A 57,307-nucleotide genomic window follows, 5' to 3' on the forward strand; every position below is an offset into this window, starting at 1 on the left:
CGCCATTGCCGACCTTGACGTCGAGCACCAGCGTCTGAAGCCCCGCCGCAAGTTTCTTCGAAAGGATGGAGGCAGTGATGAGAGGAATGGAATCGACGGTGGCGGTCACATCGCGCACGGCATAGAGCCTGCCGTCGGCTGGGGCCAGGGCTCCGGTCTGACCGATGATGGCGCATCCCGCCTCCTTCACCACCTTGCGGAAGAGGGCCGCATCCGGGGTGATCGTATAGCCTGGAATGGATTCGAGCTTATCCAGCGTACCGCCGGTATGGCCGAGGCCGCGCCCCGATATCATCGGAACGGCGAGGCCGCAGGCGGCGGCGATCGGTGCCAGCATCAAGGAGACATTGTCACCGACACCGCCGGTCGAATGTTTGTCTGCGATCGGGCGATCGATATCGGCCCATTCCAGCCTGTCGCCGGAGTCGGCCATCGCCAGCGTCAAGGCGACGGTTTCGGCCCGCGACATGCCTTTGAACCAGACGGCCATGGCGAATGCCCCGATCTGGCCTTCTGACAGTCGACCGGCAGCGAGCGCCTCGATGAAGGAAGCGATATCGGCGGCGGCGAGCTCCTCGCCGTCGCGTTTGCGCCGGATGATCTCCTGAGGGATCATTTCAATAGCTCGATGCCGCAGCAGGTGCCGGCTGCGCTCCGCTCAGAACCGCCAGGATATCGTCAAGCAGGCCGGAGGCGCCGAAGCGGAAGGTCGAGGGCATCGCCCAGTCCGGCGTCATGATGGTTTCGGCAAGGCTCAGATAAAGGGCGGCATCGCCCACCGAGCCGATGCCGCCGGCCGGTTTGAAGCCGACCCTGCGGCCGCTCTCGCGGATCGCGCGGATCATGATGTCTGCAGCTTCGAGCGTCGCGTTGACAGCGACCTTGCCGGTGGAGGTCTTGATGAAATCCGCGCCGGCTTCGATGGCAAGTTCGGAAGCACGGCGGATCACTGCCACATCCTTCAGCTCACCGCTTTCGATGATAACCTTCAGAAGGATGGGACCGGTGCATTCGGCGCGCACCGCCTTGACCATGTCGTTCACAGACTTCTCATCACCGGCAAGCAGCTTGCGATAGGGGATGACCAGATCGATCTCGTCGGCGCCATCGGCGATCGCCTCGCGCGTTTCGGCGGCGACATCGGCCACCTCCATATCGCCGGAGGGGAAGTTGACGACGGTCGCGATGCGTACGGCATGGCCGGTGCCGAGGATATTGCGGGCATAGGCGACGAAGCGCGGCCAAATGCAGATCGCGGCACTGTTGCCGTAGGGCGTCTGCGCACGGGCGCAGAGCACATCGATCTGCGCCTCGGTGCAATCGTCCTTCAAATTGGTAAGATCGAGAAGGGAAAGGGCAACGGCCGCCGTTTCCCGGATGGAATGGCTATTCATCTTCATTTCCTCTAGAGCATGATGCCGAAAAGTGTGAGCGGTTTTCTCATGACATCATGCTCTAACTATATAATTGAGAACAGGATTCAGATTTTAGGCCGACCCGGCCTAAAATCATCCTGTTCTAGCCGCAATCATGTCTTTCAATATGGCGGCGAGACGGGCGCCGCCGATGGGCGCCATGTCCTTAGTTTCCTCATGGCTGAGCTCATTGCCGGTCATGCCTGCCCCATAGTTGGTGATAACGGAAGCGGCCGCAACCCTCAGACCCAGCATTCTTGCAATGATGACCTCGGGCACCGTCGACATGCCGACGGCATCGGCGCCAAGGATGCGCGCCATGCGGATTTCGGCCGGCGTTTCGAAGCTCGGACCGGAGAACCACATGTAGACGCCTTGCGCCAGCTCGATCTTGAGCTTTGCCGCCGCCCTCTGCATCGCCGCGGCGAGGCCGACATCATAGGCATTGGTCATGCCGACGAAGCGATGATCGCTTTCCTCGCCGATCAGCGGGTTCATGCCGGAATAGTTGATATGATCGGTGACCTGCATCACCGAACCGGGCGGCATGTCATCGCGCAGCGATCCCGCGGAATTGGTCAGGATCAGCGCCTCGACGCCGAGCGCCTTCAAGACCTCAATCGGCAGGCGCATGGCGCTGGCATCGCCCTTCTCGTAATAATGCACCCGGCCGGAGAGCATCACCACAGGCACGCCGCCGAGACGGCCGGCGACCACCTCGCCGGCATGGCCGGAGACGGCGCTGACGGGAAAGCCCTGCAGATCCTTGTAAGGGACGCGGACGGCGCCCTCCAACTCTCCGACCAGCGAGCCGAGACCGGAGCCGAGGACGATGCCGTGGCGTGGCTTGATGCCGCCGAGCAATGCGGCGAGCAGGCTGACCGTCGCCTTCATCCGAGTTCCGTCTCGAAGCTGAAGGGAAGAAGCTCTTCCATCGTCATGGTCTTCTGCACGCCCGCCTCGTCGCAGAGGTAGATCTTCGTGTCCTTGGATGCGAATTCGGAGATCTTCTGGCGGCAGCCGCCGCAGGGCGGGCAGAGCGGCAGTTTCTCGGCGATGACAGCCATTTCAACGATCTTCTTGGCCCCGCCCATGATCATGGCGCTGATCGCCGTCGGCTCGGCGCACCACCCTTGCGGAAAGGAGAGGTTCTCGATGTTGGCGCCAGTATAGACCTTGCCGTCCTCGGCGCGGATTGCCGCGCCAACCGGGAATTTCGAATAGGGCGCATGGGCGAAGGCCATCGCGCCGCGGGCGGCTTCGAACAGATCATGGGACATGGTCAACGCTCCTTCGTATAGGGCACGCCGCCGGCCTTCGGCGGGATGGCGACGCCGATGAAGCCGGCAAGCAGGACACAGGTGAGGATATAGGGCAGCGCCTGGAAGACCTGCACCGGAACCTCGCCGATCAGCGGCACCGACTTGCCCTGCATGAAGTTCGCCAGCGCATCGAGGAAGCCGAAGAGCAGGCAGGCGAACATCACAGGCACCGGCTTCCACTTGGCAAAGACAAGAGCGGCGAGCGCGATATAGCCCTTGCCGGCAGACATGTCCTTGATGAAGGCGGCGGATTGGGCGATCGCGAGATAGGTGCCGGCAAAGCCGCAGAGGATGCCGGCGCACATGACGGCGCGATAGCGCAGCCAGGCGACCGAGATGCCTGCCGTATCGACCGCGCCTGGGTTTTCGCCGACGGCGCGAAGTCTGAGGCCGAAGCGGGTGCGGTAGAGCACCCACCAGGAGAAGGGCACGGCAAGGAAAGCGAGATAGGTGAGGATATTGTTGCCCGATATGACGCCGGCATAAAGCGGGCCGATGATCGGCACATCATGGATGGCATCGGCACCCGGCAGGATGATCGGCGCGAAACGCGCATCCGGCGGCAGCTGCGGCGTACGTCCGCCCTGGCCGAACCAGGCCTGGCCGAGCACGATGGTGATGCCGGCGATGAAGAAGTTGATCGCCACACCCGACACGATCTGATTGCCGCGGTTGGTGATCGAGGCAAAGCCGTGGACGAGGCTGAGCGCCACCGAGCAGGCGACGCCGGCGCAGAGCCCCAGCCAGGCCGAATCGGTGAGATAGGCGACACAGGCGGCGGCGAAAGCCGAGCCCAGCATCTTGCCCTCGAGACCGATATCGAAGATGCCGGCGCGTTCCGAAAACAGACCGGCAAGGGCGGTAAAGATCAGCGGGATCGACAGTCGGATGGTCGAGCTCAGGACGCTGATGAAGATTTCATAATAATCCATCGTCCGCTCCTCACGCTCGCACGAACTGTTGATAGAGGTGCACCATCGCCGGCCGGAACATATATTCCAGCGCACCGGCGAACAGGATCACCAAGCCCTGGATGACGAGGATCATTTCGCGGGTGATATTAGGCATTTCGAAGGAGATCCAGTCGCCGCCCTGATAGAGAACGCCGAAAAGGATTGCCGCGAAGATGATACCGAGCGGATGATTGCGGCCCATCAGCGATACGGCGATACCGACGAAGCCGGCGCCACCGACGAACTCCACCTGTAGGCGGGCGGACGAGCCCATGACGGGGTTCAGCGCCATCATGCCGGCGAGCGCCCCGGAAAGCAGCATGGCGATGATGACAATGCGCGCATAGGGAATGCCGGCATAGGCCGCAGCCGTCGAGCTTACCCCCAGAGTGCGCATCTCGAAGCCGAGCTTGGTGCGCCAGATGAGGATCCAGACAAACCAGGCGGCAAGAAGGGCGATGATGAAGGAGACGTTGAAGGGTGCTGCACCCAGCTTGGCTCCGAATGCCGTCATGATCCAGCCAAGCTTCGGAAGCTGACCGCCCTCTAGGAAGGTGCGGGTTTCGGGCGCCATCTTGCCCGGCACGATCAGCACGTGCACCAGCAGATAGACCATGAGGGCGGCTGCGATGTAGTTGAACATGATCGTTGTGATGACGATGTGGCTGCCGCGCTTGGCCTGCAGGAAAGCCGGAATGAAGGCCCAGGCTGCGCCAAAGATACCAGCACCTATGACGGCGATCGGCATCGTGACATACCAGGGCATGTAATTGTCGAGCGCCAGCGCAACGAGCGCGCAGCCGAGGCCGCCAACATAGGCCTGGCCTTCCGAGCCGATGTTGAAGAGGCCGGCATGGATGGCAACGGCCACGGACAGACCGGTGAAGATGAAACTCGTTGCATAGTAAAGCGTGAAGCCTATGCCCTCGCCGCTGCCGAAGGCGCCCTCGATCAGCAGCGAGAGAGCGGCAAGCGGGCTTTCGCCGATCAGCCAGACGACGAAGCCTGATATCAGGAAGGCGACGATGAGGTTCAAAAGCGGGATCAGGCCGTAGTTGATCCAGTTTGGTAGCGGAACGGAAGCAGTGCTCATAAAGGCCTCACGCGGCAATGCCGGCCATCATCAGGCCGAGGGTCTGTTCACCGGCATCGGGCGTCTTCTCGCCAACTACATGGCCGGCGAACATGACAAGGATACGGTCTGAAAGGGCGCGGATCTCATCGAGTTCGACGGAGACGAGCAGGATAGCCTTGCCCGCATCGCGCATTTCGATGATCCGGCGGTGGATGAATTCGATGGCGCCGATATCGACGCCGCGTGTCGGCTGGCCGATGATCAGCATCTTCGGATCGCGTTCGATCTCGCGGGCGACGACGATTTTCTGCTGGTTGCCGCCGGAGAAATTCGCGGTCTTCAGCCGCGGGTTCGGCGGGCGGATGTCGTATTTTTCGATCTTCTCCATGGCATCCTTGCGGATCGCGTCGAGATCGAGCAGGGGGCCGCGGCTATAGCCTGGACGGCGATGGTAGCCGAGGACCGAATTTTCATATTCTTCGAACTTCAAGACCAGGCCCATGTGGTGGCGGTCTTCGGGAATATGGGCGAGGCCGAGATCGCGCAGGCGAGCGGGATCGGCCTTGTCGATCGTCTGACCGTCGAGAAGGATCTCGCCGGAGGTGGGCTTGCGAATGCCGGCGATTGCCTCCAGCAACTCGGACTGGCCGTTGCCGGCAACACCAGCGATGCCGACGATCTCGCCGGCGCGGACGTCGAAGGAGACGTTGTCGACCATGGTGACGCCGCGATTGTCCTTGACCGTGAGGTTGCGGACGGAGAGCACAGCGGCACCCGGCTTCGCCTCGCCCTTCTGCACACGCAGCAGAACGCGGCGGCCGACCATCAGCTCGGCGAGCTCCTCCACGGTCGTTTCCGCCGTCGTGCGGGTCGCGACCATTTCGCCGCGGCGCATGACGGAGACCGTATCGGTAATCGCCATGATCTCGCGCAGCTTATGGGTGATGAGGATGATCGTCTTGCCCTGGTCGCGCAGCACCTTGAGAATGCGAAAGAGGTGATCGGCCTCCGCCGGCGTCAGCACGCCTGTGGGCTCGTCGAGGATCAGGATCTCGGCGCCGCGATACATGGCCTTGAGGATTTCGACGCGTTGCTGCAGGCCGACCGGAAGCTCTTCGATGAGCGTATCGGGATCAACCTCGAGGCCATATTCCGTTTCCAGCCGTTTGAGTTCGGCGCGAGCCGATGCGACGCCCCTCGCCAGCAGCATGCCGCCTTCGGCTCCGAGCATGATGTTCTCGAGCACCGTGAAATTATCGACCAGCATGAAATGCTGGTGCACCATGCCGATGCCGACAGCGATCGCCGCCTGGCTGTCACGGATGGTAACAGGGCTGCCGTTAACGCGGATCTCGCCGCTATCGGCATGGTAAAAACCGTAGATGATCGACATCAGGGTCGATTTGCCGGCACCGTTTTCACCGATGATGCCGTGGATCGTCCCCTTGGCAACGGTGAGGTTGATGTCCTTGTTGGCATGGACGGCACCGAATTTCTTATCGATGCCGACAAGCTCGATAGCGGGCTTATCTGTCACTGCAGGCTCCAAATAAGAAAAGGGCGTATGGCGAAAATCCCCTCCGCCATACGCCCGATCTCAATCGTCGATCACTTTCGGGCGCGGATCACTTCGGGCAAGCGTTGTCCGAGGTGTAATCGTGAACCTTGATGGTTCCCGCGATGATGTCGGCCTTGGCCTTGTCGACGGCGGCCTGCATTTCGGGCGTGATCAGCGACTTGTTGTTGTCGTCCATCGCAGCGCCGACGCCGTTTTCCTTGACGCCGAGCGCCTGGACGCCGCCGGTGAACTTGTCGTTCTTGGTGTCGGTATAGGCGTTGTAGACGGCGAGATCGACGCGCTTGACCATCGAGGTCAGGACCGAGCCCGGGTGCAGATGGTTCTGGTTGGAGTCGACGCCGATCGAAAGCTTCTTGTTGTCGGCCGCAGTCTGGAGAACGCCGAGACCGGTCGCGCCGGCTGCCGCGTAAATGACGTCGGCGCCCTGGTCGATCTGGTTCTTGGTCAGCTCACCGCCGCGAACCGGGTCGTTCCAGGCCGCACCGGTGGTGCCGGTCATGTTCTGGAAGACTTCGATACTGGCCTTGGCAGCGCGCGCGCCCTGCTCGTAGCCGCACTCGAACTTGCGGATCAGCGGAATGTCCATGCCGCCGACGAAACCGACCTTGCCGGTCTTGGAGGCCATGCCGGCGAGAACGCCGACGAGGTAGGAGCCTTCTTCTTCCTTGTAGACGACGGAGCGGACGTTCGGCTTGTCGACGACGGAGTCAACGATGATGAATTTGGTATCGGGGAATTCGGCTGCGACCTTCTCGATGGCCGAGGTCCAGGCGAAGGAAACGGCAACCACGGGATTGAAACCGCGGCTTGCGAAGTTGCGGATGGCCTGTTCACCCTGGGTGTCGCCGGTCGGCTCGAAGTCGCGATAGGCGATGCCGGTCTCGGCCTTGAACTTTTCCGCGCCGTTGTAGGCCGCTTCGTTAAAGGACTTATCGAACTTCCCGCCAGTGCCGTAAACCAGCGCCGGCTTGACATCGGCGGCAAGCGCCGTCGTCGACATGGCAGCCATGGCAAGGAGGGTAAGAAGGGATTTTTTCATGAGTTGCAGCCCTGTTGTTGCTATTTGTTAGGGGTCCTCCCGCAAGCCCTTTTCGGACATGTCTGCGGAACCACCGACCTCCCCCCGGAGGCCTGGCTGCGCGCATCCTTGCATGGCTCAAGGAAAAATTCACCAGAAATTTTTCGGTTGGTAAAGATTTGCAGAGATTGCCGAAAATCAACTCTTTCGGCCTGATCTTTGGACATTTCCTCCGCCTGGATGCGGATTTTCTAGCCAGTTTGGCGGAAAATGCAGAGCGCACGGAAGCGGCGGCAGCCACCCGGATCGCGCCGGCAAAACCGTCTTTCTATGCTGTGAAACGGCCGGCTACCGGCGGCTTCTTGTAGCCGATCATCCAGAGCAGCAGCGCGATCACCAGGAAAACGGCAAAGGCCGGCTGGAGCATCAGCCACTGGAAGATGAAGGCGTAGAATCGCGGATGGACATAGTAGGAAAGGGAGGATTGCAGCGAGGTCAGCGTCGCCGGGCTCACATCCTGCCAGGCATCGGAAATCGGCGTCATCACCACGGCGGAGGCCGCAACCGACTGTATCGAATCGATGGTCCCGGCAATAACGGCCGCCGCAAGCGCGACAAGACTCGCCAGACGCAACAGGAAACGCATCAATTCCTCCGACGCTCGATATGCCGGACAATTCCGGCCGGCCGCGCCATTCTCCACCTTGAGAATTACATAATCGTCGATGAGGTGAAGCACAATGGGATGGGCCGAGGGGAGTTTTATCGGAAGAAGTCAAAAAACTGTTAGATTTGGGTTGATCGGCGAAAATTCATCGGTATATATCGCGCCGTTCCGACGATTTGCTCCTATCCGGGCGCGAACGCCAAAAAAGGACAGGTGGCCGAGTGGTTTAAGGCGCACGCCTGGAACGCGTGTGTACGTGAAAGCGTACCGTGGGTTCGAATCCCACCCTGTCCGCCATTTCAGTTGATTCTCGCCACACGGCGTGACAGCAACGCAAACCCCGCCGATTGCCGCACGGTTGCGGTCACACCAAATTCCGCGCTGCCACTATTTAGCAGTGGCAAGCAGATATAAGCTTGCCTGCATGTCCCGTTCCGAACGCCTCTTCGACCTTCTTCAGGCGCTGCGCCGCCACCGCCGGCCGGTGAGCGGCAAGTTGCTGGCCGACGAAATCGGCGTCAGCATTCGCACGCTCTATCGGGATATCGCCAGTCTTCAGGCTCAGGGCGCAACCATCGAGGGCGAACCGGGCGTCGGCTATATCTTGAAGCCGGGGTTCCTTCTGCCGCCGCTCATGTTTCCGCCGGAGGAGATCGAAGCGCTCGTGCTGGGTTCCCGATGGGTGGCGGACCGGGCGGACGGTCGCTTGAGCGATGCGGCGCGAAGCGCGCTGGCACGCATCGCTGCCGTGCTGCCATCTGATCTGCGCGACGAACTGGACGCTTCGGCCCTTTTGATCGGGCCGGGTGTCAAAATCCCCGCCGACGCGTTCGATCCGGTGCTTTTGCGCAAGGCGATCCGCACCGAACGAAAACTGTCCTTGTCCTATCGCGATGGAGCAGGCGCAGGGTCGGAGCGTGTGGTCTGGCCCTTCGCACTCGCCTTCTTCGATCAGGTACGCGTGCTGCTCGGCTGGTGCGAACTGCGCCAGGACTTTCGCTCTTTCCGCACGGACCGGATCGCCGACGTGCAGGTGCTCGACACGCGCTATCCCAAGCGTCAACAGGCATTGCTCAAACAGTGGCGGGACATGCAGGGAATTTCCGGCGGGAACGCATGATACTGCCAGAAACTGGCAGTGTCTCATCATAGGGTCCTACCAGTCCAACAAACGACTGGAGCCTCTTGTGACCGATACCAACAACATTCTTCTCTATGTGACGAACCCCACCGCCAGCGCGCAATTTTATGCAGGGCTTTTCGGGAGCAAGCCGGTAGAGGTGAGCGCGACTTTCGTTCTGTTCGTTCTTCCATCCGGTCTCGCCTTGGGGCTGTGGGACAAGACGGGCGTGGAGCCTGCACCCACGACCTCCGGCGGCGGCTGCGAGATCGGCTTCAAGGTGAAGGGCCGCGATGCCGTCGATGCCACTCATGCGGAATGGCGGGCGAAGGGGGCCACCATCGCCCTGCCGCCGACCGAACTTGATTTCGGCCGGAGCTTCGTCGCGGTCGATCCCGACGGACATCGTCTGCGTGTCTACGCCCTGACCGAGGAGATGTGAGCATGGCGCACGCCTGGATCGCCGTTGCCTCGGCGGAGCATGTCCGGATCGGTCGCCGCGCCGGCTTTATGCAGGTTTGTCACGGAAAGGCTGCACCGCTCAGGCGGATCAGGCCGGGCGACCGGGTGATTTATTATTCCCCGACTGTGACTTTTGGCGGCAAAGACCGTCTGCAGGCCTTTACCGCGATCGGCATGGCGCGCGATGTATCGCCCTATCAGGTGGAGATGGAAACCGGGTTCAGGCCCTGGCGGCGGGACGTCGATTGGCAGCCCGCCGAGGAAACCCCGATCCGACCTTTGCTGGGGCGGCTCTCCTTCACGCAGGCCGGCACCAATTGGGGCTATCAACTCCGCTTCGGCCTGTTCGGCATCGACGACAGGGATGCTGACGTGATTGCAGAGATGATGATGCAAACGCGCCGGGACGGCATCCCGAATATCGCCCCCTTGCAAAGGGCCACGGCCGAAATGAGCTTATATCAGACGATGTACTGAAATCGCTCGAAGCCAAGCGTTCGCCTATCGTCCTGAGCAGGGCGAAAAGTAATGGCGCTCCACCGGGAGCGGAGCGCCCTTGGCCTAATCAGCCGAACCTGAAGGGCCTATGGATACCTATCGGAATATTTCCGAGATCTCGCTTGTCGCTGAGACTGTCCCACCTTGAGGCCCTCCTTCGGACATCTGAAATTTACGAGCCAGAACGGTGGAGGCATAGCAGATTCCAAATGTCTGCAGGCTTTGCGAAACAATAAGGAGCGCCAATGCGATAAGGCTTATTTTTCCACCCTGAAAGATAGCATCCGTTTCGTATGACGACGCCGCCGCTATGGCTATCAATAGAAACGAAACAATGGGGGGAAGAATCATCCCCGCAAACAGGCGCAAAAAGGTTGGAAGGAAATTACGCTGGCCCCTGGCAAAGGCGTTTGCAAGCCCGCTAGTTGAACCCGCTATTCCAGCAGTCGGCCAGGTTCCGACAAGAGCGAGGAGCAACGGATAGAAAATTGCGAACAGCCCGCCGCATAGCAGTACCAATGCACCCCTCGAAAAAGAAGCAGCGCCAAATGCCAGAGGGACGATTACGATACCCATTGCGACAAGCAGGATAAGAAAATTTTTCCAGATATAGCTGCCAAACCCAACCATGCCCCGGTTGATCTGCACCCGTCCGGTTCTGCTCAATATGGTATTTTGAACGCAATATCCTATATATAGCGCAATAAAAAACTGAGTTGAGCCGCCGACACTACTTTCATTGTACTCAGAAAAGACTATTGCAGAACAAGTTATTGCAACAAATAGACAAACTAGAGATAGATTATGTCTTATGAAGGAATTCGTTTCACGTAGCATTGTACCCCTGCCATCTGCCGTCGCTGCTGAGTCGAAGATATCGTCATCAAAATATAAGGCTGTCAAATGCGGGACGGGTCATCAACGTGCCCGGGAACCAGGAATATGTCGAAGGTTGACAGCGCACCGCAAGATTCCTGAATTTTTACCATGCGGCTTCACCGCGTCTTTGCACGTTTGGGTTTACCTTCTGCCAAAATTCAAAAAAACAGAGGTAAAACAGGTGGAAGAACTTTCGGTAAAGTCGAAGATCATCAAATCCGTCTATTTCAGCCAGGAAGACGGGCGGCTCAGGATTTGTTTCAAGAACGGCGAGGAACGTCTGTTCGAAGGCGTTCCCTCCTCGGAAGCCCGTGCGATGACGGCAGCGCCGTCTCCCGGCCATTACTATCTCGACCGGATCAGAACGCGGTTTCGCAGACTGGCTGCCTAAATTCGAGAGGATGCCCGCCGGTCTGTGCTGAGGGGTTGAACTGGATTGAGACGAGGCCGGTGGATATTAACCTCCGGTTAACTCTCGCGTTCATAACAGTTGGATCGGCACGAGCGGAAAGCGGCAATTTGTCGGCGCTGCCGCCTTTCAAAAGATTCGGTCAGCCGGGAGGCTTGGCGGCGGACCCCAGCCAGGAAGCCAAGCCTCCCCGTCACGCCATTTCATTGATCGCGATCGAATGGCCCGAGCCGGTTCGGCTGAGCTCATCCCCGAAATAGCGAATTGGGGCTAATCCTGTGAAAAACCGGAACAGTCATATCCGGACTCGACAATGCTTCATTAGCATGATTGCATAAACCCCATGGAACGGGAGACCGGGGTGATGATGTTCGAGACTCTGCTTGAGATGCAGGAGCGCGGCGTGCGCGACCGTGCCCTTGGCCGCAGCCTGGCCGACAATCCGATGTCGAAGCCGGATGTTTTGCCGATCACCGATCTGCAGGAATGGTATTCGATGTTCGACGCCTGGCGCTTCGGCTGGTCCATCGAAGATGCGATGGCTGGTCATGCCGATGCACCGCGGGATGGCGCCGTGCCGTCCCGGACTTACACCAGGACGGTCTGATCGACCCTGTCCTCTGTGCCGAAGAATTTCAAGTAACGTTCGACCTCCGCCGGCTCTCCGGTTGCCTTCTGCGGGTTGTCGGAGAGTTTTACCGCCGGGCGGCCGTTGGCGTCGCTGACCTTGCAGACGACGGAGATCGGGTTGAGGCCTGATATTTCGGTGGGCGCGCAGCCGGCAAAATCATTGGTCAGGTTCGTGCCCCAGCCGAAGCTCATGCGCACGCGGCCTTCGAAATGTCGGTAGGTATCGATGATGGCATCGACATCGAGGCCATCGGAGAAGATCAAGAGCTTCTGGCGCGGATCGCGGCCCATCTTCTTCCACCAGTCGATGATCTTCTCGCCACCTTCGATCGGCGGGGCGCTGTCCGGGCGGAAGCCGGTCCAGTCGGCAACCCATTCCGGCGCGTCGCGCAGGAAGGCCGCGGTGCCGAAAGCATCCGGCAGGACGATCAGAAGATTGCCGCCATAGAGCTTGTTCCAATCGCGCAGGATCTTGTAGGGCGCGTTGCGCAGCTGCTCGTCGGTTTCCGCTAGGGCGGCGGCCACCATCGGCAACTCGTGGGCGTTGGTGCCTACGGCCTCGAGATCGGAATCCATCGCCAGCAATACATTGCTGGTGCCGGTAAAGGCCGGACCGATACCTTCCTTGAGCGCCTCGACGCACCAGCGCTGCCAGAGGAAGCTATGACGGCGGCGGGTGCCGAAATCCGAGATGCGCAGGCCCGGCAGCTCCTTCAACCGTTCGACCTTCGACCACATCCTCGCCTTGGCGCGGGCATAGAGGACATCGAGGGTGAAGGGGCCGAGAGCCCTCATCGCCGATCGCGAACGCAGCTCGTTGACGATGGCAAGTGCGGGGATCTCCCACATGGTGGTTTCTTTCCAGGATCCATGAAAATCCAGGACATATTGCCCGTCCTTCTTTGACAGCTCGTATTCGGGAAGCTGGAAGTTGGAAAGCCAGGCCAGGAATTCCGGCTCGAAGATCTGCGCGCGGCCGTAGAAACTGTTACCCGCAAGCCAGATCATCTCCTTCTTGGAGAGCCTCAGGGTACGGGCATGGTCTAGCTGTTCGCGCAATTCGCCTTCGTCGATCTCCTCGGCCAGGCGCACGCGCTTGGTCCGGTTGATGAGCGTGAAGGAAGCGTTCACGTCCGGATAGAGCTTCCAGATCATCTGAAGCATCAGGAGCTTATAGAAGTCGGTATCGATCAGACTGCGGACGATCGGGTCGAGTTTCCAAGCGTGATTGTAGACGCGTCTCGCGATATCAGTCTTGGCCATAATTCCTGCCCCCGTCCACTCCGGTCAGGCGCTGCCAAGTTCTCATGGGCTGCTAAGCTCCGGCCGGGCGCACGAAACCGGCTCGTGCGCCTTCTTATCGAAAAATCGGCAGAGAAAGTCCAGACAAAACAATAAACATCCCGCCGCAGCACTGCGGCGGGATGCGAGAGGTCTCACTCGAACGCCTATTGGGCCGGTGCTGGCTGTTGGGCTGGTGCTGCGGGCGCGACACCAGAAGAGGGCGGTGTCGTGTTCTCAGTCTCGGTCGGAATTGTTTTGCCGTTCTGCAGCGTCGGCGCAGGCGCCGCGTCGGGCTGCTGCGACTGGAGTTGCTGCCCTGGCTGTTGCGGCGCCACCTGGTTCGCCTCACGCTTGCCCCAGATCTCGACCGGTATCCACACCAAGAAAGCAAGCACCAGAGCGGCGAGCAGCACTATCAGGATGCGATATCCCATCCGCCCCTGCCTTGCCTTCACCGGCGGGATCTGTTCTTCCCGGTGAAGCTTGCCATCGGACTTTTCCCAGCGTGTTTCCGTCTGATGCGCCATCATCGTCTCCTTCCGCTGTCCTGGCGGCCGATCCGGCCGCAAAAACTCCACAGAGGAAACGGGTGGTCGTCTGGAAGGTTCCTGGAAAGGGCCTAATAGCCGGCCGCGCGGTCGACCACGAATTGCAGCGGCTCGCCGCGCTCGAAGCGGGCAATCTGTGCCTCAACGTGACGGAACAACGCGTTTTCTTCGGAGACGGCCGCGTCGTGTGGCGTGATGAAGACGTTCTCCAAGCCCCATAACGGATTGTCGGCGGCAAGCGGCTCCGTTTCGAAGACATCGAGGGAAGCGCCGTCAAGGGTGCCCTCACGGATCGCGGAAACGATATCGGCCTCCACCTGGCTCTTGCCACGGCCGGCATTGATGAAGACCGACCGCCCGAGCGCGCCATCGCGGCGGAGCTTCTTGAAGAGCCCGCCATCATAGAAACCTGTCGTCTCCGCAGTCAGCGGCAGCAGGCCGACGAGGATATCGGTCCTTGCCAGGAAGCTGTCGAGTTCGCTTGCGTCGAAGGTTTCGACGCCGTCGATGTGCTTGCGGCTGCGTGACCAGCCGATGACGTCGAAACCCATCACTTTCAGCTTGGCGACCGCATCCTGACCGAGAATGCCGAGGCCCATGACGCCAACCGTGACCTCCGCTGCCTCCGGCGCGTCGAGCTTGGCCCATTGGCGCTGCCGCTGGCTGATGTCATGGGCGTATTGCGCGCGCAGATGCATCAGGCATTGCATGACGACCCATTCGCTCATGCGGGTCGTCAGACTGCGGTCGACGAAACGGACGATCGGGATCTCGGGCAGGCCGGCCATGCCGATGATATGATCGACGCCGGCGCCACCGGAAAAGATCGCCTTGAGGTTTGGCGCCCGCTGGAAGAGGTCGGCATCCGGCTTCCAGAGAAGCGCGTATTCGACATCACCGAGATCACGCGCCCGGTTGGCGGGATCGGCGAGATTGATGCTGCCGCGATCGGCAAAGGCCGTCTTCAGCACGCGGGCGACGCCTTCGGGATTGAACTTGATATCGACGAGAACGGGAGGGCGTGCGGACATGGTCTTCTTTACTGCTGCACGGCGGGCGTCGGCACCGCCTCGATGTTGAACGCGGCGGCCATCAGCGCCCTGGTGTAATCCTGCTTCGGCGCACGGAAGATTTCCGACGACGGGCCCTGCTCCACCACCTTGCCGAAACGCATGACGATGACGTCGTTGGCGAGCGCCTTCACCACCTTCAGGTCGTGGCTGATGAAGAGATAGGCGAGATCGTGCTTCTTCTGCAGATCGCGCAGAAGATCGACCACCTGCGCCTGCACGCTCATGTCGAGCGCGGAGGTCGGCTCGTCGAGCATGACGAAGCGCGGCTTCAGCACCATGGCGCGGGCAATGGCGATGCGCTGGCGCTGGCCGCCGGAGAACTCATGCGGATAACGCCAGCGGGTCAAAGGATCGAGACCCACCTCCTCCAGCGCCCAGCAGACGCGCTGGTCGCGCTCCTCGGCGCTCAGGGAACGCTCATGCACCTTCAGCCCTTCGGCGATGATATCGCCGACCGACATGCGAGGGCTTAGCGAGCCGTAGGGATCCTGGAAGACGATCTGCAGCTGGTTGCGTAAGGGCCGCATCTCGCTGAACGAATAGCCGGCGATATCCCTGCCGACAAAAGCGATCCGCCCTTGCGAGGAGATCAGCCGGGTAAGCGCCAGGCCGAGCGTGGTCTTGCCGGAACCGGATTCACCGACAACGCCGAGCGTCTGGCCGGCGCGCAAGGAAAGATCGATGCCGTCGACCGCCTTCACATGATCGACGACGCGGCGCATGAGCCCTGATTTGATCGGGAACCAGACGCGGATATCCGACCCCTCCATCACGATCGGCTTTGACGGATCGGCAAGCGGCGGCTCGCCGCGCGGCTCGGAGGCGAGGAGGTGACGGGTATATTCGTGCTTCGGGTTGGCGAAGACGTCCTCGACGGTTCCGGTTTCGACGATCCGGCCCTTGGTCATGACGCAGACGCGATCGGCGAATTTGCGCACGATGCCGAGATCATGGGTGATGAACAGCAGCGACATGCCGTGCGTGGCCTTCAATTGCCGGAGCAGTTCGAGGATCTGCGCCTGCACGGTGACGTCGAGTGCTGTCGTCGGCTCGTCGGCGATCAGCAGTTCCGGCCGATTGGCGAGCGCCATGGCGATCATGACGCGCTGGCGCTGGCCGCCTGAGAGCTCGTGCGGATAGGCCTTCAACCGTTTCTCCGGCTCGCGGATGCCGACCTGGTTCAACAATTCCAGCACGCGCTGCCGCGCCGGCTGGCCTGACATGCCCTGGTGCAGGGCCAGGATCTCGGCGATCTGCTTCTCGATATTGTGAAGCGGATTGAGCGAGGTCATCGGCTCCTGGAAAATCATGGTGATGTCGTTGCCGCGCACTTCCCGCAACGCCCGCTCCGAGGCTTTCAGGAGATCCTTGCCCTTGAACAGGATTTCACCGGAGGGATGGCTTGCGGAGGGATAAGGCAAAAGCCGCAGGATCGAATTGGCCGAAACCGACTTGCCGGAGCCGGATTCGCCGACAAGCGCCACGACCTCGCCCTTGGCGATATCGAAGGAGATGCGATCGACGGCGAGCGAGGCCTCGCCGCCCTGATGAAAGGCAACCGAGAGATCGCGGACGGAAAGAAGCGGTTCTGTCATATTACTCATTGAAACGTCTTCCTCGGATCGAAGGCGTCGCGCACGGCTTCGCCGATGAAGATCAGCAGGGAAAGCATGATCGACATGGCGAAAAAAGCCGTCAGCCCCAGCCAGGGCGCCTGCAGATTGGTCTTGCCCTGGGCGATCATCTCGCCGAGCGAGGGGGAACCCGGCGGCATGCCGAAGCCGAGAAAGTCAAGCGAGGTCAGCGTCGTGATCGAGCCGGAGAGGATGAAGGGCAGGAAGGTGAGCGTCGCGACCATGGCGTTCGGCAGCAGGTGGCGCCACATGATGGTGCGGTTGTTGACGCCGAGCGCGCGGGCGGCGCGGACGTATTCGAAATTGCGGGCGCGCAGGAACTCGGCGCGCACGACGCCGACGAAGCTGACCCAGGAGAAGAGCAGCATGATGCCGAGCAGCACGAAGAAGCCGGGCGGCAAAATGGCGGCAATGATGAGCAGGATGTAGAGCACCGGCATCGACGACCAGATTTCGATGAAACGCTGCAGCAGCAGGTCGGTCAGCCCGCCGAAATAGCCCTGCACCGCGCCCGCCGTCACGCCTATGACAGCCGAGCAGATGGTGAGCGCCAGGCCGAACAGCACCGATATGCGGAAACCGTAGATGACGCGGGCCAGCACGTCGCGCGCCTGGTCGTCGGTGCCGAGCCAGTTGAGATTGCCGAGGGTGCAGCCGGGATCGTTCACCCCTTGGGGATAACCGGAGCAGCGCTCCTCCTTGGTCATCAGCCAGAAGGGGGCGGTCGGCGCCGAATGCGGAATGTTTGAATTGACCGAGCGGTAGGAATAACGGATCGGCGGCCAGATCATCCAGCCATTGGCATTGATTTCATCCGCGATCACCGAGGAACGGTAGTCGGTTTCGGCGAGGAAGCCGCCGAACTTCTCCTCGGGATAATCGACCAGCACGGGAAACAGGATCTCGCCCTTGTAGGAGGCGACGATCGGCCGGTCGTTCGCGAGGAATTCGGCAAACAGGCTGAGCACGAACAACAGCAGGAACAGCCACAACGACCAGTAACCGCGGCCATTCGCCCGGAAATTCTTCCAGCGGCGGATATTGGTCGGCGAGAGCAGGCCCTTGCGCGGCGGCTTGACGGGAGTTGCAGTGGCGGGATTTGCGGCGGCGTCCATCAGACATCCCTCCGCTCGAAATCGATGCGCGGATCGATCCAGGTGTAGATCAGGTCGGAAATCAGGCTGACGAAGAGGCCGAGCAGCGAGAAGATGTAGAGTGTCGCGAAAACGATCGGGTAATCCCGATTGACGACCGAGAGATAGCCGAGGCGGCCGAGGCCATCCAGCGAGAAGATGTTCTCGATCAGCAGCGACCCGGTGAAGAAGGCGGAAATGAAGGCGCCGGGAAAACCGGCGATGATGATCAGCATGGCATTGCGGAAGACATGACCGTAGAGCACCTGCCGCTCATTCAGGCCCTTGGCCCGGGCTGTGACGACATATTGCTTCTTGATCTCCTCGATGAAGGAATTCTTGGTCAGCAGCGTCGTGGTGGCGAAGGCAGCAAGAGAAAGCGAAATCAGCGGCAGGGTGAGGTGCCAGAAATAGTCGAGCGGCTTCTGCCACCATGCGAGCTGGTCGAAATTGTCGGAAACGAGACCGCGCAACGGAAACCAGTCGTAGAAGGAGCCGCCGGCGAAAAGCACGATCAGCAGGATGCCGAAGAGAAAGCTCGGCACGGCGTAACCGACGACGATGACGCCCGACGTCCAGACGTCGAAGGTCGATCCGTCCTTGACCGCCTTGCGGATGCCGAGCGGAATAGAGATGGCGTAGGAGAAGATCAGGATCCAGATGCCGAGCGAGATCGACACCGGCAGCTTTTCCTTGATGAGTTCGAGCACGGAGGTGTTGCGGAAGAAACTTTCGCCGAAATCGAAGCGGATGTAATTCCACATCATCTCGCCGAAGCGCGTCAGCGGCGGCTTGTCGAAGCCAAACTGCTTTTCGAGCTTGGCGATCAGTTCCGGATCGAGCCCCTGGGCGCCGCGGTATTTGGAGCCTTCGTCACTGCCGCCGCCTCCCAGGAGGTCGCCGCCGCCGGACAGGCGCTGGTCGGCGCTATCGGCCTGGCCGGTCAATTGGGCGATCACCTGCTCGACCGGGCCACCCGGCGCGAACTGAATGACGATGAAGGAAATCGCCATGATGCCGACGATGGTCGGTATCATCAAAAGCAGGCGGCGAATGACATAGGCGCCCATCAGCCTTCAGCCTCCGGAAATGTTCTTCTTGTCTGCCTGCCGTTCAGTCCAATGCCGCTCAATCCGCCAGCCTTCCCTTGCCGGCCCTGCCGGCTTGTCGTGATTCGCTTGTGCCATTTGGAGCCGAGGGCCCCTGCATTGCAAGCCCGCTCATTTTGCCGAGGTGGACCACCAGGCTTCGGGGAAACCCAGGCCGTAAGCCGGGAATTCGGCTGGATGTGTGATCGTGTTCCAATAGGCGATGTTGTAAGTATCGCGGTAGAACAGCGGAATGACGTAGTAGTTTGCGAGCAATACCCGATCCATCGCCTTGATCGCCGCAACCTGTTCATCACGGTTCGGCGCGAAGATGATCATGCGGATGAGCTCATCCACCGCCGGATTGGCGATGCCCGCATAGTTGCGAGAGCCCTGCTGATCAACCGAGCCGGATCCCCAATAGTCGGCCTGTTCGTTGCCAGGGTTCATCGTCTCTGCCCAGACATTCCAGATCATGTCGTAGTCGAAGCTGCGTTGGCGGTTGACCGCTTGCGAGGCATCGACTGTCCGCACCCGCGCATCTATGCCGATTTTCTTCAGATTGTTGGCATAGGGCACCGCCCAGCGCTCTAGTATGGGGCTCGACAACAGGATCTCGAAACTCATCGGCTGGCCGGTCTTGGTATTGACCATGCGATTGCCCTTGAGGTCCCAGCCGGCTTCCTTCAGCAGGGCAATCGCCTTGCGGAGGTTGTCGCGGCTTTTCTGTGGGTCGCCGCCGACAGGATTGGTATAGGGCGTCGTGAAGACCTCGGGCGGAACCTTATCCTTCATGCCCTGCAGTATTTCAAGTTCACGCCCCTGCGGCAGGTCGGAAGAAGCGAGCTCGGTGTTCCAGAAGTAGCTGTCGATGCGCTTGTAGGTGTTGAAGGCAACCGTGCGATTCAATTCCTCGAAGTCCAAACCGTAGTTCAGTGCCTCGCGGACCCGCTCGTCCTTAAAGAGGTCGCGTCGCATATTGGGCACGAGAGCCTGCATGATACCGGTGGCGCGCAACGGATTTGCAACTTCTTCCTTCTTGATGCGTCCTTCCTTCACAGCAGGGAAATCATATCCCGTTGCCCAGCGGGCGGCCGTTGTCTCTTGCAAATAGTCGCTATTGCCGGCGCGAAACGCTTCGAATTCGACATCCCGATCGCCGAAATAGCTATAGATAACGTTACGGAAATTGTTCTGGCCGACATTCACATTGAGGTCTTTGCCCCAATAGTCATCGCGCAGTTCATAACGGATCGTCGCACCCGGCGCGAAGGCTGCAATCTTATAAGGTCCCGAACCCATCACGGGCTCGAGCGTCGTCTTCGAGATATCGCGCGGTTTGCCGTCCGGTCCCTGCCCCTCCCACCAGTGTTTCGGCACGACCACCAACTGACCGAGAATATTCGGGAGCTCGCGGTTGTTCTTTTCGTCGAAGGTGAAGGTAACGTCGCGATCGCCGGTCTTTTCGGCCTTCACGACGTGGCGATAATAGTTCCCAGTGAGGGGATTGAGTTCCTTTGTCTTATCGAGGCTGAAGATGACGTCCTCGGGCGTTACCGGCTGACCATCCGCCCATTTCGCTTCCTTGCGCAGGCGAAAGGTCGCGCTCGATACGTCAGCGGGAAAGGACAGCCCCTCGGCAAGCAGGCCATAGGAGACGAGGAGCTCGTCATCGGCCGGTTTCATCAGGGTGTCGTATACGAGCGTCAGGCCGACCGCTATCTGGCCTTTGGCAAGCAGCAGATTGAAGGTGTCGAAGGCGCCGCTTGCGGAAAGGCGCAGATCTCCGCCTTTGGGGGCATCAGGATTGACATAGTCGAAATGAGCAAAGCCCGGCTTGTATTTCATCTCGCTGACGACCGAGCTGCCGATCTGAAACGGCTGCTCCTCAGCGATTGCCGTCAATGGCGCCAAAGCACCCGCAAGTGACAGAAACAGGCCAATTTTCGACCACAGAGCCGGCATTCACACTTTCCCCCAGTTATTGATGGATTCGACAATACGAGAAATACTGGCGAAAAACAGGAGAGAGTAGGGTTTTTACCAGGCTCGCAAAGTTTTGACCCGTGGGATTGCTGCGGCGATCCGTCACCATCGCTTCCTGCATCTGCCCGCCAAAACATCGATTCACCTAAATCGCTTTTCACGATAGGTTCGAACGCAAATCACTTCGGCAGCGATTCAAGGAAATGGCATGGCTTTCGGCTTCGCTCAGGCTTTCAGGACATTCGGCAAACTGGCGCTTGCCGGCGCAATCGGCGCGAGCCTTGCCGCCGGCGACGTCGGCGCGGAGCAGAAGACGCCGAGCCCGGGCAGCGCCAAGGGGCGGTTCGGCGCCGTCGGTCTGCCGACGCAGGGACCGGCGCAGCCGATCGGTTTTTACGCAAAGGGCTGCATGACGGGTGCGGTGGCGCTGCCGACCGACGGGCCGACCTGGCAGGCGATGCGGCTGTCGCGCAACCGCCGCTGGGGCAATCCGGCAATGATCTCACTGCTCGAACGCCTTTCGCAGGATGGGGCCAAATATGCCGGCTGGCCGGGCATTCTCGTCGGCGACATCGCCCAGCCGCGCGGCGGCCCGATGTTCAACGGCCATGCCTCGCACCAGATCGGCCTCGATGCCGACGTCTGGTTTACGCCGATGCCCGCGCGCCGCATGACGGCGGAGGAGCGCGAGGACATGCCCTTCACCACCATGCTGCAGAAGGATAAATTCCTGACCGTCGATCCCAGAGTCTGGACGCAGTCGCGGGCGCGGCTCCTGATGCTGGCGGCAAGCTATCCCGAGGTGGAGCGCATCTTCGTCAACCCCGCGATCAAGAAGAAGATGTGCGACACCTGGACAGGCGATCGCACCAATCTCGGCAAGCTCCGGCCGGAATACGGTCATGACTCGCATTTCCACATCCGTATCAAATGCCCGCCCGGCGCTTCGGGATGTACGCCGCAGGCCCCTGTTGCCGCAGGCGACGGATGCGACAAGTCGCTCGCCTGGTGGTTCACGCCGGCGCCCTGGGCGCCGCCGAAACCGCCCAAACCCGGCGCCAAGCCGCCGAAGCCGCCACGCGAGATGATGGTCTCCGACCTGCCGAAGGCCTGCGCCGCCGTGCTCGACGCCACTCCCGTCACCTCGATGCAGGCCGCCACCTATGGCGGGGCTTCCGCCGCAAGCGCGCTCACTGCTGTTCCCGCTGCAGAACCGGCCGCCGAGACCGACGGGGCGCTGCCTGATCTCGGCCCGGTTCCGAACGACAAGCCGGCGATACAGTGACCGAGGCCCTGGATTGCACTGTCTTTCAAATCGCAAATTCTTGGTATAGAAGCGGTCAAATCGATTGAATTGTTGGGGTGGAGATTGGGTTCATGGCCGGCGGCAAATGCCTTGCTTTGATTGCGCATGACCAGAAAAAGGACGATATGGCGGAATTCGCCCGCGCCAACAGGGACATTCTCTCCCGCTGGAAGATCGTCGCCACCGGCACAACAGGCGGGCGCGTGCTCGACGCCGCCCCCGATCTCGATGTCACCAGGTTGAAAAGCGGGCCGCTCGGCGGCGACCAGCAGATCGGCGCGCTGATCTCGACCGGCGAGGTCGTCGCCCTGATTTTCTTTGTCGACCCGCTGACGCCGATGCCGCATGATGTCGACGTGAAGGCGCTGATGCGGCTGGCGATCGTCTACGACATTCCGATGGCGCTCAACCACGCGACCGCTATAAAGCTCCTTCCCACACTCGAAGCCTGATCAGCACGGAACCGGCCATGCCAAAACCGAACCACAGCTCCGCTCCGCTGCCCTTCCCGATCCTGATCGGCGATATCGGCGGTACGAATGCCCGCTTTTCCATCCTTTCCGATGCCTATGCCGAGCCGAAGCAGTTTCCGAACGTGCGTACGGCGGATTTCGTCACCATCGACGAAGCGATCCAAAAGGGCGTGCTCGACAAGACCGCGGTGCAGCCGCGCTCGGCGATCCTCGCCGTCGCCGGCCCGATCAACGACGACGCGATCCCGCTGACCAATTGCGACTGGGTGGTGCGGCCGAAGACGATGATCGAAGGCCTCGGCATGGAGGACGTGCTCGTCGTCAATGATTTCGAGGCGCAGGCGCTGGCGATCGCCGCCCTTTCGGATGAAAATCGCGAACGCATCGGCAACGCCAGCGGCGACATGATCGCTTCCCGCGTGGTGCTCGGACCCGGCACCGGCCTCGGCGTCGGCGGGCTCGTGCATGCCCGGAACAGCTGGATCCCGGTTCCCGGCGAAGGCGGCCATATCGATCTCGGGCCGCGCAGCAAGCGCGACTATGAAATCTTCCCGCATATCGAGACGATCGAAGGCCGCGTGTCGGCCGAGCAGATCCTCTGCGGCCGCGGCCTCGTCAATCTCTATAACGCCATCTGCGTCGTCGACGGCATCCAGCCGACGATGAAGGACCCTGCCGACATCACCTCGCATGCGCTTGCCGGCAGCGACAAGGCGGCTGTCGAAACCGTCTCGCTGTTTGCCACCTATCTCGGCCGCGTGGCGGGCGACATGGCGATGGTCTTCATGGCGCGCGGCGGCGTCTATCTCTCCGGCGGCATCTCGCAGAAGATCATCCCGGCGCTGAAGAAGCCGGAGTTCCGTTTGGCCTTCGAGGACAAGGCGCCACACACCGCGCTGCTTCGCACCATCCCGACCTATGTGGTGACGCATCCGCTGGCAGCCCTTGCCGGGCTTTCCTCCTATGCACGCATGCCGGGGAATTTCGGCGTCTCGACGGAAGGCCGGCGCTGGCGGCGCTGAGGCTGTCTGACGCACGGAGCATTAGGAGCGTCCTTGCTGCGCCTTGCCGGCGGAGGCGGTGCTCTAGCCAAACCAGTCCCAACTCTTTATAGAGCCGGCGAAAGCACGCGTCGTCCTTGCGCCGCGTCTAGTCCAAGACAGGAAAGCTCATTTTTGGAAGCCGCGGAAAGCAAAAAGCAGAGCGTCAACAGCGATACCGTGACCGGCATCCTGAAGCGCATCATCGCTGAAAACGGCCGCGACCATCTCTGGGGCTACGTCTTCGCCATCGCCTGCCTCGTGATCGTGGCGCTTTCGACGGCGTTCACGGCCTGGATCATGCGGTCGATCATCGACGAGGCCTTTGCCAACCGGCGCGCCGATGTCGTCTGGATCATCTGTCTTTCGATCTTCGTCGCCTTCGTGCTGCGCGGTTTTGCCGGTTACGGCCAGGCTGTGGCACTTTCCAGGGTGGGCAACGATATCGTCGCCCGATATCAGCGCCGCCTCTATACGCATCTCATGACGCTTTCCGTCGGCTTCTTCAACGAGGCGCGCTCGGCCCATATCGCCGCGCAGGTGAGCCAGAACGTCAGCGGCATTCGCGACGTGCTCAACCTGACGATCACCTCGACGGTGCGCGATCTCCTGACCTTTGTTTCGCTGATCGGGGTGATGGTCCTTCAGGACCCGCTGCTCAGCCTTGCCGTATTCGTCATGGCGCCGCCGCTGCTCTATGCGCTGCGTTACGTTTCCAAGCGGCTGCGCTCTGCAACCCGCGAGGCCGTGCATCTGAACAGCCACGTTCTCGGCGCCATGCAGGAGACGATCCAGGGTATTGCCATCGTGAAGGCCTTCACGATGGAAGAAGAGCTGGAGCGCAAGGTCAACAAGCTCATCAAGGGCGCTGAAAGCCGGGCGAACCGGATTGCCCGGCTTTCCGAACGCACCTCTCCGCTGACGGAGAGCTTCGCGGGCTTTGCCGTCGCCAGCGTGCTTGCCTATGCCGCCTACCGCTCGATCTACTACAATGTGCCGCCGGGCGCCTTCTTCTCCTTCGTGACCGCGTTGCTGCTCGCCTATGATCCGGCCCGCAGGCTTGCTCGCCTGCAGGTGCAGATGGAGCGCGCCGTCGTCAATGCCCGGATGATCTACGAATTGCTCGACATGGAGCCGCGCCAGCGCGACCTGCCGGATGCCCGGCCGCTGACGGTGACGCAGGCGCGGATCGAATTCCGCAACGTTTCCTTCGGCTACGGCAACGAGAGCGTTCTGAACAGTGTCAGCTTCACCGCCGAGGGCGGCGCGACCACCGCGCTGGTCGGCCCCTCGGGCGCCGGCAAATCCACCGTCATCAGCCTCATTCCGCGCTTCTACGATCCGGGTGAAGGCGAAATCCTGATCGACGGACAGGATATCGCCCATATCACCAAGAAGTCGCTGCGCCAGCAGCTCGCCTATGTCTCCCAGCAGCCCTACCTGTTCGAAGGCACGATCCGCGACAATATCCGCTATGGCAGGCCAGAGGCGACCGATGCCGAGGTAGAAGAGGCGGCGCGGCTTGCCTATGCGCATGATTTCATCTGCGGGCAGCCACAGGGCTACGAGACGCCGGTCGGCGAAAACGGCGTGACGCTTTCGGGCGGACAGCGCCAGCGGCTATCGATCGCGCGCGCTTTGGTGCGCAATGCGCCGATCCTGCTTCTCGACGAGGCGACCTCCGCGCTGGACACCGAATCCGAGGCCGCCGTGCAGAAGGCATTGGACGAGGCAATGACCGGACGCACCGTCGTCGTCATCGCCCACCGGCTGTCAACCGTGGTGCGCGCCGACAAGATCGTCGTCATGCAGCAGGGCCGGGTCGTCGAGGAAGGCAATCACGAGACGCTTGCGAAGGTGAGCGACGGTCTTTACGCTCGCCTCAACAATCTGCAGAGGCCTTCGGCCTCCGATTCAAACTGACCGGATACAAGAGACGGACATGAGCGATGCTGCGATGAAACTGGTGGTGGTCGGCGCAGCAGGGCGCATGGGACAGACGCTGATCCGCCTTATCCATTCCATCGAGGGCGCAACGCTGCATGCCGCGGTCGAACGCGCCGGCTCGCCCTTCATCGGCAGGGATGCCGGCGAGATCGCAGGGCTTGGCCCGACCGGGATCATCATCGGCGACGATCCGCTCCAGGCCTTCCTGCATGCCGAAGGCGTGCTCGACTTCACCTCGCCTGCAGCAACGGCAGAATTCTCGGGCCTTGCCGCCCAGGCCCGCATCGTCCATGTCATCGGTACCACCGGCTGCTCGGCAGACAACGATGCCAGGATCGCCGCTGCGGCCCGCCATGCCCGCATCGTCAAGTCGGGCAATATGAGCCTCGGCGTCAATCTGCTCAGCGTGCTTGCGGGGCAGGCGGCGCGAGCGCTCGATCCTATTGACTGGGATATCGAGATCCTGGAAATGCACCACAAACACAAGGTGGATGCGCCTTCCGGCACCGCACTCCTCCTCGGCGAGGCGGCGGCCAAAGGGCGCGGCATCGATCTTGCCTCGAAATCGGTGCGGGTGCGCGACGGCCATACCGGCGCCCGCGAAGCCGGCACGATCGGCTTTGCGACGCTGCGCGGCGGCTCCGTCATCGGCGAACATTCCGTGCTTTTCGCCGGCGAAGGCGAAATCGTCACCCTGTCGCACAGCGCGGCCGACCGTTCGATCTTTGCGCGCGGCGCCATCAAGGCGGCCCTCTGGGCGCGCGACAAGAAGCCGGGTCTGTATTCCATGCTCGACGTGCTCGGGCTTTCTTCCCAATAAGGATATTACGGAGGCATATTCATGAGTGGTACCCTCGTCCTCGTTCGCCACGGCCAGAGCGACTGGAACCTGAAGAATCTCTTCACCGGCTGGAAGGATCCCGATCTGACGGAGCTCGGCATCCAGGAAGCCAATACCGGCGGCGAGGCGCTTGCCGCTTACGGGATCAAGTTCGACGTCGCCTATACTTCGGCGCTCGTGCGCGCGCAGCACACGCTGAAGCTCATCCTCGACAAGGTCGGCCAGCCGAACCTTGAAACGATCCGCGACCAGGCGCTGAACGAGCGCGATTACGGCGATCTCTCCGGCCTCAACAAGGACGATGCGCGCGCCAAATGGGGCGAGGAACAGGTGCATGTCTGGCGCCGTTCCTATGACGTGCCGCCTCCGGGTGGCGAAAGTCTGCGCGACACCGGCGCCCGCGTGTGGCCCTACTACCTCACCGAGATCCTGCCGCGCGTGCTGAGGGGCGAGAAGGTGTTGGTCGCCGCCCACGGAAATTCGCTGCGTTCGCTTGTCATGGTTCTCGACGGGCTGACCCGCGAAGGCGTGCTCGCCCTTAACCTCGCGACCGGCGTTCCCATGGTCTACAAGCTGAACGCGGATTCCACCGTGGCGTCCAAGGAAGTGCTCGGCGACATGTCCGGCGCACACTGAAATCGGTATGGCGTGCCGGCCGGAACTGTCCGGCGCGCCACCCGCTTCAATTCTCGATGGTGAACTGCACCCGGTCGGCCGCGAAGCGGCTGATCGAATATTGCACCGGCACGCCGTCGAGATCGGTATTCATCGCCTTGGCGATCAGCAGGATCGCGCCGGGGGTGAGTTCCAGATCGGTCAGGTCGGCCGTGTTTGCATGGGCGGCCGTCACCTCGGTCGTCGCTCTTATATAGTCCGACAGGCCGAGTTCAGCGAAAGCCTTGGTGATCGATTCGTGCTTGCGATAGGCCTCGCCAATCCCCGCGAAACGGCCGGCGGGAAACCAGCTCGTCGCCTTTGACACCGGCCGCTTGTCGGCATGGCGCAATGTTTCCAGCCGGATCACTTCCTCCCCCTGCCTCAGGCCCAGCCAGCGAGCGACCTCGGCGCTCGCCTCCTCGTTCGCCTCATCGAGCAGAAGGCTGCGCATCTCACGCGCCTGATCGCCGATGCCGGCGGTGAACCGTGTACGCCGGGTGATCGGGAAATTCAGCCGCTCCTTGCGCTCGATCAGCGTGCCGCGACCTTGTACCGCACGCACGATCCCCTCTTGCGCCAGTGCCGCCAAAGCGCTGCGCACCGTATGCCGGTTGACGCCGAATTGCAGCGCCAGGACCGTTTCCGGCGGCACCATTCCCGTTTCGTCATAGGCTCCGCTGCTGATCGCCTCGCGAATGCGATCGGCGATCTGGCGCCAGAGCGCCACGCCGGTCTGTCTTTGTACCTGCTTCAATCCCGCCATGCAGCCCTACCCTGCCATTTTACCCTCACGATGTCACACGCTTGTCACGACATCAATTTAAGGCTAGGTATAGCTTGTATGGTTGTCTATATCAATAGACATTTTAAGGAAAGCGGCGATGATATCAGCGGACAGGAAAGACGCTGCGTCACAGACGGCATCCGGGCGCAAACGCGCCGCCGATCTGCTGGCGCGGGCGGAACGGAGCGAACTCTCGGCGGTCTGGGATGCATTGCCGGAAAAGCCCACGGCACATCCGGTGCGCGGGCCGGAGACCGGGCTGGTAATGGTGCGCGGCCGCATCGGCGGCGGCGGAGCGCCCTTCAATCTCGGTGAAGTGACGGTGACGCGCGCCACGGTCCGGCTCGAGTCCGGCTCCATCGGCCATGCGCAGGCGCTTGGTACGGATCGTGAAAAGGCGCGGCTTGCGGCGATCTTCGACGCGCTCTGGCAGGAGGAAGCGACGAGGGATTTCGTCGAGCAGGCGCTGCTTTCGCCGATCGCCGAACGGATCGCCGCCGCCGATCGCCGCAAGGCGGACGAGACGGCAGCGACCCGGGTCGATTTCTTCACGATGGTGCGGGGAGACAACTGATGGCTCTCAAGACAGAAGCCCTGACCGGCGGCTTTGGCGAGCCGGTCTTCCATGCCCAGAGTGTCTTCAAGATGCTGATGGACGGCATGGCTCGCCCCGGTACGATCCAGACGGTCCAGCCCGATGTCACCCCGCCGGCGCCGCTCGGCATCGCCGCAGGCGCGATCGCACTGACGCTTTGCGACCACGACACACCGGTCTGGCTTGCCTCCGGGCTGGCGAAATCCGGCGTAGCGGAATGGCTCGGCTTCCATACCGGCGCGCCGTCGACGGCTGAAAAGGCCGAGGCCCGCTTTGCCTTCATCGAGGCCGGCACAGCGCTTTGCTCTTTCGGCCTGTTTGCGTCAGGCACGCAAGAATATCCCGACCGCTCGACGACCGTCGTCATGGAGCTCGCCGAACTCGAAGGCGGGCGCAGGCTGGCGCTGATGGGGCCTGGCATTCAGAGCGTGACGGAAATGGCGCCGATCGGCCTGCCGGACACTTTCCTCAGGCTCTGGACCGAGAACCGCGCGCTGTTTCCGCGCGGCGTCGACATCGTGCTGACATCGGGCAAACGTTTCCTCTGCCTGCCGCGCACCACCAAGATCACAGCAACGGAGATCTGAGCTCATGTATGTTGCCGTCAAGGGTGGCGAGGCCGCCATCGCCAATGCCCACCGCCTGCTTGCCGACCGCCGCCGCGGCGACCGTTCGCTGTCCGCGATCGGCATCGAACAGATCGTCGCGCAGCTGGCGCTCGCCGTCGACCGCGTCATGGCCGAGGCCTCGCTTTTCGACCGCACACTCGCAGCCCTCGCCGTGCGCCAATCGCGCGGCGATATGATCGAGGCGATCTTCCTCTTGCGCGCCTATCGCACGACGCTGCCGCGCTTCGGCTATTCGAAGCCGCTCGACACGGCTGCTATGACGATCGAACGCCGCATCTCGGCGACGTACAAGGATCTGCCGGGCGGCCAGCTTCTCGGGCCCACCTTCGACTATACGCACCGCTTGCTCGATCCCTCGCTGCTTTCGGACGAGGCCGTAGAGGAGCCGGCACAGCGTCCGGCCGAGACCGGCCGCGTCATGCGCGTCTCCGAAATCCTCGGCGAGGAAGGCCTTATCGAGGCTGACGGCGACATGCCCGAAGATCACGAGATCGGCGACCTGACCCGCGAGCCGATGGAATTCCCGATGACCCGGGATCTCCGCCTGCAGGCGCTTGCCCGCGGCGACGAGGGCTTCCTGCTGGCGCTCGGTTATTCCACCCAGCGCGGCTATGGCCGCAACCACCCTTTCACCGGCGAAATCCGCATCGGCGAAGTCGAGGTGGAATTCGATGTGCCGGAACTCGGTTTCGCCGTCTCGCTCGGCGTAATCCAGATCACCGAATGCCAGATGGTCAACCAGTTCAAGGGGTCCGCCAAGGCGCCGCCGCAATTCACCCGCGGCTACGGCCTGGTGTTCGGCCAGAGCGAACGCAAGGCGATGGCGATGTCGCTGGTTGATCGCGCGCTCCGCGCCGAGGAGCTCGGCGAGGATATCACCGCGCCGGCACAGGACGAGGAATTCGTCATTTCCCATTCCGACAACGTCCAGGCGACGGGCTTCGTCGAGCACCTGAAGCTTCCGCATTATGTGGACTTCCAGGCCGAACTCGATCTCGTCCGCCGCATGCGCCGCGAATTCGAAGCTGCCCGCAACGGCGGCGAAGACATGAAGGAAGCAGCCGAATGACCGATCTCGCCAGCTACAACTTCGCCTATCTCGACGAACAGACCAAGCGGATGATCCGCCGCGCCATCCTGAAAGCGATCGCCATTCCGGGCTACCAGGTGCCCTTCGCCTCGCGCGAAATGCCGATGCCCTACGGCTGGGGCACCGGCGGCGTGCAGGTGACCGCCTCGATCATCGGACCTGATGACGTGCTCAAGGTCATCGACCAAGGCGCCGACGACACGACCAACGCCGTTTCCATCCGCGCTTTCTTCCAGAAGGTCGCCAACGTCGCGGTGACGACCCACACCAGCGATGCAACGATCATCCAGACGCGCCACCGCATTCCGGAAGAAAAGCTCGGAGCCGGCCAGGTGCTGGTCTACCAGGTGCCCATCCCCGAGCCGCTGCGCTTCCTCGAGCCGCGCGAGACCGAGACGCGCAAGATGCATGCGCTGGAGGAATACGGCCTCATGCATGTGAAGCTCTATGAGGACATCGCCCATAACGGCCGCATCTCCAGGACCTACGCTTATCCGGTGAAAGTCCACGGCCGCTATGTCATGGATCCGTCGCCGACGCCGAAATTCGACAATCCGAAGATGCACATGTCGGACGCGCTGCAGCTCTTCGGCGCCGGCCGCGAGAAGCGCATCTACGCGGTTCCGCCCTATACCGACGTCGTCAGCCTGGATTTCGAGGACTACCCCTTCGACATCCAGCGCTTCGACAAGCCCTGCGCCCTTTGCGGTGCGGAGGATGTCTATCTCGACGAGGTGATCCTCGACGACAAGGGCGGGCGCATGTTCGTCTGCTCCGACACTGATCATTGCGAAGACCGCCGCGCGCACGGCCACGCGGGCGAGATGCTGGCCCGGGAGGCTGCAGAATGAGCGATATCCCACTTCTCAAAGTCCATGACGTTTCGAAATTCTACGGCAACCGCATCGGCTGCCGCGACGTCTCCTTCGAGCTCTGGCCCGGCGAAGTGCTGGCCATCGTCGGCGAATCCGGCTCCGGCAAGACGACGCTGCTCAACTGCCTCTCGACCCGGCTGCTGCCGAGCACCGGCAGCGTCGAATATCACATGCGCGATGGCAGCTACCGCGACCTCTACCGCATGAACGAGGCCGAGCGGCGCTTCCTGATGCGCACGGACTGGGGCTTCGTGCACCAGAACTCGGCCGACGGCCTGCGGATGGCTGTTTCGGCCGGCGCCAATGTCGGCGAAAGGCTGATGGCGATCGGCGACCGGCACTACGGCAAGATCCGCGCCTCGGCGATCGACTGGCTCGAACGCGTCGAGATCGACGCCGGCCGCATCGACGACCAGCCGCGCGCCTTTTCCGGCGGCATGCGCCAGCGCCTGCAGATCGCCCGCAACCTCGTCACCGGCCCTCGCCTCGTCTTCATGGATGAACCCACAGGCGGCCTCGACGTTTCGGTGCAGGCGCGCCTGCTCGATCTCGTGCGCGGCCTCGTCAACGATCTCGGTCTTTCGGCCATCATCGTCACCCACGATCTTGCCGTCGCCCGCCTGCTCTCGCACCGCATGATGGTGATGAAGGACGGCTACGTCATCGAACACGGGCTCACCGACCGCGTGCTCGACGATCCGCACGAACCCTACACGCAGCTGCTCGTCTCCTCGATCCTGCAGGTCTGAGCAATTCAAAGTGTTACAGCGTCCTTTGCGCGTCTTTTCAGACGCGCGGCGCTGTAGGTCCGAAACCTAGAAAGAAGAAATCATGGCAACGCCCCTCGTCGTTTCCGAAGTCTCGAAGAGCTTCACCATGCACCTGCGCGACGGCATCAAGCTGCCGGTCGTCTCCGATGTCGCCTTCTCGGTCGCATCGGCCGAATGCGTCGTGCTCGGCGGCCCCTCGGGCATCGGCAAGAGCTCACTGCTCAAGATGATCTACGGCAATTACGCCGTCGACACCGGCCAAATCCTCATCCGCCATGATGGGCGCATCGTCGATCTCGCCTCTGCCGATCCGCGCACCGTGCTCAACGTCCGTCGCGATACGCTCGGCTATGTCAGCCAGTTCCTGCGCACGGTGCCGCGCGTGGCGGCGATCGACGTGGTTGCCGAGCCGCTGGTCGCGCGCGGCGAGGAGACCGCCGTGGCACGAGAAAAGGCGGGCGCCCTGCTCGCCAAACTGAACCTGCCGGAGGCGCTCTGGCAGCTTCCGCCCGCCACCTTCTCAGGCGGCGAGCAACAGCGCGTCAACATCGCCCGCGGCTTCATCACCGATCACACGATCCTGCTGCTCGATGAACCCACTGCCTCGCTCGATGCGAGGAATCGTACCGTCGTCGTCGGCATGATCGCGGAAAAGAAGCAGGCGGGTGTCGCACTTCTCGGCATCTTCCACGATGAGGAGGTGCGTGAAGCCGTCGCCGACCGCATCCTCGACGTCCAGCAGTTCTCGCCGAGAAAGATCGCCGCATGAGCCGCAAGCTGGGCATTGAGCCCTATGTCCACGAGACGGCATCCGTCAGCGATTCCACCTTCGGACGCTATACGGAGGTCTCCGAACGCTGCCGCATCAGCGAGGCCACGTTCGGCGACTATTCCTACATCATGCAGGACGGCTCGGTCTGGTGCGCGACGATCGGCAAGTTCGTCAACATCGCCGCCGCGGTGCGCATCAACGCCACCAACCATCCGACCTGGCGCGCGACGCTGCATCATTTCACCTATCGCGCCGCCGATTACTGGCCGGACGGCGACATGGAGACCGAATTCTTCGAATGGCGGCGCTCCAACCGCGTGACGATCGGCAACGACGTCTGGATCGGCCATGGGGCGACCATCCTGCCCGGCGTCAGCGTCGGCAACGGCGCGGTGATCGGGGCCGGCGCCGTCGTGTCCAAGGACGTTGCGCCCTACACGATCGTCGGCGGCGTTCCGGCCAAACTCATCCGCGAGCGCTTTCCGAAAGAGATCGGCGAACGGATGGACAGGCTTGCCTGGTGGGACTGGGAGCACGAGCGGCTGCGCCTGGCGCTAGCCGATTTCCGCAACCTGAGCGCGGAAGATTTCCTGTCCCGCTACGGTGGCTAAACCCCCGATATAGGGGCGGAGAATTGTGACAAGACTTACACAAATATGACACGCGAGCTTCATCAAGCGGGACTAATGCGATGCTGATCAAGGCCTGGATCGCAAGGAAAAAGCATGATGTTCGAGCTGAAGAATGTCACCCGTCGTTTCGGAAAAAAGCTCGCCGTCGATTCCGTCACGCTCGACATTCCTCAGGGCCAGATGGTCGGCATCATCGGCCGCTCCGGCGCCGGCAAGTCGACGCTGCTGCGCATGATCAACCGCCTTCAGGAGCCGAGCTCCGGCTCCATTCATTTCGCCGGCGTCGAGGTCTCCGGGCTTCGCGGCCGGGCGCTGCGCAACTGGCAGCGCGATTGCGCGATGATCTTCCAGCAGTTCAACCTGGTACCGCGCCTCGACGTTCTCACCAATGTCATGCTCGGCCGCCTCAATCACCGCTCAACGCTCCTGAGCCTGCTTAACATCTTCACCCGCGAGGAGCGCGTGCATGCCATCGCGGCGCTCGAACGCCTCGGCATCGAGCAGACGGCGCTGCAGCCGGCCGGCACGCTGTCCGGCGGCCAGCAGCAGCGCGTAGCGATCGCCCGCGCGCTGATGCAGAACCCGAAAATGGTGCTCGCCGACGAACCGATCGCCTCGCTTGACCCGCTGAACGCGAAGATCGTCATGGATGCGCTGCGCGATATCAACGAGCGCGAGGGCATCACCGTCATCACCAACCTCCACACGCTCGATACCGCCCGCAATTATTGTGAGCGCATCGTCGGCATGGCCGGAGGCCGCGTCGTCTTCGACGGCAAGCCCTCGGAGCTGACGGCCGAAGCGGTGAAGGAAATCTACGGGACAGACAAGGACGGCGCCGGCATCGACGAAACGATGACCTCGACGTCAACCAATATCGCTCCCGAACGTGCAGACAATCAAACCGCCGGCGCCCAACCGCTGGCGCTAGCCGGTCTCTGAGCGAGGCGGCCGCGATCGAGCGCCCGCGTCAAGGGCACACTTCTTCGTAACGGAAGGCCGGGGATACCGGTCAATAGGAGAGAACTCATGTTGAAGAAAGCACTCTTTGCGGCAACGGCGCTCTTCGCGCTCGCCGGCGCCGCCAATGCTGCAGACCTCAAGGAATTCCGCATCGGCATCCTCGGCGGCGAAAACGAAACCGACCGCCTGCGCAACTATGCCTGCCTTGCCGACCACCTGAAGCAGGAATTTGGCTTCGGGAAGGTTTCGCTCTTCCCGGCCGCCGATTATGACGGCGTTATCCAGGGCCTGCTCGGCGGCACGCTCGACTTCGCCGAACTCGGCGCTTCCGGCTACGCAGCTGTCTACATCAAGGATCCGAAGGCTGTCACGCCGATCCTGACGACGCAGCAGAAGGACGGCTCGACGGGCTACCACTCGATCGGCCTCGCTCTGAAGTCCTCCGGCATCAAGACCATCCTGGACGCCAAGGGCAAGAAGCTCGGCTACGCCGATCCGGACTCGACCTCGGGCTACCTCGTTCCGCTGACGCAGATCCCGAAGGATACGGGCATGCCGAACGACAAGTTCTTCGCTTCGACGCAGTTCAACGGCGGCCACGAGAACAACCTTCTCGCCGCCTATGACGGCAAGGTCGACGTTGCCGTCGACGATAGCTCGGGCATCGGCAATTTCAAGGACGGCTATACCTCCGGTACCTTCCGCAAGGAAGTCGACAAGGGCGCCGTCGACCCGAACAAGCTGGTTGAAGTATGGCGTTCGCCGCTGATCCCGAACGGCCCGCTCGTCGTTCGCAACGCTCTCGGCGAAGAGTGGCAGACGAAGCTTGCAGCCTTCTTCACGGCTCTGCCGGAGAAGGATCACAAGTGCTTCGCAGCTATCGAAGGCGGCGATTTCAAGGGCTACTCGCCGGTCAAGCACGACTTCTACAACACTGTCGTTGAAGTCCGTAAAGCTGCCATCGGCGGCTGATCGGCCTTTTGAATGCGGGGCGGCCGGAAACGGCCGCCCTTTATCTTTGACCGGTCGGGGCGTCCATGACTATTGCCGATACACAGCCGCACATGCAGAGCACTGAGGAGATCGGCTCCGCCTGGGACCGGATGGTCGCCAAGCGCCGCTTCTACACCGTGCTTGGCCTGGTTATCCTCATTGCGGCTTTTGTGAGCTCCGTCCGCTTCGCCGACGAAAGCAATGCCGGCCATTTCTTCGACCGCCTGCCGCATCTCTTCGATTTCCTCAGCTGGCTCATCCCCAAGGATTGGAACGACGTCTGGCGCGCGCTGTTCGACATAGCGAGCGTGAACGACAAGGGCGGCGAGGAATTCAATTTCGACAAGGGCCGCGTCTATGTCTGGGGCGCCTTCTACATTCCCGAATATTTCGAGCTGATGATCGTGACGATCAACGTGGCGCTGATCTCGACGATCATCGCCTTCGTCTTTGCCCTTCCCTTGAGCTTCTTTGCCGCGCGCAACCTGACGAGTTCCTGGCCGCTGCGCGTCTTCACCAAGCGCCTGATGGAATTTTTGCGCGCCTTCCCCGAAATCGTCATCGCCGGACTGTTCTCGGCGATCCTGTCGATCGGACCGGTCGCCGCCATCATCGCTATTACCCTGCACACGATCGGCGCGCTCGGCAAACTCTTCTACGAGGTGGCCGAGAATATCGACATGAAGCCGCATGAAGGCATGAAGGCCGTCGGCGCCAACTGGTGGGAGCGCGTGCGCTTCGCCGCACTGCCGCAGGTGCTGCCGAATTTCACCTCCTATGCGCTGCTGCGCCTGGAGATCAACGTGCGCGCCTCAACCATCATCGGCGCCGTCGGCGGCGGCGGCATCGGCGAGGAACTGAAGCTTTCGATCTCGCGCGGTTTCGGCGCCAAGACGATGGCGCTCGTTCTCCTGCTCTTCGTGACGATCGTCGCCGTCGACCAGTTCTCCGCATGGCTGCGCCGCCGCCTGGTCGGCGAGCAGGCTTTCCTTCTGCAACATTGAGGCTGCCATGACGGTGATCGACGCAAACCGTATGAACGAGATCGAAGCGCGCTATCCGGAATATTTCCACCGGTCGTTCCGCCAGCGTTTCGGCGGGTTGATGATCGTGATCGCTACGCTCCTCTACGGCTTCTACGCCGTCTGGTTCTTCGACCTGCCCAAGCTCTTTGCCGAAGCCCATTGGGAGCGCGTCGGCATCTATCTCAGCCAATGGGTGAGCTACGACGTCCAACCGGAATTCCGCATCGAGGACGACGGCACGATACAGACCCGCTACCCCCGCTTCTCGCCGCTCGGCGACAATCCGCACCCGGATTGGCTGGTCAACAATCCCGACGGCAGCATCACCGTTTCCATCAGCGGGACCGGCCGTGCGGTTACCGTTTCGAAGAGTGAGACGATCGTGACCGCGCATGGCGTCAGCGTTCCCGTCGACGTTTCGAGCGGCGCGCCGAAAGTCGTCGGGCCGGTGCCCGGCTGGATGACGGTCTATGACGACAATGTGCTCGCGGATCTCGGCTTTGCCGGCGACGTCAGCATTTCCGTCGACCGCGTGAAGATCCGCAAGCGTTTCATCGGCTGGGCGAATTTCATCTTCGACACGCAATCGTCCTTTTTCGACAAGCCGGCCGGCGAGGTAATCAGCCTCATCGTTTCCGGCCCGCGCATCAAGCCCGACCAGTCCAACCTGTCGCTCGCCTTTGACGACATCTGGAACAACAGCGAATGGCAGCACGGCGACGTCTGGACCAAGCTTTTCCAGACGATCGTCATGGCGTTCCTGGGAACACTGCTCGGCGCGATCGCCGCCTTCCCGCTCGCCTTCATGGCAGCGCGCAACATCACGCCGAACCGCTTCCTGAACCAGATCCTGAAGCGCTTCTTCGATTTCCTGCGCTCGGTCGACATGCTGATCTGGGCGCTGTTCCTGACGCGCGCCTTCGGTCCCGGCCCGCTTGCCGGCAGCGGCGCGATCTTCCTTACCGAGACAGGCACACTCGGCAAGCTCTATTCCGAAGGGCTCGAAAACATCGACAACAAGCCGCGCGAAGGCATCAAATCGACCGGCGCGCAGACCGTGCTCGTCCATCGTTACGGCATTATGCCGCAGATCGTTCCGGTCATCGTCAGCCAGACGCTCTATCAATGGGAATCCAACGTGCGCGGCGCGACCATCATCGGCGCCGTCGGTGCGGGCGGCATCGGCCTCAAGCTATGGGAGGCCATGCGCACCAACGCCAATTGGGAAAACGTCGCCTACATGGTCATTCTGATCCTGATCGTCGTCTTCCTTTTCGACGCCGCCTCGAATGCGCTGCGCCACCGGTTGATGGGCACGAAGGCACACTGATCCGCTGTCAAAAGGCGATGGTGGCGCTGGCGTCATCATCATTCTGTCACGGAAATCTTTTAGCCGGGAACCTGCTTGCGGTTCGCCGCCAAATCACTGCACATTGCGCTCCCCGTTTCGACGATCCCCAGGATAAAAGCCTTGCGCTACGCTCTCTATTTTTCGCCGCCGAAGGATGATCCCCTTGTCGGCGCGGCCTCGCTTTGGCTCGGCCGCGATGCCTTCACCGGCGAGACTTATCCTGCACCGGACCATGAGAAGCTCAACGCAGCGGAGCAGTTCGAACTGACCGCCGACCCGCGCCGCTACGGTTTTCACGCCACGATCAAGGCGCCGTTTTCGCTCGCAACTTCCGTCACCGAGAAAGATCTCATGACAGTTGCCGAGGATTTTGCCGCCCGTACGCCAGCCTTCGAGATTCCCGAGCTCGTTCTCGGCCAGCTCGGCCGTTTTTTTGCCCTCGTTCCCGGTTCTCTTCATCAACCTCTTCAGGATTTCGCCGCGAAGGTGGTAAAGTCTTTCGAGCCGTTCCGTGCGGCGCTTTCCGAGGCCGATATCGTGCGGCGCAGCCCGGAGAAGCTCAGCGACAGCCAGCGCGCCAATCTGCAGCGCTGGGGTTATCCTTACGTCATGGAGGATTTCGGCTTTCACATGACGCTGAGCGGCCAGGTGCCAGCAGAGCGAGCCGACGTCATGAAGGCGGTCCTGACCGAGCGTTTTGCCGATTTCACCGGCCGGCCGCTTTTGATTTCCGGCCTTGCCGTCTTCACCGAGGAGGCGCGCGGCGCCCCGTTCAAAGTTCATTCCTGGCTGCCGCTTGCCGGCGCCAAAAGCTGAAAGATCTGACGACATGAGCAAAGAGACCGTGTTTTCCAACGCCCGCATCGTTCTCGAGGATGACATCCTCTCGGGATCGATCCTCATTCGCGATGGCAAGATTGCAGACATCTCCGAGGGCAATTCGATAGCCGGCGAAGATTTTGAAGGCGACTACGTCATTCCCGGTCTCGTGGAACTGCATACCGACCATCTCGAGGGCCACTACCAGCCACGTCCCGGGATTCGCTGGAACAAGACGGCGGCAGTCCAGGCGCACGACGCCCAGATCGTCACCTCAGGCATCACCACGGTCTTCGACTGCCTGCGCATGGGCGCAGACGAGGACGGCGGCTTCGAACATGGCGAGATGCGCGAAATGGCCGACGCCATCCAGTCGGCGGAGAAGGAAGGAAGGCTGCGCGCCGAGCACCTGCTCCACCTGCGCTGCGAGGTCTCGGCGGACAATGTTCTCGAACATTTCGCCGATTTCGAAAACGACCGGCATGTCCGGCTCGTCTCGCTGATGGATCATGCGCCCGGCCAGCGGCAATTCCAGACGATGGATCAATATATCTTCTACTACCAGAAGAAGCGGGGCCTGAGCGACGAGGTCTTCGCTCGTTTCGTCGCCAAGCGGCAGGCGGAATCGGCACGCAATTCGACGCCACACCGTAACGCCATCGCCAAGGTCTGCGCCGAGCGCGGCATCACGGTCGCAAGCCACGACGACGCGACGCTTTCCCATGTCGACGAGGCGATCGACAACGGCGTGCGCCTTGCCGAATTCCCGACCAGTTTCGACGCCGCCCGGGCATCGCACGAGCATGGTATGAGCGTGCTGATGGGCGCGCCGAACATCGTGCGCGGCAAATCCCATTCCGGCAATATCGCCGCGCGCGATCTCGCCGAGATGGGCGTGCTCGACGTGCTTTCCTCCGACTACGTGCCGCTCAGCCTGCTGCATGCGCCCTTCATTCTCGCCGACGAAGTCGAGAGCATCACGCTGCCGAAGGCGATCGCCATGGTGACGTCGACGCCCGCCCGCACCGTCAGCCTCGATGATCGCGGGCGGATCGCGACAGGGCTGCGGGCCGATCTCGTCCGCGTTCATCGTTCGCACGGCGTGCCGGTGACACGCTCCGTCTGGCGCCAAGGACGCCGTGTCGCATGACGCCGCACGAACCCCATGCCGCAGCCGGGGCTGAGCGCGGCATCATGGTCGTCGTTGTCGGGCCGAGCGGCGCCGGCAAGGACACGCTCATGAACCTCGCCGCCCGGCGCTTTGCCGGCCGTGAAAACGTTCATTTCACCCGCCGTGTAATTACCCGCCACCGTGACGCCGGCGGCGAAGACCATCTTTCCGTCTCCCTCCAAGGGTTTGCCGCCATGGAGCAGTCGGGCTCCTTCGCCGTCTGGTGGGAAGCACACGGCCTCAAATACGGCATTCCGGCCGAGGTCTCGGTGGCGCTGTCGAGAGGCCATATCGTCGTCGCCAACGGCTCGCGCTCGGCGCTCCACCGTTTCCAGGCGGCCTTCCCGCGCCTCAAGGTCATCAATGTCACCGCCCGCCCCGAAGTGCTCGCCGGCCGGCTGGAGGCGCGCGGGCGCGAGACGCATGAGGATATCATGGCCAGGCTCGCCCGCGGACCGCTGACGGTTCGCGGCGAATACGACGTGACGGATCTCGACAATAGCGGCTCGCTCGAAGAGGCCGAACAGAAGATGATCAAGATCCTGGACGGGCTGCTGGCGGAGGTGCGCTGACCACGATCGAGAGGCAGGGATGCGCGCCATCAAAGTTGTCGACTACGACCCTTCCTGGCCGCTGCTCTTTGCCGACATCAACGCCGAGATCTCCACCCTGCTCGGCGGCCTCGCGCTTTCCATCGATCATATCGGCAGCACCTCGGTACCCGGCCTGGCGGCCAAACGGAAGATTGACCTTGATGCCGTCATCTCCGAAGAAGCCCTGCCGGCGGCGATCGAAATCGTGCGTGCTGCAGATTTCGTCTTCCATGGCGACACGGGAGAAAATCGATGGGCCTTCACGCGCGATCATCAAGATTACGGGTTCAGGCTCTATCTGTGCGGACCCGATAATCGCGCACATCGGGAGCGCATCCTGTTTCGCAACTATCTCCGGAAACATCCCGAGAGGGCCAAGGCCTATGCCGACCTGAAACGGCAGCTGGCTGCGGAGGCGAATGGCGACTGGGATTTCTACACCGGCGGAAAGACCGAATTTGTCGCCGAGACAATCCGGCTGGCCGTCCTGAAGACATGAATGGAGTGCGGGCGCTTAGTCGCGCCCGTGATCAATCGCCGTCGCCACGCCCCGATACGATCTCGCGCTTGCCAACGTGATTGGCCGGGCCGACGAGGCCTTCCTTTTCCATGCGTTCCACCAACGAGGCGGCTCTATTGTAGCCGATGCCGAGGCGGCGCTGGATGTAGGAGGTGGAGCATTTCTTGTCGCGCATGACGACCTTGACCGCCTGCTCGTAGAGCTCGTTGCCATCCTCGGAAGCCATGGCGCTCTTATCGAAGACGGCGCCGGCCTCCTCCTCTTCCGTCTCTTCCTCCTCGTCGGCGGTGACGGTGTCGAGATATTCGGGGCGGCCCTGGGTCTTCAGATGGGCAACGACCTTTTCGACCTCGGTATCCGAGACGAAGGGGCCGTGGACACGAGCAATGCGCCCGCCGCCCTGCATGTGCAGCATATCGCCCTGGCCGAGCAGCTGTTCTGCGCCCTGTTCGCCGAGGATCGTGCGGCTGTCGATCTTCGATGTCACCTGGAAGGAGATGCGGGTCGGGAAGTTCGCCTTGATCGTGCCGGTGATAACGTCGACGGAGGGACGCTGTGTCGCCATGATCAAATGGATGCCGGCGGCGCGCGCCATCTGCGCAAGACGCTGGATCGCGCCTTCGATTTCCTTGCCGGCCACCATCATAAGGTCGGCCATCTCGTCGACGATGACGACGATATAGGGCATCGGCGTCAGATCCAGCGGCTGGCTTTCCTCGATCGGAGCGCCGGTGCCCTTGTCGAAACTGACCTGGACCATGACGTTGATGGTCTCGCCCTTTTCGCGGGCCTGCGCCACGCGGTCGTTGTAGCCGTCGATGTTGCGCACGCCGAGGCGCGACATCTTGCGATAGCGCTCCTCCATTTCGCGCACGGCCCATTTCAGCGCCATCACCGCCTTCTTCGGGTCGGTGACGACAGGGGTGAGGAGATGCGGAATGCCGTCATAGACGGTGAGTTCGAGCATCTTCGGATCGACCATGATCAGGCGGCACTGTTCCGGCGTCATGCGGTAAAGCAGCGACAGGATCATCGTGTTGATGGCGACCGATTTGCCCGAGCCGGTGGTGCCGGCAACGAGCAGGTGCGGCATCTTGGCAAGCTCGGCGATAACAGGCTCGCCGCCGATGGTCTTACCGAGGCCGAGCGCCAGCTTATAGCCGCTCTTCTCGAAATCCTGGCTCTCGATCATCTCGCGGAAATAGACGGTTTCACGCATGACGTTCGGCAATTCGATGCCGATGACGTTGCGGCCTGGCACGACGGCGACGCGGGCCGAAAGCGCCGACATCGAGCGGGCGATGTCGTCGGCAAGACCGATGACGCGGGACGACTTCACGCCCGGTGCCGGCTCGAATTCATAGAGGGTGACGACCGGGCCTGGGCGGACATGGATGATCTCGCCCTTGATGCCGAAATCCTCGAGCACGCTTTCCAAAAGACCGGCATTCTGCTCCAGCGTCTCCTGCGACATGATCTCGCCGATACGTTCCGGCGGCTCCTGCAAAAGGGCGCGCGGCGGGAATTCATAGCCTGACGGGTCGATCTTCTCAGGCCTTGCCGCACGGCGCGGCGAGGGCAGAACCGCGGCGACGGGAGGCGTCGGCCGGGGCGCAGGGGCTGCCTGAGGAACCGGCGCGATCGGCGCTTCGGCAACAGGCGCGGGCCTTTCCAGCGATATTGCGGCCGGCGGGCGCACGGCAGCCCGCACAGATGTAGAGGCAGGCGGCTGAACCGGGCGGGATGCGACGGGAGCGGATTTCGGCGCGCCCGGACGCCATTCCATGACGCGGAACAATGAGGTGATCGATTCGGGCGCCGTCTCGATCTTCGGCAGGACGATCGCGGGCACACGAACCGGCTCGGCTTCCTCGAAGGCCATGACTTCCCAGAAGGCGAAATCCGAAATCGAAGAAAGTTCGGAAGCGGCACGCAGGCTCGGCGCATCGGCCCGATCGGAGAGCGGCGGCTGCTGCGGCTCGATCGTATGGACAGGGGCTGCGGCCACCTCGTCCGGCTCGGGCAGGTAGATATCGAACGGCACGTCGACGGTGACCGGCTCGATTCGTATCGCCTGCTGTGCAATCTGCGAATCATCGCGACCCGGCTCGTTCGGCGCGCGGCGCTTGCTGATCAGCGTCTCCGGCGTGCGGGTGAAGCGAACGTTCGGCGCCAGGGAGAAATTGCTCTGCCAGACCGGCGCAGCCGGCTTTTCGCCTGCGATTTCCTCCGGAAGTTCCGTTTCAAGTCCGCCGGAAAAATCCGCGGCATCCGTCAAGTTGGTTCTGGGAAAACGCATGCGTCCGCTACTCACTCATGCTTGGCAAATTACGACCCTACCGGGATAGAAAAGGAAGGTTAATAAGTTCCTTCCTGCCGTATCGTTCCGATACGGGTCTCGGAGGTAATTTGGTGCTATTTCAATGATTTGCGTGAGGCAGAAAAATCTTTGCCGTTTTAAGGGACGGGGTTAATGCGCCTCGTCCCAATTGGTGGCGGCGCGCGCATCGACCCTCAGCGGCACGCGCATTTCGAGCGCCGGCATGGTGGCGTTTTCCATGACCGAGACGATGATCGGCATTGCCTTTTCGACATCCTCGTCCTCGACTTCGAAGATGAGTTCGTCATGCACCTGCAGCAGCATGCGGACGCGCTCTGCAAGGCCGGCTTCAACAAGCGCCGGCTCCATCTTGATCATCGCCCGGCGGATAACGTCGGCAGCCGAGCCCTGGATCGGCGCGTTGATCGCGGCGCGCTCGTTGAAGGCGCGCACTGATGGATTGGAAGAGCGGATTTCCGGATAGTTGATTCGCCGGCCGAAGATCGTCTCGACATAACCCTTGTCGCGCGCCATGGCCTTGCGGCTTTCCATATAGTCGCGAATGCCGGGGAATCGCTCGAAATACTTCTTGATGTAGTCGCCGGCTTCCGAACGCTCGATCGAGAGCTGGTTGGCGAGCCCGAAGGCCGAGATGCCGTAGATGATGCCGAAATTGATCGCCTTGGCGCGACGGCGCACTTCGCCCGGCATGCCTTCGACAGGCACGCCGAACATTTCCGAAGCGGTCATGGCATGGATGTCGACGCCATCCTCGAAGGCCTTGGTCAGCTGCGGGATCTCGGCCACATGGGCAAGCACGCGCAGTTCGATCTGGCTGTAGTCGGCCGAAATCAGCTTGTGGCCTGGTGTCGAGATGAAGGCCGTGCGGATCTTGCGGCCTTCCGATGTGCGCACCGGAATATTCTGCAGGTTCGGCTCGGAGGAGGACAGGCGCCCCGTCGTCGTCGATGCCAGCGAGTAGGAGGTGTGGACCCGCTTGGTCTCCGGATGGACATAGCCGGGGAGTGCGTCGGTATAGGTGGATTTCAGTTTGGTTAGCTGGCGCCAGTCGACAATCTTGCGCGGCAGCTCGAAACCGGCGGCGGCGAGATCCTCGAGTACCTGCGCGGAGGTGGACCATTGCCCCGTTTTCGTCTTGCTGCCGCCGGCAAGGCCCATCTTGCCGAACAGGATGTCGCCCAGCTGCTTCGGCGAGCCGATGTTGAAACGCTCGCCGGCCAGCACGTAGATCTCGTCCTCCAGCCTCGCGGCACCCTGGGCCAATTCGCCGGAGAGGCGCGACAGGATCTGCCTGTCGACGGTGATGCCGCGCGCTTCCATGCGCGCCAGCACCGGCAGCAGCGGCCGCTCCAGCCGTTCATAGACGCTGGTCAATCCTGCCGCTGCGAGCCTCGGCTTCAGCACCAGCCAGAGGCGCAGCGTCACTTCGGCGTCTTCGGCGGCGTAATGGGTGGCACGGTCGATATCGACCAGATCGAAGGTAACGTTCGCCTTGCCGCTGCCCGCCACGTCCTTATAGGCGATCGGCGTGTGGCCAAGGAATTTCTCCGATAGCGGATCCATGCCGTGTGCGCCGGTTCCGGCGTCGAGCACATATGAAATCAGCATCGTGTCATCGAAACTCTTCGTCTCGATACCGTAGCGCTTCATTAGCAGGTAATCGTATTTCAGGTTCTGGGCGACCTTCAGAACCGTTTCGTCCTCCAGCAGCGCCTTCAGCCGCGGCAGAGCATCGCGCATCGGGATCTGGTTTTCGACAAGGCCGCCGCCGAGCAGATCGCCGACGCCGTTCTTATGGGTAAGCGGTATATAGGCGGCGCGGATCTTCGTGCCCGTGGGATCGGCCATATTGTCGGCGATCGCCATCGAGAAGCCGACAAGCTCGGCCTGCATCGCATCGAGCGACGTGGTCTCGGTGTCGAAAGCGACGAGGCCGGTATCGCGCGCATCGGCAATCCAGCGGTCGAGCGTCGCCAGATCGCGGATCGCAACGTAGGCCGAATGATCGAAAGGCAGGCTCGCAAAGGCTTCGGCCCGCGCCTTGGCAAGATCGGCAGGTGCGAAGGCGCCTTCGACCGCAGCCTTCGCTTTTGCGCGCGGCGGCACGGGCACAGCGTCGCCAGAAACTTCGGGGATGCCGCCGGCAACCGGTTCCGGCTCCGCCACATCGAGATCGGGGCCGTGGGCCGCCTCACCCCATTCGATACGGACGACCGCCGGCTCGATGGCGCTTGCATCACAATCGCAGACTTCCGCGACGCGGCGCGTCAGCGTCGTGAATTCCATCGTCTTGAGGAAGCCGATCAGCTTCGGGCCATTCTGCGGTTCCAGCACCAGCGCGTCGAGGTCGAGATCCAGCGGCACATCGGTGCGCAGCCGCACAAGCTCACGCGAGAGCTTGGCCATGTCGACATTGGCGAGGATCGTCTCGCGGCGCTTGACCTGCTTGATCTCGGTAGCGCGTTCGAGCAGCGTATCGAGATCGCCGTACTCCTCGAGAAGCTGGGCAGCGGTTTTCGGGCCGATGCCGGGAATGCCGGGAACGTTGTCGACGGAATCGCCGGTCATCGCCTGCAGGTCGATCATCTTTTCCGGCGGCACGCCCCATTTCTCGATGACATCGGGAATGCCGATCTGCTTGTCCTTCATACTGTCATACATGTGGACACTCGAGGTGACGAGCTGCATCAGGTCCTTGTCGGAGGAGACGATGGTGACGTCGGCGCCGGTCGCTTCCGCCTGGCGGGCGTAGGTGGCGATGATATCATCCGCTTCGAAGCCCTCGGTCTCGATGCAGGGCAGGTTGAAGGCGCGGGTCGCTTCTCGGATCAGGCCGAATTGCGGAATGAGTTCTTCCGGAGGCGCGGATCGGTTCGCCTTGTAGGCGTCGTAGAGATCCTTGCGAAACGTCTTCGAGGAATAATCGAAAATCACGGCGAGATGGGTCGGCGTCACGCCGACATCGGTATTGCGCGCATCCCTGAGCAGTTTCCACAGCATGTTGCAGAAACCGGAGACGGCGCCTACCGGCAGACCGTCGGTTTTGCGGGTCAGCGGCGGCAGCGCATGAAACGCCCGGAAGATGAATCCGGAGCCATCGACTAGGAAGAGGTGATCGCCTTTTTTCATGCGTGCATGGATAGCGCGGGCACGGGACGAGGTCCATATAAAGTTCGGCGCGCGAAACGGATTATGGCGTTCGAACCCCGACGACCCCGCTCACCAAACTGTTACCGATTTGTAACGCGCCTTCTCCCTTGAAAAACCACATTCGCAGCCACAAATCCATGTCACCGGCGTTTGATCGCGCCGCGGGTCTGATTGCCGGCTTGTCCCCCGCCGCATCAGGCTTGGACAAAGGCCTTATCCCCCTCTCCGGGCCTTTGTCCCCATTTTAAGGTCGCCATGGCCAACCTCCAGGCCATGGCGACTTTGTTTTCTCGCGATAGTCGAAATTCGATCGCAGCCTGCATGTTTTGGAGCATCGTCTGCGATTGCTGCATTGTCTCCGTCAAGCTTTTGAGCCAACTTGCAATCATGGGATTTAACCGCATGGATTCGGGAGCCTACCTTGCCAGCCAGTTGGCGAAGGGTTTTGCCCGCTCGCTGCATCAGCGCGCGGTCGGGCTCGGTTTTTCCCCCGGCCAGTTTCCCATTTTGCTGGAGCTCTGGGCCGAGGACGGGCTGACCCAGAAACAGCTTCTTGAGAGGGTCGATATCGAGCAGGCGACTATGGCCAATACGCTTTCGCGCATGGTCCGCGACGGGCTGATCGAACGCCGGCCGCATCCAACCGACAAACGGGCGCAACTGATCTTCCTGACGCCGAAGGCCCGCGCCATGGAGGCCGAGGCGATCGAGACCGCTCGCGAGGCCGACCTTGCGCTGTTCAAGGGTTTTCGGGTTTTCGAACGCGAGCTGACGCTCGAATATATCCGCCGGCTCCTGGAAAACGCCAAGGCGCTCTGAAAAGACGTGCGGCGCTATAAGATCACTCGCGGACAAGGTGCGCGCGGCGCAGCGGCAGCACGCCATTCTCGATCTGTTCGGCCAGAAGGCTTTCGCAGGCGGCGAGCTTGACGCTCGGCTCGATATCCGGCTTGCCGAGCAGAAGCCCCTGCACTTGCGTGCAGCCCTCCTCGACGACGATCCGGCGCTGCATTTCGGTTTCCACACCCTCCGTCACAACAGGCATGCCGAGGCTATGACCAAGGCCGATGATGGCGCGCACGATCGAGCGCGCCGCCGCATCATGTTCCAGCACGCCGGTAAAACTTCGATCAACCTTGATCTTGTCGAAGGGAAATGAGCGCAGGTTGGAAAGCGAGGAGAAACCGGTGCCGAAATCGTCCATGACGATGTGCACGCCAAGTTTGTGCAGCCGCAGCAGCGTCGTCATCACCCGGTCACGATCACGGATGAGCGCTGCCTCGGTGATTTCGATCTCCAACCGGTCGGGCGCAAGCCCGGTTTCGGCAAGGATCGCCTCGATCCGCTCACAGAGGTTCGGCAGCATGAATTGCACGGGCGAAAGATTGACGGCAATCCGCAACGGCAACGGCCAGCGCACGGCCTCCCTGCAGGCCTGCTGCAAGACCCATTCGCCGAGTTGGACGATCGAGCCGCTTTCCTCGGCGATCGGGATGAAGATATCGGGCTCGGTCAAACCGTGGCCCGGCCGGTTCCAGCGCATCAAAGCCTCGTAGCCGCCGATCTCGCCGCTTTGCGCATCGAGGATCGGCTGATAGCTGACATAAATCTGGTTGCGGATGATGGCATGGCGCAGTTCGCTTTCGATCTGGCGACGGTTCCTTGCCGCCTTGTCCATTTCCGCATCGAAGAAACACACCTTGCCGCGACCGTCATGCTTGACGCGGTAGAGCGCAGTATCGGCATTGTTGCAGAGATCTTCGGCAGCAGTTCCATCCGCGGGATAGAGCGCAATGCCGACGCTGACGCCGACGGCTGTGGGATCACGCGCCGTGTCCATCTCGGCGGCGAACTCGTCGAGGATCGTCGTTGCAAGTTTTTGCGCCGCAGCCGGCTGCTGCCCGGCGGGCTGGATGATGGCGAATTCATCGCCGCCGAGGCGGGCGATCGTATCGCTTTCATCGGCCACGCGGCGCAGGATCGAGGCGACCTTGCCGAGAATGCGGTCGCCTTCGGCATGACCGAAGATATCGTTGACGGACTTGAAGCGATCGAGGTCGAGATAGAAGAGGGCAACCTGGCTATTCTTTCGTTCGGCCATCTGCAACGCTTGTCGGATGCGGGTATCGAACAGCGACCTGTTCGGCAGATCGGTGAGCACATCGTGGTGGGCGAGATGTTCGATCATCTCCTCGGCCTGCCTGCGCTCGGTGAGATCACGCACTGCAAGCACCTCGCAATTGTGCCCGCGATAGACGATCCTGCTTGAGGTCACTTCGACGGCGATCTCCCTGCCTTTCCTGGTGTTGAGCAGCGTCTCGCCGGGCCCGTTCTGTCCTGTCCCCTGGGTAGCGGTCAAAACGGCCGAGGGCGCCTTGCCGGCAAGGTCGGCAAGCTTCCAGCCGGAAAGCCCCTGGAAACGTTCATTGGCATCGATGATCCGGCCATCGCGCAGGATCAACAGCCCTTCCTGTGAGGCATTCGCGAGCCCCCTCAGATCCGTCAGATGGCTTTCGATAAAGACCACCGCGAGCGCAATCAGAATGAGCGTCATCGCTGCCACCACGACGATCGTGGCAAGCAGGCTGGCATCGAGCACCGTTGCAGGAACCTGATTGCCGGGATCCGGCACGAGCGTGATGCTGGCCATCGAGATGAAATGGAGAGCGCAGATCGCGAGGACGAAAGTGATTGACGAGGCGACGAGCCGCCTCGCTCCCCTCAATTGGAAAAAGGCATAGAAGGCGGCGCTCGACAGCAGCGCTCCCGCGAGAACCGCACTCAGCGTCATGACGGGATCGTAGAGGATTACCGCCTGCGTTTCGATCGCCTGCATGCCGGTCAGGTGCATGGAGGCGATGCCGAACGCCATCAGCACGCCGCCGAAGATGGGAGAAAACCTGCCGCGGCTTTCTGAAGCGACGAGGATCGCCACCCACGAACCGACAACCGACAGGAGGAAGGAAAGCGCCGTCAGACCCAGCTGGTAGCCGATCGGCATGCCGCCGTCATAGGCCAGCATCGCGATGAAGTGCGTTGCCCATACGCCGGTGCCGAAGGCGAAAGCCGAGGCGCCGATCCAGAGTTTGCGCCGCCCGGCATCGCATTCCTGGGCGCGGGAAAGCGGCAGCATCGCCGACATCGCGCCGACCAGGCAGACCGCAGCGGCCGCAAGCACCAGCCGCCAATCATGATTGTCCCGAATACATGTAATGACCGAAAACATCCGAACCTCGAACAGCTGAATTCGGTCAGGCTATTTAGGTTGTACTAAATAACTGTAAATTGAATTAGAATTCTCTTCTATATTATCCAGCAAATCTTCCTGCTATCGGTCTATGCTCCGCTGGCCTTTCGCGCCGCCGATTTTTTGTTTTTCCGCCTCGCCTGCCTTTCTGGTTTGGTCTATCGTCCGGCCGAATTTCAAAAAGGAGTCGAAAATGACCGATATCAATCAGGTGCTTGCGCGCGCGGACCAAAACCTTCCATCGAGCCTCGACAAGCTGTTCGAACTTCTGCGCATCGAGTCGATTTCCACCGATCCCGCCTACAAAGCCGAATGCCGCAAGGCTGCGGAATGGCTCGTCGCCTATCTTGAAGGGCTCGGATTTACAGCCTCGGTGCGCGACACGCCCGGCCATCCGATGGTTGTCGCCCACCACGCCGGTGTTTCGACCGATGCGCCGCACGTCCTCTTCTACGGCCACTACGACGTTCAGCCGGTCGATCCGGTCGAACTCTGGGAAAACGATCCTTTCGAGCCGTCGATCAAGGATGTCGGCGAGGGCCGCAAGATCCTGACCGGCCGCGGCACCTCCGACGACAAGGGCCAGCTGATGACCTTCGTCGAAGCCTGCCGCTCCTACAAGGAGATCAACGGTGCGCTTCCCTGCCGCATCACCATCCTCTTCGAGGGTGAGGAGGAATCCGGTTCGCCGTCGCTCAAGCCCTTCCTCGAAGCCAATGCCACCGAGCTTAAAGCTGATTATGCGCTCGTCTGCGATACCGGCATGTGGGACCGCGACACGCCGGCGATTGCCGCAGCGCTGCGCGGCCTCGTCGGCGAGGAAGTCGTCGTGACGGCGGCCGACCGCGACCTGCATTCTGGTCTTTTCGGCGGCGCGGCAGCAAATCCGATTCATATTCTCGTCGAGGCTCTTGCCGGCCTGCACGACGAGACCGGCCGCATCACGCTCGACGGTTTCTACGACGGCGTCGAGGAAACGCCCGACAACATCAAGGCGTCATGGGAGACGCTCGGCAAGACCGCGGAAAGTTTCCTCGGCGAGGTCGGCCTTTCCATTCCGTCCGGCGAAAAGGGCCGGTCGGTGCTCGAGCTCACCTGGGCGCGGCCGACCGCCGAAATCAACGGCATCTGGGGCGGATATACCGGCGAAGGCTTCAAGACGGTGATCGCTGCCAAGGCTTCGGCCAAGGTTTCGTTCCGCCTTGTCGGCACGCAGGACCCCGACGCCATCCGCAAAGCTTTCCGCAGCTATATCAACTCGAAGATTCCGGCCGACTGCTCGGTCGAATTCCATCCGCATGGCGGCTCGCCGGCGATCCATCTCTCCTATGACTCACCTGTCCTGACCAAGGCGAAAACCGCGCTTTCCGACGAGTGGCCGAAACCCGCCATCGTCATCGGGATGGGCGGCTCGATCCCGATCGTCGGGGATTTCCAGAAAATGCTCGGTATGGAATCGCTGCTCGTCGGGTTCGGCCTCAGCGATGACCGCATCCATTCGCCGAACGAGAAATATGAACTCGTCTCCTACCACAAGGGCATCCGCTCCTGGGTGCGAATCCTTCAGGCGCTCGCTGCCTGAGAGGGAAAAGGGCGCGCCTTCAAACGGGATGCGCCCTTGCGAAAATCGCGACAACAAAAAGGCCGGTTCAAACCGGCCTTTCGTCGTCCGCTCGTCTCAGTGCCAGTTCATCCGTGGTCAAGGAGAAAGCGGTATTGCAATGAGACTGCCCCCGAAAGGTTAACGAGGCGTTAACGGCGCCAACTCTCTGCCGGAAACATTGCTTGGAGCTTCAAGGCGCTGACAGAAATTTCGCCGTTCAAGCTACATTCATCGAGTGCGGCATATAAGCCATTGAAAGATAAGATGAATGATAGCAGCAGCTACCGCTGCGGGCGAACGTTCTATCTTTTGTTTCAGGGGTATGCGGCCGAGGAAACGCGGCCAAGCGCTGCCTGAAAAACGTGCCAACAAGGACTGAGAAGCGTGAGAAACCTCTTTGTAAAAATTGCAGCAGCCGGCCTGTTCATGCTGGCGCCTGCCCTAGCGCAGGCTGCCGAGGGCTACTCGACGGCGAACGTCAACATGCGTGCGGGTCCGAGCACCCGATATCCTGCCGTCGCAGTCATACCCGCAGGTTCTTCCGTCGAGATCCGCGGATGCCTTTCCGACCTCAACTGGTGCGACGTCGAATTCTACGGCGGCCGCGGCTGGGTTTCCGGCCAATATGTGCAGGCTCTCTATCAGCAGCGCCGCATCTATGTCGGTCCGCAATATTACCGTCCGCTGGGCATTCCGGTTATCCGCTTCAGCGTCGACAATTACTGGGACCGCTACTACCGCAACCGCGATTTCTATCGCGAGCGTGACCGCTGGAGCCGAGGCCCGGACTATTACTACCGCGACCGCGACAACCGGGATCGCGATCGAGACCGTGATCGGGACAACCGGGATCGCGACCGGAACTGGCGTGAGCGGGATCGCGACCGAGATTGGCGCGACCGCGATGGTGACCGGGACCGGCGCGGCGACAATCAAAGAGATGATCGGCAAAGGGACGATTGGCAAAGGTACGATCGGCAAGGGGACGACCGGAGAGGCGATGATCGCAGACCGGACCGCAGGGATTTCGATTGCCGCCCTGGCGATCCCTCCTGCGACCAATGAAACAGAAGAGGACGGCCGGGCCGTCCTCTTTCGAGGTTTCCCAGCCAACGACAACCACCTAGAGCATTTCCGTTTTTCTCCGAGTCACTGAAATGCTCTATCTCTTTGTTTTCACGCAATTCCGGACGCAAAACCGCCACGCACTTTTGCTGGAATTGCTCTAAGAAAAAACCCGGCGCTCCCATGTAGGGATGCACCGGGCCTGATGTCGATCGGCGCGTGTTGAGGGGAGACGGCCGATCATTCGCGGGACGTGAGGGGGTTGTCCCGCTTCTCCATAAACATTCACGAAGCCTATTGGTTCCACCGACCGGACAGAAGATCTGCGGCGCAGGATCCCGGAACTCTCGACGATTGCGAGGCCCGTCAGTATTGAAGCGCCTTTCCGGCCTTTAACACCCCGTTAAATCGCCGCAATTACAGTTCAAGCGGATGATCACGTCGCCGACTGCATAATTCCTGAGATCGGGATCGATTTATGGGCAAAATTATGCGGCACTCCAGAGTGCTACAGCGCCGTTGTGCGAAGTCGGGCTTCGCGATCGAACATGGGATGCGACCACTCCGCGATGGCAGGCAGAGGCAGATCAGGCGACAGAATCGAACCGTCCTTCAGCGGCCGCCCGGCACGCGACGATGACGAATTCTCGCTCGATGCGGACGATCGCGTCGTTGGAAGCAGATCGGCGCCGCGTGGCGGTTCCAAGCCCCCGCCGCAGCGGGCCGCCTCCCGACGGCGGCGCGAGCCACGGGAGCGCGAAGGCGGCGGTATTTTCGGATTCCTGCGCCGCGTGATCTACTGGTGCGTCGTGCTTTTCATCTGGGCCGGCATCGGCGTTGCCGGGCTTGTGCTCTATTACGGCTCGCGCATGCCGAGCGCCAGCACGTGGGCGATCCCGGAACGGCCGCCGAACGTCAAGATCACTGCCGTCGACGGCAGCGTCATCGCTAATCGCGGCGCCACCGGCGGCGAGGCGTTGTCGCTCGAAAACATGTCGCCCTATATTCCGGAAGCCGTCATTGCCATCGAAGACAGGCGCTTCTATTCGCATTTCGGCGTCGATCCGCTCGGCCTCGGCCGCGCGATCGTGACCAACTTCACGGCCGGCCATATGGTGCAGGGCGGCTCGACGCTGACGCAGCAGCTTGCCAAGAACCTCTTCCTCTCCCCCGAGAGAACGCTGGAACGTAAGGTTCAGGAGGTGCTGCTCGCGCTCTGGCTCGAGCAGAAATACACCAAGGACCAGATCCTTGCGATGTATCTCAACCGCGTGTTCTTCGGATCGAATGCTTATGGCGTCGAGGCGGCGTCTCGCCGCTACTTCAACAAATCGGCGCGCGACGTGAACCTTGGCGAGGCCGCGGTTCTGGCCGGCCTGCTTAAGGCGCCATCGCGGCTTTCGCCGGCCCGCGACGCAGACGCAGCGAATGCCCGCGCCCAACTCGTGCTCGCGGCGATGCGCGAACAGGGTTTCATCACCGATTCCGAGGTGAAGACCGCGATGTCGCAGACCCCGTCTTCTGCCAAGAGCTATTGGTCGGGCGCCGGGCACTATGTCGCCGACATGGTGATGGACGAACTGCCGGGCCTGATCGGCGACGTCAAGGAAGACATTATCGTCGATACGACCATCGACAAGTCCTTGGAAAAGAAGGCCGAGCAATCGCTGGTCGACGTGCTCGACAAGGAAGGCGGCAAACTCGACGCCTCGCAGGCCGCCCTCGTCTCGATCGACGGCACCGGCGCGATCCGCGCGCTCGTCGGCGGCAGGGATTATGCGGCGAGCCAGTTCAACCGCGCCGTCAAGGCGAAGCGGCAGCCGGGTTCCTCGTTCAAGCCCTTCGTCTATGCCGCCGCGCTGGAAAAGGGGCTGACGCCCTATTCGGTGTTCAACGACGCGCCGATCCGCATCGGCGACTGGACGCCCGAGAACTACGAGAAGAAATACAATGGCGAAGTGACGCTTGCGACCGCACTTGCCAAATCGCTGAACACGGTCGCCGCGCAGCTGGTGATGTATGACGGGCCGGACCAGGTGATCAAACTCGCCCACCGGCTCGGTATCGAAAGCGAGCTGCAGCCGAACGCCTCGATCGCGCTCGGCACGTCCGAGGTCTCGCTGATGGAACTCACCGCCTCCTACGCCGCCTTCATGAACGGTGGCTACAAGGCGACCCCGCACGTCATCCGCCGGGTGACGACCGCCGAGGGCAAGGTTCTCTATGAAAACACCTATGACAGCCCGCCGCGCGTGCTCTCCGAGCAGATCGCCGCCGAGATGGATACGATGATGATGGGCGTCATCGAGAACGGTACCGGCAAGAGCGCCAAGATCCCAGGCTGGCAGGCGGCGGGAAAGACCGGCACGACGCAGAATTCACGCGACGCGCTCTTCGTCGGCTTCACCAGCAACCTCACCACCGGGGTCTGGTTCGGCAATGACGATGGCAAATCGATGAAGAAGGTGACCGGCGGCGGCTTGCCCGCAAAGGCATGGAAGGAATTCATGGTCGCCGCCCATAAGGGTCTTTCGCCGGCGCCGCTCTTCGGCAACGGCCAGCTGATCGGCGATCCGAACGGCGGCCAGCCGATGGCGCAGGCAACCCCCGACGGCGGAGAGCCGATGACGGCCGAAGTGCCGCCGTCGACGACGATCGGCGGGATCATTTCCGGCGTCTTCGGCGGCGACGCCAACGCCAACCGCTATCCGCAGGCGCCTGTCCGGCAACAGGCGGCAACATCAGGAAACGGCCCGGTTCCTCCAGCCGACGTCGCCGAGGACGATGGTTCCGGTTATGGAAGCATCGTGCCGCCTGGCGATGTCGGAGGGGCGCAGACGACGTCTTCCGTCCGGCCGCGGCGCACGACCCTGCTCGATCTGATCATGGGCCAGTGAGATCCTTGCTGCACGCCCGGCGCAAGCCCGATCCTCTAAAACATGTCGCGATCTTTCAGATTTGCTTGCCCGCTTTCGGTCGTCTGTTTGCGCGTGCCGTGATCGCAAAATCGCCGCATAGTCTTGCGCGACATGCTCTGGAAATCAGCCGCTTTCCTGATATGGGGAGACCTTGTTCCCGAGTACTGTCAAAATTGAAGGCAACACATTCGTTTTGCTGGATTCCGGGCCATTTCTCGCCTTGCAGTCCAGAAAACCGCTCCTTATATACGCCGCATCACCGCAATCACGATTGCGTAATCTTAAGTAGACCCATCCCGTAAGGGGCTGTCAGGGAAATGCCTTCTCGGGGTTCCGACAGCTTGCTTCAAGGAGAGAATGACATGGCAAAAGTAATTGGTATCGACCTTGGAACGACGAATTCCTGCGTCGCAGTCATGGACGGCAAGGACGCAAAGGTTATCGAGAATGCGGAAGGTGCGCGCACGACCCCTTCCATGGTGGCATTTTCCGATGATGGCGAACGCCTCGTCGGCCAGCCGGCCAAGCGCCAGGCAGTCACCAATCCGACGAACACGCTCTTTGCGGTCAAGCGCCTGATCGGCCGCCGCTACGAAGATCCGACCGTCGAGAAGGACAAGCACCTCGTTCCCTTCACCATCGTCAAGGGCGACAATGGCGACGCCTGGGTCGAAGCCAATGGCAAGGGCTACTCGCCCGCACAGATTTCCGCGATGATCCTTCAGAAGATGAAGGAAACCGCTGAATCCTATCTCGGCGAAAAGGTCGAGAAAGCCGTCATCACCGTTCCCGCATACTTCAACGACGCGCAGCGCCAGGCAACCAAGGATGCCGGCCGCATTGCAGGTCTTGAAGTGCTGCGCATTATCAACGAGCCGACCGCTGCTGCTCTCGCCTACGGCCTCGACAAGAAGGACGGTAAGACGATCGCCGTCTACGACCTTGGCGGCGGCACCTTCGATATTTCGATCCTCGAAATCGGCGACGGCGTCTTCGAAGTGAAGTCCACCAACGGCGATACCTTCCTCGGCGGTGAAGACTTCGACATGCGTCTCGTCGAATATCTCGTTGCCGAGTTCAAGAAGGACAATGGCATCGACCTGAAGAACGACAAGCTCGCCCTGCAGCGCCTCAAGGAAGCATCCGAAAAGGCAAAGATCGAGCTGTCCTCTTCGCAGCAGACGGAAATCAACCTGCCGTTCATCACGGCTGACGCTTCCGGCCCGAAGCACCTGACGTTGAAGCTGACTCGCGCCAAGCTCGAAAGCCTGGTCGACGATCTCGTCCAGCGCACGATCGCTCCGTGCAAGGCAGCTCTCAAGGATGCCGGCGTCACCGCTGCCGAAATCGACGAAGTCGTTCTCGTCGGCGGCATGAGCCGCATGCCGAAGGTGCAGGAAGTCGTCAAGCAGCTGTTCGGCAAGGAGCCGCACAAGGGTGTCAACCCGGATGAAGTCGTCGCTCTCGGCGCCGCCATCCAGGCCGGCGTTCTCCAGGGCGACGTCAAGGACGTTCTGCTTCTCGACGTAACTCCGCTGTCTCTCGGCATCGAAACGCTGGGCGGCGTCTTCACCCGTCTGATCGAGCGCAACACGACGATCCCGACGAAGAAGAGCCAGACCTTCTCGACCGCAGACGACAACCAGCAGGCCGTCACCATCCGCGTGTCGCAGGGCGAGCGTGAAATGGCTGCCGACAACAAGCTGCTCGGCCAGTTCGACCTCGTCGGCCTGCCGCCGTCGCCGCGCGGCGTTCCGCAGATCGAAGTTACCTTCGACATCGACGCGAACGGCATCGTGCAGGTTTCGGCCAAGGACAAGGGTACCGGCAAGGAACAGCAGATCCGCATCCAGGCCTCCGGCGGTCTTTCGGACGCCGACATCGAAAAGATGGTCAAGGACGCAGAATCGCACGCTGCCGAAGACAAGAAGCGCCGCGAAGGTGTGGAAGCCAAGAACCAGGCCGAAAGCCTGATCCACTCCACCGAAAAGTCGCTCAAGGACTACGGTGACAAGGTTTCGGAAGCTGACCGCACCGCGATCTCGGATGCAATTGCCGCCCTGAAGTCTGCGACCGAAGCAACCGATGCCGACGCCGAAGACATCAAGGCCAAGACCCAGACCCTCATGGAAGTTTCCATGAAGCTCGGCCAGGCGATATATGAAGCACAGCAGGCCGAAGGCGGTGCTGCTGCCGATGCCTCCGCGGAAGGCGGCGACAATGTCGTCGATGCCGACTACGAGGAAATCAAGGACGACGACCGCAAGAAGTCCGCGTAATCCGCGGCGGCGTGGTTATGCTTCAACACCTGATCCGGCTGCTCACCATGGCAGCCGGAAATCCATTTCCGGGGTTTAATCCTTA

52 protein-coding genes and 1 tRNA gene (1 of these 53 only partly in view) are annotated in these 57,307 nt (G+C 61.6%); 32 read left to right on the plus strand and 21 right to left on the minus strand.

The features are described 5' to 3' along the window. The 9 genes from deoA to EFD55_RS19315 all read right to left on the minus strand — a co-directional run. Positions 1-616, minus strand: the 5' end (the start) of a protein-coding gene (gene deoA, locus EFD55_RS19275; protein WP_125846642.1) for a thymidine phosphorylase. The gene continues 692 nt to the left of window position 1, outside the view; 616 of the gene's 1,308 nt are visible here — the first part of the coding sequence; the start codon lies at positions 614-616; its stop codon lies off the left edge, out of view. A gap of 1 nt (position 617) precedes the next feature. After that, positions 618-1,394 carry a deoxyribose-phosphate aldolase gene (deoC, locus tag EFD55_RS19280; RefSeq protein ID WP_125846643.1) on the minus strand — a complete coding sequence of 259 codons (777 nt, stop codon included), beginning with the start codon at positions 1,392-1,394 and terminating at the stop codon, positions 618-620. 114 nt (positions 1,395-1,508) lie between these two features. Continuing rightward, positions 1,509-2,309, minus strand: coding sequence for a purine-nucleoside phosphorylase (locus EFD55_RS19285; protein ID WP_125846644.1), 801 nt, complete (start codon positions 2,307-2,309; stop codon positions 1,509-1,511). Further along, positions 2,306-2,695, minus strand: a complete 390-nt coding sequence (locus tag EFD55_RS19290; RefSeq protein ID WP_003589240.1) for a cytidine deaminase — start codon at positions 2,693-2,695, stop codon at positions 2,306-2,308. The genes EFD55_RS19285 and EFD55_RS19290 overlap by 4 nt, the downstream gene beginning before the upstream one ends. Before the next feature lie 2 nt (positions 2,696-2,697). Beyond that, positions 2,698-3,669 (minus strand): ABC transporter permease, encoded by a 972-nt coding sequence (locus tag EFD55_RS19295; protein ID WP_125846645.1) that lies wholly within the window; start codon positions 3,667-3,669, stop codon positions 2,698-2,700. 10 nt (positions 3,670-3,679) lie between these two features. Next, positions 3,680-4,783, minus strand: a complete 1,104-nt coding sequence (locus EFD55_RS19300; protein WP_125846646.1) for an ABC transporter permease — start codon at positions 4,781-4,783, stop codon at positions 3,680-3,682. Between the two features lie 7 nt (positions 4,784-4,790). Further along, entirely contained in the window at positions 4,791-6,302 is a 1,512-nt protein-coding gene (locus EFD55_RS19305) for an ABC transporter ATP-binding protein (RefSeq protein ID WP_125846647.1), read from the minus strand. An 88-nt stretch (positions 6,303-6,390) separates the two neighbouring features. Then, positions 6,391-7,383, minus strand: a complete 993-nt coding sequence (locus tag EFD55_RS19310) for a BMP family lipoprotein (RefSeq protein WP_125846648.1) — start codon at positions 7,381-7,383, stop codon at positions 6,391-6,393. A 307-nt stretch (positions 7,384-7,690) separates the two neighbouring features. Then, a complete protein-coding gene (locus EFD55_RS19315) occupies positions 7,691-8,008 on the minus strand; it encodes a hypothetical protein (RefSeq protein ID WP_125846649.1) in 318 nt (105 codons plus the stop codon). 228 nt (positions 8,009-8,236) lie between these two features. Between EFD55_RS19315 and EFD55_RS19320 the strand changes: the two genes are divergently transcribed. The 4 genes from EFD55_RS19320 (at position 8,237) to EFD55_RS19335 (ending at position 10,088) form a co-directional block, all read left to right on the plus strand. Further along, positions 8,237-8,326: transfer RNA gene (locus EFD55_RS19320), tRNA-Ser, on the plus strand. A gap of 127 nt (positions 8,327-8,453) precedes the next feature. Next, positions 8,454-9,149, plus strand: a complete 696-nt coding sequence (locus tag EFD55_RS19325; protein WP_125846650.1) for a helix-turn-helix transcriptional regulator — start codon at positions 8,454-8,456, stop codon at positions 9,147-9,149. Positions 9,150-9,216: 67 nt separating this feature from the next. Beyond that, entirely contained in the window at positions 9,217-9,591 is a 375-nt protein-coding gene (locus tag EFD55_RS19330) for a VOC family protein (RefSeq protein WP_125846651.1), read from the plus strand. Between the two features lie 2 nt (positions 9,592-9,593). Then, positions 9,594-10,088, plus strand: coding sequence for an EVE domain-containing protein (locus EFD55_RS19335; RefSeq protein ID WP_125846652.1), 495 nt, complete (start codon positions 9,594-9,596; stop codon positions 10,086-10,088). Between the two features lie 117 nt (positions 10,089-10,205). On the opposite strand, the gene EFD55_RS19340 is transcribed toward EFD55_RS19335, so the two are convergent. After that, positions 10,206-10,946 carry a hypothetical protein gene (locus EFD55_RS19340; protein ID WP_125846653.1) on the minus strand — a complete coding sequence of 247 codons (741 nt, stop codon included), beginning with the start codon at positions 10,944-10,946 and terminating at the stop codon, positions 10,206-10,208. 223 nt (positions 10,947-11,169) lie between these two features. On the opposite strand from EFD55_RS19340, the gene EFD55_RS19345 reads away from it, so the two are divergent. Next, complete coding sequence (locus EFD55_RS19345) at positions 11,170-11,379, plus strand: KTSC domain-containing protein (protein WP_064693370.1); 210 nt, start codon at positions 11,170-11,172, stop codon at positions 11,377-11,379. A gap of 385 nt (positions 11,380-11,764) precedes the next feature. Beyond that, the gene (locus EFD55_RS19350) at positions 11,765-12,004 is read left to right on the plus strand and encodes a CrpP-related protein (RefSeq protein ID WP_125846772.1); all 240 of its coding nucleotides are present in this window, start codon (positions 11,765-11,767) and stop codon (positions 12,002-12,004) included. On the opposite strand, the gene pncB is transcribed toward EFD55_RS19350, so the two are convergent. From pncB to EFD55_RS19385, 7 genes are all read right to left on the minus strand, one after another. Next, positions 11,986-13,290 carry a nicotinate phosphoribosyltransferase gene (gene pncB / locus EFD55_RS19355; RefSeq protein WP_125846654.1) on the minus strand — a complete coding sequence of 435 codons (1,305 nt, stop codon included), beginning with the start codon at positions 13,288-13,290 and terminating at the stop codon, positions 11,986-11,988. The genes EFD55_RS19350 and pncB overlap by 19 nt on opposite strands. A gap of 185 nt (positions 13,291-13,475) precedes the next feature. Then, on the minus strand, positions 13,476-13,841 hold the full coding sequence (locus tag EFD55_RS19360; protein WP_183736766.1) for a hypothetical protein: 366 nt from the start codon (positions 13,839-13,841) through the stop codon (positions 13,476-13,478). 89 nt (positions 13,842-13,930) lie between these two features. Next, positions 13,931-14,890, minus strand: a complete 960-nt coding sequence (locus EFD55_RS19365) for a 2-hydroxyacid dehydrogenase (RefSeq protein WP_125846656.1) — start codon at positions 14,888-14,890, stop codon at positions 13,931-13,933. 8 nt (positions 14,891-14,898) lie between these two features. Beyond that, complete coding sequence (locus EFD55_RS19370; RefSeq protein ID WP_125846657.1) at positions 14,899-16,536, minus strand: ABC transporter ATP-binding protein; 1,638 nt, start codon at positions 16,534-16,536, stop codon at positions 14,899-14,901. Next, entirely contained in the window at positions 16,533-17,681 is a 1,149-nt protein-coding gene (locus tag EFD55_RS19375) for an ABC transporter permease (protein WP_125846658.1), read from the minus strand. The genes EFD55_RS19370 and EFD55_RS19375 overlap by 4 nt, the downstream gene beginning before the upstream one ends. Continuing rightward, the gene (locus EFD55_RS19380; protein WP_125846659.1) at positions 17,681-18,769 is read right to left on the minus strand and encodes a microcin C ABC transporter permease YejB; all 1,089 of its coding nucleotides are present in this window, start codon (positions 18,767-18,769) and stop codon (positions 17,681-17,683) included. The genes EFD55_RS19375 and EFD55_RS19380 overlap by 1 nt, the downstream gene beginning before the upstream one ends. Before the next feature lie 150 nt (positions 18,770-18,919). Then, positions 18,920-20,752 (minus strand): extracellular solute-binding protein, encoded by a 1,833-nt coding sequence (locus EFD55_RS19385; RefSeq protein WP_125846660.1) that lies wholly within the window; start codon positions 20,750-20,752, stop codon positions 18,920-18,922. A 229-nt stretch (positions 20,753-20,981) separates the two neighbouring features. Between EFD55_RS19385 and mepA the strand changes: the two genes are divergently transcribed. The 6 genes from mepA to EFD55_RS19415 all read left to right on the plus strand — a co-directional run bounded on the left by mepA (position 20,982) and on the right by EFD55_RS19415 (position 27,016). Continuing rightward, complete coding sequence (gene mepA, locus EFD55_RS19390; RefSeq protein WP_125846661.1) at positions 20,982-22,058, plus strand: penicillin-insensitive murein endopeptidase; 1,077 nt, start codon at positions 20,982-20,984, stop codon at positions 22,056-22,058. A 92-nt stretch (positions 22,059-22,150) separates the two neighbouring features. Next, a complete protein-coding gene (locus tag EFD55_RS19395; RefSeq protein ID WP_125846662.1) occupies positions 22,151-22,531 on the plus strand; it encodes a methylglyoxal synthase in 381 nt (126 codons plus the stop codon). 17 nt (positions 22,532-22,548) lie between these two features. Beyond that, complete coding sequence (locus EFD55_RS19400; protein ID WP_125846663.1) at positions 22,549-23,574, plus strand: glucokinase; 1,026 nt, start codon at positions 22,549-22,551, stop codon at positions 23,572-23,574. A 153-nt stretch (positions 23,575-23,727) separates the two neighbouring features. Then, positions 23,728-25,515 carry an ABC transporter ATP-binding protein gene (locus EFD55_RS19405; protein ID WP_125846664.1) on the plus strand — a complete coding sequence of 596 codons (1,788 nt, stop codon included), beginning with the start codon at positions 23,728-23,730 and terminating at the stop codon, positions 25,513-25,515. A 19-nt stretch (positions 25,516-25,534) separates the two neighbouring features. Next, a complete protein-coding gene (gene dapB, locus EFD55_RS19410; RefSeq protein ID WP_125846665.1) occupies positions 25,535-26,359 on the plus strand; it encodes a 4-hydroxy-tetrahydrodipicolinate reductase in 825 nt (274 codons plus the stop codon). A 21-nt stretch (positions 26,360-26,380) separates the two neighbouring features. Next, entirely contained in the window at positions 26,381-27,016 is a 636-nt protein-coding gene (locus EFD55_RS19415; protein WP_125846666.1) for a 2,3-bisphosphoglycerate-dependent phosphoglycerate mutase, read from the plus strand. 46 nt (positions 27,017-27,062) lie between these two features. Here EFD55_RS19415 and phnF read toward each other — a convergent pair whose 3' ends face one another. After that, complete coding sequence (gene phnF, locus EFD55_RS19420) at positions 27,063-27,800, minus strand: phosphonate metabolism transcriptional regulator PhnF (RefSeq protein ID WP_125846667.1); 738 nt, start codon at positions 27,798-27,800, stop codon at positions 27,063-27,065. Positions 27,801-27,918: 118 nt separating this feature from the next. On the opposite strand from phnF, the gene phnG reads away from it, so the two are divergent. From phnG to EFD55_RS19495, 15 genes are all read left to right on the plus strand, one after another. After that, positions 27,919-28,395, plus strand: a complete 477-nt coding sequence (gene phnG / locus EFD55_RS19425) for a phosphonate C-P lyase system protein PhnG (protein WP_125846668.1) — start codon at positions 27,919-27,921, stop codon at positions 28,393-28,395. Continuing rightward, positions 28,395-29,003 (plus strand): phosphonate C-P lyase system protein PhnH, encoded by a 609-nt coding sequence (gene phnH, locus EFD55_RS19430; RefSeq protein WP_125846669.1) that lies wholly within the window; start codon positions 28,395-28,397, stop codon positions 29,001-29,003. Before phnG ends, phnH begins: the two co-directional genes overlap by 1 nt. 4 nt (positions 29,004-29,007) lie before the next feature. Then, complete coding sequence (locus EFD55_RS19435; RefSeq protein ID WP_125846670.1) at positions 29,008-30,114, plus strand: carbon-phosphorus lyase complex subunit; 1,107 nt, start codon at positions 29,008-29,010, stop codon at positions 30,112-30,114. Then, positions 30,111-30,986 (plus strand): alpha-D-ribose 1-methylphosphonate 5-phosphate C-P-lyase PhnJ, encoded by an 876-nt coding sequence (locus tag EFD55_RS19440; protein WP_125846671.1) that lies wholly within the window; start codon positions 30,111-30,113, stop codon positions 30,984-30,986. The genes EFD55_RS19435 and EFD55_RS19440 overlap by 4 nt, the downstream gene beginning before the upstream one ends. Beyond that, entirely contained in the window at positions 30,983-31,759 is a 777-nt protein-coding gene (gene phnK / locus EFD55_RS19445; RefSeq protein ID WP_125846672.1) for a phosphonate C-P lyase system protein PhnK, read from the plus strand. Before EFD55_RS19440 ends, phnK begins: the two co-directional genes overlap by 4 nt. 82 nt (positions 31,760-31,841) lie before the next feature. Next, on the plus strand, positions 31,842-32,549 hold the full coding sequence (gene phnL / locus EFD55_RS19450) for a phosphonate C-P lyase system protein PhnL (protein ID WP_125846673.1): 708 nt from the start codon (positions 31,842-31,844) through the stop codon (positions 32,547-32,549). Then, on the plus strand, positions 32,546-33,163 hold the full coding sequence (locus EFD55_RS19455) for a DapH/DapD/GlmU-related protein (RefSeq protein WP_125846674.1): 618 nt from the start codon (positions 32,546-32,548) through the stop codon (positions 33,161-33,163). The genes phnL and EFD55_RS19455 overlap by 4 nt, the downstream gene beginning before the upstream one ends. A gap of 117 nt (positions 33,164-33,280) precedes the next feature. Further along, on the plus strand, positions 33,281-34,126 hold the full coding sequence (gene phnC / locus EFD55_RS19460; RefSeq protein WP_125846773.1) for a phosphonate ABC transporter ATP-binding protein: 846 nt from the start codon (positions 33,281-33,283) through the stop codon (positions 34,124-34,126). A gap of 87 nt (positions 34,127-34,213) precedes the next feature. Further along, positions 34,214-35,119: a phosphonate ABC transporter substrate-binding protein gene (gene phnD / locus EFD55_RS19465; protein ID WP_125846675.1), complete on the plus strand. Its 906-nt coding sequence runs from the start codon at positions 34,214-34,216 to the stop codon at positions 35,117-35,119. Between the two features lie 65 nt (positions 35,120-35,184). After that, entirely contained in the window at positions 35,185-36,144 is a 960-nt protein-coding gene (phnE, locus tag EFD55_RS19470; RefSeq protein WP_125846676.1) for a phosphonate ABC transporter, permease protein PhnE, read from the plus strand. 7 nt (positions 36,145-36,151) lie between these two features. Then, entirely contained in the window at positions 36,152-37,495 is a 1,344-nt protein-coding gene (gene phnE / locus EFD55_RS19475) for a phosphonate ABC transporter, permease protein PhnE (RefSeq protein WP_125846677.1), read from the plus strand. 141 nt (positions 37,496-37,636) lie between these two features. Beyond that, entirely contained in the window at positions 37,637-38,332 is a 696-nt protein-coding gene (locus EFD55_RS19480) for a DUF1045 domain-containing protein (RefSeq protein ID WP_125846678.1), read from the plus strand. 13 nt (positions 38,333-38,345) lie between these two features. Further along, the gene (locus EFD55_RS19485; protein ID WP_125846679.1) at positions 38,346-39,485 is read left to right on the plus strand and encodes an alpha-D-ribose 1-methylphosphonate 5-triphosphate diphosphatase; all 1,140 of its coding nucleotides are present in this window, start codon (positions 38,346-38,348) and stop codon (positions 39,483-39,485) included. Continuing rightward, positions 39,482-40,078 (plus strand): phosphonate metabolism protein/1,5-bisphosphokinase (PRPP-forming) PhnN, encoded by a 597-nt coding sequence (gene phnN, locus EFD55_RS19490; RefSeq protein ID WP_125846680.1) that lies wholly within the window; start codon positions 39,482-39,484, stop codon positions 40,076-40,078. Before EFD55_RS19485 ends, phnN begins: the two co-directional genes overlap by 4 nt. Before the next feature lie 19 nt (positions 40,079-40,097). Continuing rightward, positions 40,098-40,598: a GrpB family protein gene (locus EFD55_RS19495; RefSeq protein ID WP_125846681.1), complete on the plus strand. Its 501-nt coding sequence runs from the start codon at positions 40,098-40,100 to the stop codon at positions 40,596-40,598. A gap of 31 nt (positions 40,599-40,629) precedes the next feature. Here the strand turns inward: EFD55_RS19495 and EFD55_RS19500 are convergent, their stop codons facing one another. Both EFD55_RS19500 and polA read right to left on the minus strand, forming a co-directional pair. After that, positions 40,630-42,918, minus strand: coding sequence for a DNA translocase FtsK (locus EFD55_RS19500; RefSeq protein ID WP_125846682.1), 2,289 nt, complete (start codon positions 42,916-42,918; stop codon positions 40,630-40,632). Between the two features lie 171 nt (positions 42,919-43,089). Beyond that, positions 43,090-46,089, minus strand: a complete 3,000-nt coding sequence (gene polA / locus EFD55_RS19505) for a DNA polymerase I (RefSeq protein WP_125846683.1) — start codon at positions 46,087-46,089, stop codon at positions 43,090-43,092. Between the two features lie 423 nt (positions 46,090-46,512). Here polA and EFD55_RS19510 point away from each other — a divergent pair, with 423 nt between their 5' ends. Continuing rightward, on the plus strand, positions 46,513-46,929 hold the full coding sequence (locus EFD55_RS19510) for a MarR family winged helix-turn-helix transcriptional regulator (RefSeq protein ID WP_125846684.1): 417 nt from the start codon (positions 46,513-46,515) through the stop codon (positions 46,927-46,929). 22 nt (positions 46,930-46,951) lie between these two features. On the opposite strand, the gene EFD55_RS19515 is transcribed toward EFD55_RS19510, so the two are convergent. Further along, positions 46,952-49,336 carry a bifunctional diguanylate cyclase/phosphodiesterase gene (locus tag EFD55_RS19515; protein WP_125846685.1) on the minus strand — a complete coding sequence of 795 codons (2,385 nt, stop codon included), beginning with the start codon at positions 49,334-49,336 and terminating at the stop codon, positions 46,952-46,954. A 214-nt stretch (positions 49,337-49,550) separates the two neighbouring features. Here EFD55_RS19515 and EFD55_RS19520 point away from each other — a divergent pair, with 214 nt between their 5' ends. The 4 genes from EFD55_RS19520 to dnaK all read left to right on the plus strand — a co-directional run bounded on the left by EFD55_RS19520 (position 49,551) and on the right by dnaK (position 57,222). After that, on the plus strand, positions 49,551-50,939 hold the full coding sequence (locus EFD55_RS19520; RefSeq protein ID WP_125846686.1) for a M20/M25/M40 family metallo-hydrolase: 1,389 nt from the start codon (positions 49,551-49,553) through the stop codon (positions 50,937-50,939). A gap of 405 nt (positions 50,940-51,344) precedes the next feature. Next, positions 51,345-52,025 carry an SH3 domain-containing protein gene (locus EFD55_RS19525; protein ID WP_125846687.1) on the plus strand — a complete coding sequence of 227 codons (681 nt, stop codon included), beginning with the start codon at positions 51,345-51,347 and terminating at the stop codon, positions 52,023-52,025. Between the two features lie 569 nt (positions 52,026-52,594). Further along, positions 52,595-54,922, plus strand: a complete 2,328-nt coding sequence (locus EFD55_RS19530; RefSeq protein ID WP_125846688.1) for a transglycosylase domain-containing protein — start codon at positions 52,595-52,597, stop codon at positions 54,920-54,922. A gap of 383 nt (positions 54,923-55,305) precedes the next feature. Continuing rightward, entirely contained in the window at positions 55,306-57,222 is a 1,917-nt protein-coding gene (dnaK, locus tag EFD55_RS19535; RefSeq protein ID WP_125846689.1) for a molecular chaperone DnaK, read from the plus strand. Positions 57,223-57,307 lie beyond the last annotated feature (85 nt).

The sequence above is a fragment of the Rhizobium pisi genome (genome assembly GCF_003938655.1).
In the GTDB taxonomy this organism is placed as follows: Bacteria; Pseudomonadota; Alphaproteobacteria; order Rhizobiales; family Rhizobiaceae; genus Rhizobium; species Rhizobium pisi.

Excerpts from the sequence above, each read along its gene's own strand:
- deoC (WP_125846643.1), bottom strand. The coding sequence starts at position 1,394 with ATGAATAGCCATTCCATCCGGGAAACGGCGGCCGTTGCCCTTTCCCTT.
- EFD55_RS19285 (WP_125846644.1), bottom strand. The coding sequence starts at position 2,309 with ATGAAGGCGACGGTCAGCCTGCTCGCCGCATTGCTCGGCGGCATCAAG.
- EFD55_RS19290 (WP_003589240.1), bottom strand. The coding sequence starts at position 2,695 with ATGTCCCATGATCTGTTCGAAGCCGCCCGCGGCGCGATGGCCTTCGCC.
- EFD55_RS19295 (WP_125846645.1), bottom strand. The coding sequence starts at position 3,669 with ATGGATTATTATGAAATCTTCATCAGCGTCCTGAGCTCGACCATCCGA.
- EFD55_RS19300 (WP_125846646.1), bottom strand. The coding sequence starts at position 4,783 with ATGAGCACTGCTTCCGTTCCGCTACCAAACTGGATCAACTACGGCCTG.
- EFD55_RS19310 (WP_125846648.1), bottom strand. The coding sequence starts at position 7,383 with ATGAAAAAATCCCTTCTTACCCTCCTTGCCATGGCTGCCATGTCGACG.
- EFD55_RS19315 (WP_125846649.1), bottom strand. The coding sequence starts at position 8,008 with ATGCGTTTCCTGTTGCGTCTGGCGAGTCTTGTCGCGCTTGCGGCGGCC.
- EFD55_RS19325 (WP_125846650.1), top strand. The coding sequence starts at position 8,454 with ATGTCCCGTTCCGAACGCCTCTTCGACCTTCTTCAGGCGCTGCGCCGC.
- EFD55_RS19335 (WP_125846652.1), top strand. The coding sequence starts at position 9,594 with ATGGCGCACGCCTGGATCGCCGTTGCCTCGGCGGAGCATGTCCGGATC.
- EFD55_RS19340 (WP_125846653.1), bottom strand. The coding sequence starts at position 10,946 with ATGCTACGTGAAACGAATTCCTTCATAAGACATAATCTATCTCTAGTT.
- EFD55_RS19350 (WP_125846772.1), top strand. The coding sequence starts at position 11,765 with ATGTTCGAGACTCTGCTTGAGATGCAGGAGCGCGGCGTGCGCGACCGT.
- pncB (WP_125846654.1), bottom strand. The coding sequence starts at position 13,290 with ATGGCCAAGACTGATATCGCGAGACGCGTCTACAATCACGCTTGGAAA.
- EFD55_RS19360 (WP_183736766.1), bottom strand. The coding sequence starts at position 13,841 with ATGATGGCGCATCAGACGGAAACACGCTGGGAAAAGTCCGATGGCAAG.
- EFD55_RS19365 (WP_125846656.1), bottom strand. The coding sequence starts at position 14,890 with ATGTCCGCACGCCCTCCCGTTCTCGTCGATATCAAGTTCAATCCCGAA.
- EFD55_RS19370 (WP_125846657.1), bottom strand. The coding sequence starts at position 16,536 with ATGAGTAATATGACAGAACCGCTTCTTTCCGTCCGCGATCTCTCGGTT.
- EFD55_RS19375 (WP_125846658.1), bottom strand. The coding sequence starts at position 17,681 with ATGGACGCCGCCGCAAATCCCGCCACTGCAACTCCCGTCAAGCCGCCG.
- EFD55_RS19380 (WP_125846659.1), bottom strand. The coding sequence starts at position 18,769 with ATGGGCGCCTATGTCATTCGCCGCCTGCTTTTGATGATACCGACCATC.
- EFD55_RS19385 (WP_125846660.1), bottom strand. The coding sequence starts at position 20,752 with ATGCCGGCTCTGTGGTCGAAAATTGGCCTGTTTCTGTCACTTGCGGGT.
- mepA (WP_125846661.1), top strand. The coding sequence starts at position 20,982 with ATGGCTTTCGGCTTCGCTCAGGCTTTCAGGACATTCGGCAAACTGGCG.
- EFD55_RS19395 (WP_125846662.1), top strand. The coding sequence starts at position 22,151 with ATGGCCGGCGGCAAATGCCTTGCTTTGATTGCGCATGACCAGAAAAAG.
- EFD55_RS19400 (WP_125846663.1), top strand. The coding sequence starts at position 22,549 with ATGCCAAAACCGAACCACAGCTCCGCTCCGCTGCCCTTCCCGATCCTG.
- dapB (WP_125846665.1), top strand. The coding sequence starts at position 25,535 with ATGAGCGATGCTGCGATGAAACTGGTGGTGGTCGGCGCAGCAGGGCGC.
- EFD55_RS19415 (WP_125846666.1), top strand. The coding sequence starts at position 26,381 with ATGAGTGGTACCCTCGTCCTCGTTCGCCACGGCCAGAGCGACTGGAAC.
- phnF (WP_125846667.1), bottom strand. The coding sequence starts at position 27,800 with ATGGCGGGATTGAAGCAGGTACAAAGACAGACCGGCGTGGCGCTCTGG.
- phnG (WP_125846668.1), top strand. The coding sequence starts at position 27,919 with ATGATATCAGCGGACAGGAAAGACGCTGCGTCACAGACGGCATCCGGG.
- phnH (WP_125846669.1), top strand. The coding sequence starts at position 28,395 with ATGGCTCTCAAGACAGAAGCCCTGACCGGCGGCTTTGGCGAGCCGGTC.
- EFD55_RS19435 (WP_125846670.1), top strand. The coding sequence starts at position 29,008 with ATGTATGTTGCCGTCAAGGGTGGCGAGGCCGCCATCGCCAATGCCCAC.
- EFD55_RS19440 (WP_125846671.1), top strand. The coding sequence starts at position 30,111 with ATGACCGATCTCGCCAGCTACAACTTCGCCTATCTCGACGAACAGACC.
- phnK (WP_125846672.1), top strand. The coding sequence starts at position 30,983 with ATGAGCGATATCCCACTTCTCAAAGTCCATGACGTTTCGAAATTCTAC.
- phnL (WP_125846673.1), top strand. The coding sequence starts at position 31,842 with ATGGCAACGCCCCTCGTCGTTTCCGAAGTCTCGAAGAGCTTCACCATG.
- EFD55_RS19455 (WP_125846674.1), top strand. The coding sequence starts at position 32,546 with ATGAGCCGCAAGCTGGGCATTGAGCCCTATGTCCACGAGACGGCATCC.
- phnC (WP_125846773.1), top strand. The coding sequence starts at position 33,281 with ATGTTCGAGCTGAAGAATGTCACCCGTCGTTTCGGAAAAAAGCTCGCC.
- phnD (WP_125846675.1), top strand. The coding sequence starts at position 34,214 with ATGTTGAAGAAAGCACTCTTTGCGGCAACGGCGCTCTTCGCGCTCGCC.
- phnE (WP_125846676.1), top strand. The coding sequence starts at position 35,185 with ATGACTATTGCCGATACACAGCCGCACATGCAGAGCACTGAGGAGATC.
- phnE (WP_125846677.1), top strand. The coding sequence starts at position 36,152 with ATGACGGTGATCGACGCAAACCGTATGAACGAGATCGAAGCGCGCTAT.
- EFD55_RS19485 (WP_125846679.1), top strand. The coding sequence starts at position 38,346 with ATGAGCAAAGAGACCGTGTTTTCCAACGCCCGCATCGTTCTCGAGGAT.
- phnN (WP_125846680.1), top strand. The coding sequence starts at position 39,482 with ATGACGCCGCACGAACCCCATGCCGCAGCCGGGGCTGAGCGCGGCATC.
- EFD55_RS19495 (WP_125846681.1), top strand. The coding sequence starts at position 40,098 with ATGCGCGCCATCAAAGTTGTCGACTACGACCCTTCCTGGCCGCTGCTC.
- EFD55_RS19500 (WP_125846682.1), bottom strand. The coding sequence starts at position 42,918 with ATGCGTTTTCCCAGAACCAACTTGACGGATGCCGCGGATTTTTCCGGC.
- polA (WP_125846683.1), bottom strand. The coding sequence starts at position 46,089 with ATGAAAAAAGGCGATCACCTCTTCCTAGTCGATGGCTCCGGATTCATC.
- EFD55_RS19510 (WP_125846684.1), top strand. The coding sequence starts at position 46,513 with ATGGATTCGGGAGCCTACCTTGCCAGCCAGTTGGCGAAGGGTTTTGCC.
- EFD55_RS19515 (WP_125846685.1), bottom strand. The coding sequence starts at position 49,336 with ATGTTTTCGGTCATTACATGTATTCGGGACAATCATGATTGGCGGCTG.
- EFD55_RS19520 (WP_125846686.1), top strand. The coding sequence starts at position 49,551 with ATGACCGATATCAATCAGGTGCTTGCGCGCGCGGACCAAAACCTTCCA.
- EFD55_RS19530 (WP_125846688.1), top strand. The coding sequence starts at position 52,595 with ATGGCAGGCAGAGGCAGATCAGGCGACAGAATCGAACCGTCCTTCAGC.
- dnaK (WP_125846689.1), top strand. The coding sequence starts at position 55,306 with ATGGCAAAAGTAATTGGTATCGACCTTGGAACGACGAATTCCTGCGTC.